Annotated in this window: 57 protein-coding genes and 1 riboswitch (1 of these 58 running past the window's edge); of the genes, 43 read left to right on the top strand and 14 right to left on the bottom strand. The window is 34.0% G+C overall.

Annotation, left to right across the window (positions count from 1 at the left end):
• The 5 genes in view from murA to U5L76_06045 are tightly spaced (at most 3 nt apart) and all read left to right on the top strand, a layout consistent with a single transcriptional unit that may run on beyond the window.
• Positions 1-83 carry the 3' portion of a UDP-N-acetylglucosamine 1-carboxyvinyltransferase gene (gene murA / locus U5L76_06065; protein ID MDZ7799133.1) on the top strand. Its footprint begins 1,177 nt before the window's first position, so only the last 83 of its 1,260 coding nucleotides appear in the window; its start codon lies beyond the left edge, outside the window; its stop codon occupies positions 81-83.
• Entirely contained in the window at positions 76-1,314 is a 1,239-nt protein-coding gene (locus U5L76_06060) for a S41 family peptidase (GenBank protein ID MDZ7799132.1), read from the top strand. The genes murA and U5L76_06060 overlap by 8 nt, the downstream gene beginning before the upstream one ends.
• 3 nt (positions 1,315-1,317) lie before the next feature.
• Positions 1,318-1,593, top strand: coding sequence for an acylphosphatase (locus U5L76_06055; protein ID MDZ7799131.1), 276 nt, complete (start codon positions 1,318-1,320; stop codon positions 1,591-1,593).
• A 3-nt stretch (positions 1,594-1,596) separates the two neighbouring features.
• Entirely contained in the window at positions 1,597-2,034 is a 438-nt protein-coding gene (gene rplI / locus U5L76_06050) for a 50S ribosomal protein L9 (protein MDZ7799130.1), read from the top strand.
• The gene (locus U5L76_06045) at positions 2,034-3,665 is read left to right on the top strand and encodes a CTP synthase (GenBank protein MDZ7799129.1); all 1,632 of its coding nucleotides are present in this window, start codon (positions 2,034-2,036) and stop codon (positions 3,663-3,665) included. The genes rplI and U5L76_06045 overlap by 1 nt, the downstream gene beginning before the upstream one ends.
• Positions 3,666-5,400: 1,735 nt before the next feature.
• On the opposite strand, the gene U5L76_06040 is transcribed toward U5L76_06045, so the two are convergent.
• The gene (locus tag U5L76_06040) at positions 5,401-5,583 is read right to left on the bottom strand and encodes a hypothetical protein (protein ID MDZ7799128.1); all 183 of its coding nucleotides are present in this window, start codon (positions 5,581-5,583) and stop codon (positions 5,401-5,403) included.
• A complete protein-coding gene (locus U5L76_06035; GenBank protein MDZ7799127.1) occupies positions 5,576-5,875 on the bottom strand; it encodes a hypothetical protein in 300 nt (99 codons plus the stop codon). Before U5L76_06035 ends, U5L76_06040 begins: the two co-directional genes overlap by 8 nt.
• Positions 5,876-6,040: 165 nt before the next feature.
• Between U5L76_06035 and U5L76_06030 the strand changes: the two genes are divergently transcribed.
• A complete protein-coding gene (locus tag U5L76_06030; protein MDZ7799126.1) occupies positions 6,041-6,838 on the top strand; it encodes a helix-turn-helix domain-containing protein in 798 nt (265 codons plus the stop codon).
• Between the two features lie 67 nt (positions 6,839-6,905).
• Here the strand turns inward: U5L76_06030 and rpmA are convergent, their stop codons facing one another.
• Positions 6,906-7,187: a 50S ribosomal protein L27 gene (rpmA, locus tag U5L76_06025; protein ID MDZ7799125.1), complete on the bottom strand. Its 282-nt coding sequence runs from the start codon at positions 7,185-7,187 to the stop codon at positions 6,906-6,908.
• Positions 7,188-7,398: 211 nt separating this feature from the next.
• Here rpmA and U5L76_06020 point away from each other — a divergent pair, with 211 nt between their 5' ends.
• The gene (locus tag U5L76_06020; GenBank protein MDZ7799124.1) at positions 7,399-8,574 is read left to right on the top strand and encodes a cysteine desulfurase family protein; all 1,176 of its coding nucleotides are present in this window, start codon (positions 7,399-7,401) and stop codon (positions 8,572-8,574) included.
• Positions 8,575-8,599: 25 nt separating this feature from the next.
• On the opposite strand, the gene U5L76_06015 is transcribed toward U5L76_06020, so the two are convergent.
• The 10 genes from U5L76_06015 to U5L76_05970 all read right to left on the bottom strand — a co-directional run bounded on the left by U5L76_06015 (position 8,600) and on the right by U5L76_05970 (position 19,050).
• Entirely contained in the window at positions 8,600-8,866 is a 267-nt protein-coding gene (locus U5L76_06015) for a hypothetical protein (protein MDZ7799123.1), read from the bottom strand.
• The gene (pilO, locus tag U5L76_06010; protein MDZ7799122.1) at positions 8,856-9,386 is read right to left on the bottom strand and encodes a type 4a pilus biogenesis protein PilO; all 531 of its coding nucleotides are present in this window, start codon (positions 9,384-9,386) and stop codon (positions 8,856-8,858) included. Before pilO ends, U5L76_06015 begins: the two co-directional genes overlap by 11 nt.
• Positions 9,376-9,945, bottom strand: a complete 570-nt coding sequence (locus tag U5L76_06005) for a hypothetical protein (GenBank protein ID MDZ7799121.1) — start codon at positions 9,943-9,945, stop codon at positions 9,376-9,378. The genes pilO and U5L76_06005 overlap by 11 nt, the downstream gene beginning before the upstream one ends.
• Positions 9,946-9,953: 8 nt before the next feature.
• The gene (gene pilM, locus U5L76_06000) at positions 9,954-10,997 is read right to left on the bottom strand and encodes a type IV pilus assembly protein PilM (protein ID MDZ7799120.1); all 1,044 of its coding nucleotides are present in this window, start codon (positions 10,995-10,997) and stop codon (positions 9,954-9,956) included.
• A gap of 4 nt (positions 10,998-11,001) precedes the next feature.
• On the bottom strand, positions 11,002-12,807 hold the full coding sequence (locus U5L76_05995; protein ID MDZ7799119.1) for a choice-of-anchor R domain-containing protein: 1,806 nt from the start codon (positions 12,805-12,807) through the stop codon (positions 11,002-11,004).
• Positions 12,808-12,810: 3 nt separating this feature from the next.
• On the bottom strand, positions 12,811-13,362 hold the full coding sequence (locus U5L76_05990) for a prepilin-type N-terminal cleavage/methylation domain-containing protein (GenBank protein ID MDZ7799118.1): 552 nt from the start codon (positions 13,360-13,362) through the stop codon (positions 12,811-12,813).
• Positions 13,355-14,308, bottom strand: coding sequence for a type II secretion system protein (locus tag U5L76_05985; GenBank protein MDZ7799117.1), 954 nt, complete (start codon positions 14,306-14,308; stop codon positions 13,355-13,357). Before U5L76_05985 ends, U5L76_05990 begins: the two co-directional genes overlap by 8 nt.
• Complete coding sequence (locus U5L76_05980) at positions 14,309-15,523, bottom strand: type II secretion system F family protein (GenBank protein ID MDZ7799116.1); 1,215 nt, start codon at positions 15,521-15,523, stop codon at positions 14,309-14,311.
• 7 nt (positions 15,524-15,530) lie between these two features.
• Positions 15,531-17,264 (bottom strand): ATPase, T2SS/T4P/T4SS family, encoded by a 1,734-nt coding sequence (locus U5L76_05975; protein ID MDZ7799115.1) that lies wholly within the window; start codon positions 17,262-17,264, stop codon positions 15,531-15,533.
• Positions 17,265-17,340: 76 nt separating this feature from the next.
• On the bottom strand, positions 17,341-19,050 hold the full coding sequence (locus U5L76_05970; protein MDZ7799114.1) for a glycosyltransferase family 39 protein: 1,710 nt from the start codon (positions 19,048-19,050) through the stop codon (positions 17,341-17,343).
• 10 nt (positions 19,051-19,060) lie between these two features.
• Between U5L76_05970 and U5L76_05965 the strand changes: the two genes are divergently transcribed.
• The 32 genes from U5L76_05965 to U5L76_05810 all read left to right on the top strand — a co-directional run bounded on the left by U5L76_05965 (position 19,061) and on the right by U5L76_05810 (position 51,901).
• The gene (locus U5L76_05965; protein ID MDZ7799113.1) at positions 19,061-19,483 is read left to right on the top strand and encodes a hypothetical protein; all 423 of its coding nucleotides are present in this window, start codon (positions 19,061-19,063) and stop codon (positions 19,481-19,483) included.
• Positions 19,484-19,497: 14 nt separating this feature from the next.
• Complete coding sequence (mraY, locus tag U5L76_05960; GenBank protein ID MDZ7799112.1) at positions 19,498-20,547, top strand: phospho-N-acetylmuramoyl-pentapeptide-transferase; 1,050 nt, start codon at positions 19,498-19,500, stop codon at positions 20,545-20,547.
• 892 nt (positions 20,548-21,439) lie between these two features.
• Positions 21,440-22,195, top strand: coding sequence for a PD-(D/E)XK nuclease family protein (locus tag U5L76_05955; protein ID MDZ7799111.1), 756 nt, complete (start codon positions 21,440-21,442; stop codon positions 22,193-22,195).
• 119 nt (positions 22,196-22,314) lie between these two features.
• Positions 22,315-23,703, top strand: coding sequence for a UDP-N-acetylmuramoyl-L-alanine--D-glutamate ligase (gene murD / locus U5L76_05950; GenBank protein ID MDZ7799110.1), 1,389 nt, complete (start codon positions 22,315-22,317; stop codon positions 23,701-23,703).
• 3 nt (positions 23,704-23,706) lie between these two features.
• Positions 23,707-24,828, top strand: coding sequence for a putative lipid II flippase FtsW (ftsW, locus tag U5L76_05945; protein ID MDZ7799109.1), 1,122 nt, complete (start codon positions 23,707-23,709; stop codon positions 24,826-24,828).
• A 33-nt stretch (positions 24,829-24,861) separates the two neighbouring features.
• A complete protein-coding gene (gene murG, locus U5L76_05940; protein ID MDZ7799108.1) occupies positions 24,862-25,956 on the top strand; it encodes an undecaprenyldiphospho-muramoylpentapeptide beta-N-acetylglucosaminyltransferase in 1,095 nt (364 codons plus the stop codon).
• A 4-nt stretch (positions 25,957-25,960) separates the two neighbouring features.
• Complete coding sequence (murC, locus tag U5L76_05935; protein ID MDZ7799107.1) at positions 25,961-27,319, top strand: UDP-N-acetylmuramate--L-alanine ligase; 1,359 nt, start codon at positions 25,961-25,963, stop codon at positions 27,317-27,319.
• A 153-nt stretch (positions 27,320-27,472) separates the two neighbouring features.
• Positions 27,473-27,742, top strand: a complete 270-nt coding sequence (locus U5L76_05930) for a hypothetical protein (GenBank protein MDZ7799106.1) — start codon at positions 27,473-27,475, stop codon at positions 27,740-27,742.
• A gap of 88 nt (positions 27,743-27,830) precedes the next feature.
• Positions 27,831-28,694, top strand: coding sequence for a UDP-N-acetylmuramate dehydrogenase (murB, locus tag U5L76_05925; protein ID MDZ7799105.1), 864 nt, complete (start codon positions 27,831-27,833; stop codon positions 28,692-28,694).
• Between the two features lie 125 nt (positions 28,695-28,819).
• On the top strand, positions 28,820-29,203 hold the full coding sequence (locus tag U5L76_05920; GenBank protein ID MDZ7799104.1) for an FmdE family protein: 384 nt from the start codon (positions 28,820-28,822) through the stop codon (positions 29,201-29,203).
• A complete protein-coding gene (locus tag U5L76_05915; GenBank protein MDZ7799103.1) occupies positions 29,200-29,724 on the top strand; it encodes an ECF transporter S component in 525 nt (174 codons plus the stop codon). The genes U5L76_05920 and U5L76_05915 overlap by 4 nt, the downstream gene beginning before the upstream one ends.
• A gap of 101 nt (positions 29,725-29,825) precedes the next feature.
• Complete coding sequence (gene secA / locus U5L76_05910; protein MDZ7799102.1) at positions 29,826-32,501, top strand: preprotein translocase subunit SecA; 2,676 nt, start codon at positions 29,826-29,828, stop codon at positions 32,499-32,501.
• Between the two features lie 525 nt (positions 32,502-33,026).
• On the top strand, positions 33,027-34,415 hold the full coding sequence (locus tag U5L76_05905; GenBank protein ID MDZ7799101.1) for a L,D-transpeptidase family protein: 1,389 nt from the start codon (positions 33,027-33,029) through the stop codon (positions 34,413-34,415).
• Positions 34,416-34,484: 69 nt separating this feature from the next.
• On the top strand, positions 34,485-34,973 hold the full coding sequence (locus U5L76_05900; protein MDZ7799100.1) for a Gmad2 immunoglobulin-like domain-containing protein: 489 nt from the start codon (positions 34,485-34,487) through the stop codon (positions 34,971-34,973).
• Between the two features lie 92 nt (positions 34,974-35,065).
• On the top strand, positions 35,066-35,188 hold the full coding sequence (locus U5L76_05895; GenBank protein ID MDZ7799099.1) for a hypothetical protein: 123 nt from the start codon (positions 35,066-35,068) through the stop codon (positions 35,186-35,188).
• 96 nt (positions 35,189-35,284) lie between these two features.
• A complete protein-coding gene (gene secD / locus U5L76_05890; GenBank protein ID MDZ7799098.1) occupies positions 35,285-36,955 on the top strand; it encodes a protein translocase subunit SecD in 1,671 nt (556 codons plus the stop codon).
• A complete protein-coding gene (gene secF / locus U5L76_05885; GenBank protein ID MDZ7799097.1) occupies positions 36,945-37,838 on the top strand; it encodes a protein translocase subunit SecF in 894 nt (297 codons plus the stop codon). Before secD ends, secF begins: the two co-directional genes overlap by 11 nt.
• Before the next feature lie 177 nt (positions 37,839-38,015).
• Positions 38,016-39,155 (top strand): sigma factor-like helix-turn-helix DNA-binding protein, encoded by a 1,140-nt coding sequence (locus tag U5L76_05880; protein MDZ7799096.1) that lies wholly within the window; start codon positions 38,016-38,018, stop codon positions 39,153-39,155.
• A gap of 6 nt (positions 39,156-39,161) precedes the next feature.
• On the top strand, positions 39,162-40,613 hold the full coding sequence (locus U5L76_05875) for a hypothetical protein (protein ID MDZ7799095.1): 1,452 nt from the start codon (positions 39,162-39,164) through the stop codon (positions 40,611-40,613).
• Between the two features lie 6 nt (positions 40,614-40,619).
• The gene (locus U5L76_05870) at positions 40,620-42,272 is read left to right on the top strand and encodes a type IV secretion system DNA-binding domain-containing protein (GenBank protein MDZ7799094.1); all 1,653 of its coding nucleotides are present in this window, start codon (positions 40,620-40,622) and stop codon (positions 42,270-42,272) included.
• A 5-nt stretch (positions 42,273-42,277) separates the two neighbouring features.
• Positions 42,278-42,580, top strand: a complete 303-nt coding sequence (locus tag U5L76_05865; protein MDZ7799093.1) for a hypothetical protein — start codon at positions 42,278-42,280, stop codon at positions 42,578-42,580.
• 3 nt (positions 42,581-42,583) lie between these two features.
• Complete coding sequence (locus U5L76_05860) at positions 42,584-43,657, top strand: HAMP domain-containing sensor histidine kinase (protein MDZ7799092.1); 1,074 nt, start codon at positions 42,584-42,586, stop codon at positions 43,655-43,657.
• 17 nt (positions 43,658-43,674) lie between these two features.
• Positions 43,675-44,052, top strand: a complete 378-nt coding sequence (locus tag U5L76_05855; protein ID MDZ7799091.1) for a response regulator — start codon at positions 43,675-43,677, stop codon at positions 44,050-44,052.
• Positions 44,045-44,437, top strand: a complete 393-nt coding sequence (locus tag U5L76_05850; protein ID MDZ7799090.1) for a response regulator — start codon at positions 44,045-44,047, stop codon at positions 44,435-44,437. Before U5L76_05855 ends, U5L76_05850 begins: the two co-directional genes overlap by 8 nt.
• Positions 44,421-45,137 carry a hypothetical protein gene (locus U5L76_05845; GenBank protein MDZ7799089.1) on the top strand — a complete coding sequence of 239 codons (717 nt, stop codon included), beginning with the start codon at positions 44,421-44,423 and terminating at the stop codon, positions 45,135-45,137. Before U5L76_05850 ends, U5L76_05845 begins: the two co-directional genes overlap by 17 nt.
• 11 nt (positions 45,138-45,148) lie before the next feature.
• Positions 45,149-46,558, top strand: a complete 1,410-nt coding sequence (gene cysS / locus U5L76_05840) for a cysteine--tRNA ligase (GenBank protein MDZ7799088.1) — start codon at positions 45,149-45,151, stop codon at positions 46,556-46,558.
• A 210-nt stretch (positions 46,559-46,768) separates the two neighbouring features.
• Positions 46,769-47,209: a hypothetical protein gene (locus U5L76_05835; GenBank protein MDZ7799087.1), complete on the top strand. Its 441-nt coding sequence runs from the start codon at positions 46,769-46,771 to the stop codon at positions 47,207-47,209.
• A gap of 388 nt (positions 47,210-47,597) precedes the next feature.
• A complete protein-coding gene (locus U5L76_05830) occupies positions 47,598-48,071 on the top strand; it encodes a hypothetical protein (GenBank protein MDZ7799086.1) in 474 nt (157 codons plus the stop codon).
• 138 nt (positions 48,072-48,209) lie between these two features.
• Positions 48,210-48,653, top strand: a complete 444-nt coding sequence (locus U5L76_05825; GenBank protein MDZ7799085.1) for a hypothetical protein — start codon at positions 48,210-48,212, stop codon at positions 48,651-48,653.
• A gap of 662 nt (positions 48,654-49,315) precedes the next feature.
• The gene (locus tag U5L76_05820; GenBank protein MDZ7799084.1) at positions 49,316-49,945 is read left to right on the top strand and encodes a DUF3800 domain-containing protein; all 630 of its coding nucleotides are present in this window, start codon (positions 49,316-49,318) and stop codon (positions 49,943-49,945) included.
• 982 nt (positions 49,946-50,927) lie between these two features.
• The gene (locus U5L76_05815; protein ID MDZ7799083.1) at positions 50,928-51,470 is read left to right on the top strand and encodes a nucleotidyltransferase domain-containing protein; all 543 of its coding nucleotides are present in this window, start codon (positions 50,928-50,930) and stop codon (positions 51,468-51,470) included.
• On the top strand, positions 51,470-51,901 hold the full coding sequence (locus U5L76_05810; GenBank protein ID MDZ7799082.1) for a hypothetical protein: 432 nt from the start codon (positions 51,470-51,472) through the stop codon (positions 51,899-51,901). The genes U5L76_05815 and U5L76_05810 overlap by 1 nt, the downstream gene beginning before the upstream one ends.
• Before the next feature lie 211 nt (positions 51,902-52,112).
• On the opposite strand, the gene U5L76_05805 is transcribed toward U5L76_05810, so the two are convergent.
• On the bottom strand, positions 52,113-53,624 hold the full coding sequence (locus U5L76_05805) for a hypothetical protein (GenBank protein ID MDZ7799081.1): 1,512 nt from the start codon (positions 53,622-53,624) through the stop codon (positions 52,113-52,115).
• Between the two features lie 202 nt (positions 53,625-53,826).
• A riboswitch (SAM riboswitch) is annotated at positions 53,827-53,936 on the top strand.
• 100 nt (positions 53,937-54,036) lie between these two features.
• Between U5L76_05805 and U5L76_05800 the strand changes: the two genes are divergently transcribed.
• From U5L76_05800 to U5L76_05785, 4 genes are all read left to right on the top strand, one after another.
• Positions 54,037-54,204 (top strand): hypothetical protein, encoded by a 168-nt coding sequence (locus tag U5L76_05800; GenBank protein MDZ7799080.1) that lies wholly within the window; start codon positions 54,037-54,039, stop codon positions 54,202-54,204.
• A 566-nt stretch (positions 54,205-54,770) separates the two neighbouring features.
• Positions 54,771-55,253, top strand: coding sequence for an NYN domain-containing protein (locus tag U5L76_05795; protein ID MDZ7799079.1), 483 nt, complete (start codon positions 54,771-54,773; stop codon positions 55,251-55,253).
• Between the two features lie 532 nt (positions 55,254-55,785).
• Complete coding sequence (locus U5L76_05790) at positions 55,786-56,742, top strand: hypothetical protein (GenBank protein ID MDZ7799078.1); 957 nt, start codon at positions 55,786-55,788, stop codon at positions 56,740-56,742.
• Between the two features lie 317 nt (positions 56,743-57,059).
• Complete coding sequence (locus U5L76_05785; protein ID MDZ7799077.1) at positions 57,060-57,482, top strand: hypothetical protein; 423 nt, start codon at positions 57,060-57,062, stop codon at positions 57,480-57,482.
• Positions 57,483-57,671: the final 189 nt, after the last annotated feature.

The following is a 57,671-nucleotide window of genomic DNA, read 5'->3' as shown; positions in this document are numbered from 1 at the left end:
AAATAATTGACCGAGGCTATGAAGATATTGACCGGCGATTAAAAGATTTAGGGGCGGATATAAAGAGAATAAACAATGAATAATAAAACTGGTAAAAGAAAATATTTAATTACTCTAGTTGTTTTTTTTATCCTGGCTGCTTTTATTGGCGGTTTTTTATTGGGTTTTTCCTCTAATTCTTCCTGGCAAAAAAATGTTTCCTTAAAAGAGGCTTTAAGTCTGTTGTCAGATAATAATTCCTCAGTTAATTATATACTTTTTAATAAGGTTTGGCATGCCATTGAAGAAAATTATGTTAATGGTTCTCTTGATAAACAAAAAATGCTTTATGGGGCTATTTCTGGCCTAGTAAACAGCCTGGAAGACCCTTATTCCACTTTTCTTAATCCTGAGCTATCAAAAGTCTTTTTGAATGAAATTGAGGGCAGTTTTGAGGGTATTGGCGCTGAAATTGGTATCAAAAATAATCAGCTGCAGGTTATCGCTCCTCTAGAGGGTTCACCGGCTAAGAAAGCTGGTTTACAGGCCAAAGATAAAATTATTAAAATAGACGGGCAAGAAACGACTAATATGAGTTTGGATTACGCGGTTTCTTTAATCAGAGGGGAAAAGGATACGGCCGTTACTTTGACTGTGGCCAGGGAGGGATTGGAAGAGCTTAAAGATATAAAAATAACCAGAGATAAAATTAACATAAAAAGTGTTGATTGGAGTATTATTACCAGCCAAGATAAAAAAATTGGTTATTTAGAAATATCAAGTTTTACTGATGACACTATGAATTTACTTGACCAAGCCACTAATGATTTTTTACTTAAAGATGTTCAAGGTATCATTTTAGATTTGCGGAACAATTCAGGAGGCTATTTAGAAACCTCTATAAAAGTAGCTTCGCTTTTTATAGAAGAGGGAGTTATTGTTAAAGAAAAATTTTCTGAGGAGAATATTACCGAGTACCAAGCTAAGGGGGAAGCTAAATTACAAGGCTATCCGATGACGGTAATTATTAATGAAGGAAGTGCTTCTGCCTCTGAAATTGTAGCCGGTGCTTTAAAAGATTATAATCAGGCCACCCTTGTCGGTGAAACCTCTTTTGGTAAGGGTTCAGTCCAGGAGTATGAACAATTTTCTGACGGCTCTTCTCTTAAATTAACCACCGCTAAATGGCTTACCCCTAAAGGACATAATATTAATGAAAAAGGGATTACTCCGGATGTTGAAGTAGAGCTAACCCAGGAAGATTTTGATAATGACAAAGACCCCCAGTTTGATAAAGCTTTAGAATTGATAAAAGAAGAAATAAACCAGAGGTAATAAATGATTAAAAGAGTTAAAATTATGCTTGAAGGCCTTGTTCAAGGGGTGAATATGCGTTATAATATAAAACAAGTAGCCAGAGATTTAGATTTAAAAGGCTATGTCAGAAATACTAATGACGGCCGGGTGGAAATAATAGTGGTTGGCTCTGAAAATAAACTAGAAGATTTTTTTTCTTGGCTAAAAAGTGGCCGGACACCAGGACAAATACAAAATATTGATAAAAAATATCTAGAAAATAAAAAAAATTACCAAAATTTCAAAATAAAATATTAATTTATGAAAATTATTTTAAAAGAAGACATAAAAAAACTGGGCCAAAAAGGTGAAGTTAAGGCAGTCTCTCCAGGTTACGCCCGAAATTTTTTAATCGCCAAAAATTTAGCCGAAAAAGCCACTCCTAATAAAATTAAAACGGCTAAGAAAAAAGCAAAAAAAAGAGAAAAAAGAAAATTAAGACAAGAAAAAGAGAATGAAAAAATATTAGAAACTTTCAAAAGCAAAGAAATAACTTTAAAAATGAAGTCTAATGAGGAAGGTCATCTTTTTGCAGCGGTACATAAAAGTGATATATTAAAAAAAATTAAGAAAAATTTCAATCTTGATTTAAAAGAAAAAAATATTATTTTAGATAAACCGATTAAACAAACCGGTCAGTCTAATATCAAAATTAAATTAGCTGATCAAGAAGCTAAGTTAAAACTGACTATAAAATAATGAAAAAAACTAAAACAAAATTTATATTTGTCATGGGCGGGGTTTTGTCCGGTTTAGGTAAAGGCATTGCGGTTTCTTCTTTGTCTCGTCTCTTAAAAAGCAAAAGTTATCGGGTCTCAGCTATGAAAATTGATCCTTATGTAAATGTTGACGCCGGTACCATGAACCCGACCGAGCACGGAGAAGTTTTTGTTACTCAGGATGGTTTGGAAACTGATCAGGATATCGGTAATTATGAGAGATTTTTAAGCCAGGAATTAAACAAAGACAATTACATGACCACCGGGTCTGTTTATAGGTCGGTTATCCAAAAAGAAAGAAACCTGGAATTTAACGGCAAATGTGTCGAAGTAGTGCCTCATATTCCCAACGAAGTAATAAGACGCATTAAAAAACTAGCCCGTAAATCAAAAGCTGATTTTATTATTATTGAAATCGGTGGTACAGTTGGCGAATATCAAAATCTATTATTTTTAGAAGCAGCCAGAATGATGAATTTAAAAAACCCGGGACAAGTCCAATATATTTTAGTCAGTTATCTGCCTATTCCCAGTAAAATTGGTGAAATGAAAACCAAACCGACTCAATACGCTGTACGCACTTTGAATTCAGCCGGTATTCAGCCAGACTTTCTCTTTTGTCGGGCCGAAAAACCGCTTGATAAACCTCGCCGGGAGAAATTATCCACTAATTGTAATGTTGATCCGGAAAATATTATTTCAGCGGTTGACGTAGATAATATTTATGAAATTCCTTTAAATTTCTCCAAGCAAAAAGTAGCCCGTAAAATACTGAAAAATTTTGGTCTAAGGCCAAGAAAAGGAGATTTAAAAGAATGGCAAAAAATAATAAATAAATCAAAACGAGCCAGAAAAAAGGTAAAAATCGGTATTGTTGGTAAATATTTTGGCGTAGGAGATTTTATTTTAGCGGATTCTTATATTTCTGTAATTGAGTCTTTAAAGCACGCGGCTTGGGCTAATACAGCTAAATTAGAACTGACATGGATAAACGCCGAAGAATTTGAAAGAAAACCGCAAAACGTGAAAAAATTAAAAAATTATGACGGCATAGTGGTGCCGCAGGGCTGGGGTTCAAGGGGTTCAGAGGGCAAAATTAAAACTATCAAGTATGTGCGCGAGAATTTTATCCCATATTTAGGTCTTTGTTATGGTATGCAAATGGCGGTTATTGAATTTGCTAGAAATGTATTAAAGCTAAAAAAGGCCAATTCCAGTGAAATTGACCCCAAAACCCCTCATCCAATTATTCATGTTATGCCTGATCAAGAAAAATATCTAGCCAAAAAGCAATACGGTGGTACCATTCGTCTCGGCAACTGGCCCTGTAAAATAATCAAAGGTACTCGGTTAGCTAAAGCTTATAAAAATAAAAGAAAAATTCAGGAGCGTCATCGCCACCGTTATGAGTTTAATACGGCTTACCGGGCTAAAATGGAAAAAAAAGGTTTGACCATAGCCGGTACTTCGCCGGATGGTAAATTAGTGGAAGCCGTGGAAATTTCAGACCATCCGTTTTTTATTGGCGTGCAGTTTCATCCGGAGTATAAATCCCAATTTTTAAATCCCCATCCTTTGTTTGTCGAGTTTTTACAAGTTTGTAAGAAATAAAAAAAGGCTGTGTTTACCACAGCCTTGGGAAAAAAATTTGAGCTTAAAAACCAAGCTCTTTTTTAATTTCCTCCCTGATCTTTTCTATATCTTATTTAGTAAGTCGCGCTTAGCGCGACTGTGGTTCAGATCCCCATCTCCACTTTAACAATAGTAAGTGGTGTCCACGCGAAAGCGTGAGAATGTATCATTTTTTTTAAGAACATAGCGCCGAATAAATTCGTTCACAGAAGGTTTAATAATTTAAAATACAACCCGGCGCAACATTCATATGGCGATATTTTAAAAAAGGTTTTTTCGCGAAAAGAACTGGTCCCCAGACCGGTTCTGGCAATATATTTACTAAGCTCAAGGCCTGGGGGCCAGAGCTTCTCGGTGAATTAGAGATTTAATAATCTATTTTTGCTCGAGAAGGTTGGATCTCCTGATCCAACCGAATAAGGTGACGCGGATCAGGAGATCCGCGCTTCTCGGGTAATTTTAAGGGTTTCCTTGGCAGTTTGTTTTATAAGGCGGTGCGGGCCATGACCCGCCTCTACGCCTGATTTATCGATATTAAAATAAATTTAAACAAAAGCATACTATTTGAATATTTAATATATAGCGGGAATAGAGATTTCTGCCTAGGCGATTTTATTTAAACGCGGAGATAAATCTTTTGCCTAGGCGATAGAAAGTAATTAGATTCTATTTTTTAATATACAAACTTATAGCACTGGCTTAGAAGCCGGCGCCAGAGAGATTAGAATAATATTATTTCCTGGCGCAACATTTATATGGCGACATTTTAAAAAGATTACTCCACAAGTATAAACCAATTAGCCTTAAAACAAAGTGCTTTGGGCCGAGCCGCTAGTTTGGTTATTAGGCTGAGTCAATGGTTTTTTTATTCCAAACCCACCACCAAAACCTTACTAGCTGCTATAACCATAACCAATTAGCAAAAAAGAGGGTTTTGGGCCGAGCCGCTAGTTTGGTTATTAGGCTGAGTCAATGGTTTTTTATTCCAAACCCACAACCAAAACCTTACTAGCTGCTATAACCATAACCAATTAGCAAAACATAAATCGCCGGATAAATCCGGCGCCAGGCTATTAAATAATATAAAATATAATTTGGCGCAACATTCATATGGCGATATTTTAAAAAAGATTTTTTCGCGAGAAGAACTGGTCCCCAGACCGGTTCTGGCAATATATTTACTAAGTTCAGACTTCTTGGTAAATTAGCGGAGATAAATCTTTTACCTACTCGTAAACAAACCTCTCCAATCGCGTAGCTGGAGATTTATCTCCAGATATATCTTATTTAGTAAGTCGCGCTTAGCGCGACTCTGGTTCAGATCCCCATCTCCACCTCTCCAACCGCGTAGCTGGAGATTTATCTCCAGATGTCAAAATTAAATGAGCCTGTTTTATCATAATTACATAAGCATTAAGAAGATAATTAAACTTCTTTTTGGTATAATTTAGGGTATTAATAATAATTTGGCATAAATTATTCTTTGTATATAAATTTTATTTTTCAATTTACCAAACACTCATTTCTTATTAAAAATAGCGGGAATAAATCTCCGCTTACGCAAAAAATGGCGTGTTTAGCAGATATTATCCGGGAGACTCAATACCTGTCTAAGCATCAGATTTCTATTCAGGATTCATTAAATAAAAAAAAAGCTGCGCTTAAAAAGCGCAGCCTGGTAAAATTAGTTTGAGCTTAAAAACCGAGCTCTTTTTTAATTTCCTCCTCTTTTTTCTCTAAGCAAATCTTCCAGTTCTTTTTTTTCGTCAATGAGTTCAATTTTATCTTTACAGACCTCTATGAAACGGTCATTGAGTGCAATAATTTGCTGTTGCAAATCTAGATTAGTCTTAGCCAAAAACTCACATCTCTTGGCTATTTTTTTATGTTCAGACATCTTTCTTCCTCCTTTTTATACTGACTAGAAAAGCCTCTTTAGTACCAGCGACTTTAAAGTATTTTGGATTTTTCTTTAATTCTCTTATTACAGAGCTGATAAAGATATCTCCTGGATAATGAAACCAGATAATCTCAAAACATTGAGGGCACTCTAAAAGTAGTATACCTTGTTCACGATGGTTTTTTTTGTAGTCTGGTTTATTACTATAACCAACTGTATAAGGAAAACAGTTAGTGAGTTGATGTCCGAAATTATAATCGCAACTCGGACATCTGAATAATTCACACATATGTTGAAAGCGTGAAAAATTATGTTTTCCCCAAGAGCGTGTCTTTGGCCTACTTTCCATCTCTTTCCTTTCATTTTTAAAGAACATAACAGACTTTGCCTTGACATTACAGTAATAGGGGAGTAGTGTAAACAGTGTCGTGACATATCCACAACAGTAAACAATATGAAAGAATTTTTAAGACAATTTAATTTAAGAAGAATAGAAATAGAACTTTTTGAAAAGCTTTTCTTCGAAGGAGAAATGACCGCTTCCACTTTAGCCAAGAAAGTTAATATCAGCCGGACTTCTGTTTATGATCTTTTAGAAAAAATGATAGATAAAGGTTTAATTTTCGAGTCTCCCAAGGCTGGAGTTAACCAATATGCGGTTAAGAATCCTGAAAAGTTAAATATACTTTTATCAGAAAAGGAAAAAGAATTTGAAAAAGCCAGAAAATCCTTTAAGTCTTTGGAAAAGTTATATAAAAATGATTCGATTAAAGAACCGAGTTTGCAAATTTATCATGGACAATCGGCTTTGCAGCAAATGATGAAAGATATGCTTTTATACCGTGATATTAAAGTCAGAGCTTACTGGCCCATTATGAAAATGATAAAAATATTGGGAAAGAGCTTTTTAATTAAATTTCATCAGGAAAGGATAGCCAGAAATATCAGCCTTAAAACTATTTGGCCAGCTTCGCAAATTCCTTCTATTAAAAAATATCCTTTTTTAGGAATAGACAAGGAGAACAAAAGAAAAGTAAAAATTGCTCCCAAAAGTGTAAATTTTTCCCTCGGGTATGTGATTTACGGAAGTACAGTGCGCTTTCTCTCTTCAAGTAAAGAAAATTACGGTTTTTTGATAGAAAGCGAGGAACTATCTAAAATGATGAAAGGACAGTTTGATATAGTTTGGCAGCAGGCAAAAAATTATCCATCTAAAGTTAAGGATCAAGTTTTTAAAATAACCAAAGAGTAAATTTTTGTGATAATATTTATTAATTAAAAAACCACCTGTTAATATAAAATAAATTGGCAGGTGATTTTTATTTTTTGGGGATGATGTTAACTATACGGGCCGGTTTTATTTTACCGTCAAATCTTTTTAGTTTGCGTTTAATAAATTCAACATAACCAGTGGTGGTGGTATAAAGGGTGTCATCAGCTCCTTTTTTGACATTTTTACCAGGTCTGAATTTAGTTCCTCTCTGACGGATAATAATAGAGCCCGCCTGGGCCAAGGCGCCATGATGGATCTTAACCCCCAATCTTTTACTGGTTGAATCGCGGCCTAATGAAGTGGAACCGCCGGCTTTTTTATGGGCCATAGAAATAGTTAATTAGTTGATTAGTTAATTTAGTTAATTAGTTGTTTAGTTGAATGGTTAATTAGTTGTTTAGTTGATTAGTTAATTTAGTTAATTGGTTGAGTTGATTAGTTAGGTTTTAATTATTAATATTCTATAATAGATCTTCTTATTTGTCAACCCGGCTTTTATTAGTTATAATTGAAATACTTATTAATTAATATATTTTTTTATGAATAAATATATATACTTTGATCACGCGGCTACCACGCCTTTAGAACCCTTGGTTTTTAAAGCTATGCGACCTTATTTTAAGACTATTTTTGCTAATCCTAACTCTTTACATTCACCGGGACAAAAAGCCAATCAAGGCCTTGAAAAGGCCAGAAGACAAGCCGCTAATTTTTTAAATTGCTCGGAAGCAGAAATATATTTTACTTCCGGAGCCACTGAAAGCATAAATTTAGCTTTGCAAGGAGTGGCTTTAAAAAGGAAGAATAATTTTGGACATATAATTACTACGGCTATTGAACATCCGGCGGTATTAGAAACAGTCAAAGCCCTGGAATCAAAAGGCTTTAAAGTTACTTATTTGCCAGTCAATAATAAGGGCTTAATTAATGAAAAGGTCTTTAAAAAAGCTATTAGAAAAGAAACTTTTTTAGTCTCTTTAATGTATATTAATAATGAAACCGGAGCCAGACAGCCAATTGAAAAAATCGGAGCTATAATTAAGTCTAATAATAAATCCAGAAAAAATAAAATTATATTTCACACTGACGCTGTTCAAGCGGCCGCTCTTTTTCCTTTGGCAGTAGATAAATTAGGGGTGGACACGCTCTCTTTATCGGCTCATAAAATTTATGGACCAAAAGGCGTGGGGCTTTTATATCTTAAAAAAAATCTTAATCTAAAGCCAATAATTTTCGGTGGCCATCATGAAAATGGTGTTCGACCCGGTACTCTTAACACGCCTTTAATTGTTGGTCTGGGGGAGGCCTTGGAAATGGTGAGGAAAAAAAGGAAAAAGGATTATAAAAAGTTATTTAATTTTTCTCAGAAAATAATAAAAGAAGTTAAGATAAATATTAAAGGGGCTATATTTAACGGAGACTTATTAAAAAGATCTCCCGGACATATTAATTTTACTTTTGATAATATTGAAGGGGAGTCTTTACTTTTAATGCTGGATAAAGAGGGATTGGCTGTTTCCACTGGCTCGGCTTGTGCCTCAGCTTCTTTAAAATCCTCTCATGTTTTGAAAGCCATGGGTTTGTCAGAAAGTAGATGTCATGGGGCTATTAGGATTAGTTTAGGCCGTCATAATACCAAAGAAGAAGTGGAAAAGTTTTTAAGGGTTTTGCCTAACTTGATAAAAAAAATCAGGGCGCGTTCACCCCAAAAGTAATAAACACTTTTTTAATTAAAACTTATTAAAAAGGGTTATTCAAATTATCCATCCGATCAATTCTTGGATTGGTTTTTTTATTATCTTTTTCAATTATTTGATTATATAATTTATTATTAATTTTTTCTTCTTGACTTGAAAGCTGAGCTTCATTAATGCTTGGTTCTCTTATATTTTTATAAATGAAATAGAGGTTTTCTAAAAAAACTATAGAAAATATAATTATTATTAAAATTACTATATTTTTCTTGAATAATTTATAAATTTTTTCTTTATCAAAATTAATTTTCATTGTTTTGCCAATAAGTTATTGCTTGAATATTGACGGTGATATTAGAATTATTACTATTGGTAAAGCTAATATTACTAGTTTTAATATAATAAGGTAAAGCCTCTAATGAAGCTAGGTATTTAAGATTATCAGTATAGGCTCCGTCAAGTTTAATCTTTAGATTAACGGTTTTTATATTATCTTTATTATTAGAAGTTTGCTCAAGGGTATAATTTAAGTTTAAGTTTAAATCTTTGGCAACATTCTCTAATTGCCGGAAAAAATCAATTTGTTTTTCGGAGCTTATAAACATATCTTCTAAACGGTTTTTTTTAGTCTTAATTTCCTCAATATCTTTTTTATAAGTGCTAATATTCTCTGAACGGTTTTTAAGTATTTCTTGGGTTATTTTTTGATTTTGCAGATTTTGTCTGGTTTGACTTATTGATGATCTTAAAGGCATTACTAAAAAAATATAGACAGCTATAATAGCTCCTAATAAAACAGCCGTATAAATTAATTTTATTTCTTTAAATTTCATAATTGTTGATATTATAACTGTCTAATATCATTTTTCCACTAATAGTAAAATCCACATTAACTTTTTTTATTAAATTTGAAATGGGAGAATCTATTTCTTTAATGAGATTAGAGTTTTCCAAATTTGTTTTAAATTGCAAAAAAACCTCGCGGGTAGGAGCCAGACCTTTTATTTGTATAAGATTAGTTTCGTTATTTACACTCAGATTTGTAAGCTTCAGATCAGAGGGGATTATCTTGGTATAATCTTTAAGATAATCGGAAAAAATTATATAATCAGATTGTATTTTTTTTATATCTTGAATATCACTATTTATTTCAGATATTGTTTTTGAATAACTAATATTACCTTCTTGTGACTGTCTATTTTGACTAGCTTCATTTTTATCACTAATTTCTTTTACCTGGTTACTAAGATAATAACTAACGCCATACAAAGACATAATGATCAAAACTAAAAAAACTATAACCAAATAAGAAGCTATTCTAAAGGTGTTAAGAATTTTGTACTCTTTAAGTTCTTTCTTCTTTTGATTTGAAAGTAGATTTAATTTAATCATAAATATATTTATTTTAGAGCCAGACCAATAGCGGTGGTAAATGAAGGTGAGTTTTTCTTAATAATATTTTTAATTTTTTTATCAGAATTGAGATAGTTTAGTGGATTAGCTAGGATGGTGGATTTTTTAGTTTTATGACTGATAAGTTGAGGAAGATATTTTAGCTGAGAGCCACCGCCGCAAAGAATAATATCTTTAATTTTATTACTATGAGGAAAATGATTTATATAGAAGCTTTCAATTTCGTTTATTTTATCTGTTAATTTATTAAATTCAGGTTCTATGACCTTTCTTATTTTACCCTTGCCCTTTTTTTTCTCAAGCCCGTAAAGTATTTTAAGTTTTTCAGCATCTTCTCTGTTTATTTTAAGCTTCTCCATAATTTTTTTTGTTATTTTTTCACCGGAAAATGTAAGTGAGGATGAAAATTGGATTGAATTTCTGTCAAAAATTATTAAGTTTGTGTGATTACCGCCTAAATCTATAACTAAAGTTGTTTGGGAAATTTTATTATTTTGAGCAATTATCGCACGGATAGTGGCTACGGATTCCATTTCAAAAGATAATGGGGTTAAATTTACTGAATTTATGATTTTAGAATATGAATCAATAATTATTTTGGGAGCGGCTCCGACAAGTACGCTGGCGTTATTGTTAGCATTTTTTGTTTTAATAATATTCCAATCAAGATAAATTTTATCCGGACTAAAAGGAATATGTTGTGAAGCTTCCCATTTAATAGCTTCGGAAAGACTAGACTTGTGGCGATTATTTACTTCTATTAATTTGATAAAAGTTTTTCTTTCCGGTATACCGCAGTGAACAAATTTGGTTCTTAATTTATGACCATGTGGTTTTTCTATTAATTTACTTATATATTTTTTTAATTTTTTTTCTTCTTTAATTTCACCATCTTCAATAATTCCAGGCTCTATATTTTCTTCATTAAGACTAATTAATTTTTTTTTCTTTTTATCAATTTTAACCAACCGGATAGCATCTTCCGATAAATCAAGGCCAAACGAGTTTTTAAATGGATTTAATTTAAACATATTATTAGTATACCTGCCAGGTGCCTTTTTTCAAAGCCCAGCTAGCACCGGGCCCGGAAGAGAAGCTGGCATTGGCCAAGCCGTGATCGTATTCAACCGTGGCGTTTTGCTCAAGTATCAGTTTATAAGCCGTTGCTTCATAAACACCGGCGTTATTATGCATTTTGATAGCGCCTTGACCGGCGTAAAAAATTACCGCTTTGGCGTTGTTCATGACATCAATAGCTGGATCGCTGTCAGTAGCCTTATCACTGGTGGAGAGAAGCATAATAAAACTATTGTTGCTGGTGTCGCAAGTTGGACCGGTCGAATAGCCAGAACCGCAGAAAAAGACATTGTTTTGGACATCAATTTTGCCATCAGCGATAATTAAGCCGCTTAAAGAGCCATATTCAGAGGCTAGGTATATTTGCGCGTTATTGATAATGCTGATATCGCCCTTGACATAAACCGTGCCGGTCAGCTCTAATACAGCGTTTATTTCAATGGTTAGATTTCCATTTATAACGGCTGGTCCCAGAGCGGTGGTGCCGGAAAGACTATAATCACCTTCAATAGTTTCACCGGCTTCGGCCTCTTTTTTCCAATCAAGAATATTGACCTCGGAAATAGGGAGATTAGACAAAGGTGGGGCCGGTGTGTCCGGATGGCAGTATTCATTCGGACAGGGAGAACCCTGCACTCGACTGGCTGAATCAATGAAAGTATAATAAGCCTCGCCGCTTATATTTGAATTTTTTATTTCGTAGGCAAAAACATCATCATTTACGGCCGGACCGTCCAGATAAGTAGAGTTAGTGCCCAAATAAATTTGAAAATTTAAATCTCCGATTATTTCCGTCCATAAAGGATTGGTGTCATCCCAGTTTGGTGAATACTTAGCCAGGCCATTGCCATAGCCCTGATTTTTGTCTTTAGCCCACCACCAGTAACGATTGGCATTAGCCGAAGTATCCAGCATCAGCCAGTAAGTAGTGTCAGCACTCAAAATTGGGTTAGAGGTTAAGGTAATATTAATCCAGCCGAAATCGTTTCTTGAAACTTGGCTGGCATATAAAATTCCTGAAGCAAGAACATTGTTTTTATCTGGCGAGCCGTTGTCATCGCCTAAAATTCTTAAGGTTAAATTTGGCGGACACTGGGCTGGATTATTACATCTTTTTTTTAATTTTAGGGCCACCTGGGCGATCGGCGCTTCCTGATCCACCTTAAAACTTTGGGCTAAATCAAGGACCGGCGAGGCCTGGCCAAAAACCTGCTGGCCATCAACACCTAAGCTTTGGACTTCATGCGAATAGCTGAACTGAGAGCCAGTGGCCACTTGAGCAGTACCGTTTATTATCCCTGAACCAGTGATGTTTCCATTGGAATAAACATTACCGAAAATTTCAGAATTATTAGCCATGGCAATTCCGCCGGCACCAACCTGAACGCCATAGTGAAAGGCCACGTCATCAGTGTTTAATTCTATTTGTGCTCGCACGGTTTTAGAAGTCTTTGCCTGGGCCGCCGAAGGATAATAACCAGTGGATTCAATTTGCATAGTATTACCGGATAAGCTGGTAACATTGTTGGAAAAAGAACCCAAGTCAAGATCAACATTTTCACCGCTGAAACTGCTATCTTGATTGATTTCTTCAATAGCTTTGTCAATACCGGCCTCAGCTAAATTAAAGGCTATTTTTTGCTGGTATCTTTTCTGGACAATATAGTTGTTACCAATAATAAAACTTATTAGGACGGCTGTTAATAAAACAGAAACTCCTAAAAAAGTAACGACTATGGCTAAAATTTGTCCTTTATTATTCATAGCTTAATTTCTTAAATAAGAACTTGTTTGAAAAATGGTTTCTTTTTTCTGATTACCAATCGTGTCAGAGGCTATTAAGGTAATTGAAACATAATTGGCGTTAACCGGATCAACTTCATTATATCGAAAAATTACATTATCGACAAAAGTACTGATAACTTTTACCTTATCTTCTCGTCCAGTACTAAGAGGATCAGCGTCAATTTTTAATTTTAACTGGTTATCTTCCAGATAATATATAAAATAATCATAAGTGCTTTCTAGGGGAGTATTGGCCTCGTCTATGGCATTTATTTTTAAGGCCAGAGTATTTTTATTAGAATAATAGGTAGGAGTTGATTGAGGATAATTAACTATTTCACTGGAAAGATTTAAAGAATTTGAAATATTTTTTAAAGCACTAGTGCTCTCCTGTTGTAAATTAAGGTAAGAGCGCTGGATGCGAACAATTGAATAAGAAGAAATTATTAATAATGATAAAACAAGGGCTACAATTGAGATAATAGAAATAGAAATTAGCATTTCAGCAAGAGTCATGCCCTTTTTTTTATTCATGTATACCATATTTACTTATTAATGTTTCTAGGCTTATATTTTTTGTTTTCTGTGGGGACTGCCATTCAATTTCAGCAATAACTTGTTTGATATTAGGATTTGAAGAGTAATCAGAAATTGTTAACTGAGCTTTGGCCTGGGGTAAAGAATAAAGACTTAACCATTGCCAATTTTGTGCTACCTCGCCAAGAGGACCGGAAGAAAAATCTCCGTTATCAACAAGGCTTGAATTTATTTTAACATTATCAAATCGGGCTTTTATACCATTTATGCCAATTAAAGAAATTTTACCACTATCAAAAATAGTATCCGGGTCATTGGCTGTACCGATAGAAGTTGAGTTGCGGAAAAATTCAAAGTTATTACTGTTAGCTGAGATTTTATAAGTATTCCAGCTGTCAGTGGTGGTAGGCAGAGAAGTAGAAAAAATTTCTGTTTCTACTCCGGATACGGTTTTATAAAAATAAAAATTATCAGAGTTAAAAATAATTTTATAATTGTTATTTTTGTCCTGGGCTCGAATGAAAAAACCAGTCGACCAATTGGCTGGTGAATCAGAATCTATGTATATATCGGTTTCCAGATCAAAATCACTTAAGCCTGAAAGAGGTAATAATGCTTGGCTGGTTAGATCAGAAATATCCTGTGAAAAGGTTTCATAATAATTGTTAGAACCATTTTGATTGACTTGCCATTGACCTTGATTATAGAGCACATTTAAAAAATTTCCTTCTGTTTGATTGGTCAGAGAAGAGAAAGGTAAAAATCTTAAGGCTTCGATTTCTTCCTGAGCAATGTTATAAGCTTGGATAGTTTGTTTAAGTTCAGTGGCCAGGCGGATATAATAGGTTGTATTAGCATAGATAAAAATAAGTAAAGACATAACAAAAATAGCCACTAAGGATTCTATCAGGGTAAAACCCTTTTTTTTACTTTGATCTTTCATTTAAATAGCTTCCGAGAGTGAATAAATTGGTAAAATTATGGCCGCGGCCATGCCGGCTACGCCGGCGCCTAAAAGCAGCATTAGAACCGGTTCTATAATAGTAGATAAATTATCCATAGTTTGGTCTATTTCTTCTTCATAAAAATTAGAAATTTCCTCAGTGATAGTGTCTAAATTACCGCTTTCTTCACCGACCGATATCATTTGTAGAATCACTGGCGTGAAAAGGTCCGGATATTTTTCCAGAGATTTTTTTACGGAGACACCCTTTTTTAATTTTTCAGCCGCTTCATTAACAGCATTTCGATAATATATATTTCCTAAAACTCTGGCTATAATTTCAAATGATTTAACAATCGGAATGTCGGTTTTTAAAAGAGAATGCAGTGACCGGGAAAAACGGGCTAAGTTAACTTTTTTTACAATCGGGGAAAATATGGGTATTTTCAAATTTATTTTATGAAATATTTTTTGGCCTTTTTTTGTTTTTTTAAAACGAAAAAGCAAGATTACAATTAGAACTAAACCAATGACTAACCACAAACCATTGGCAACAATAAAATAACTTAGACCTATAAGCAGGCGGGTGATTAAAGGTAATTCAGCCCCTGATTCTTCAAAAACGGTAGTTAGTTGGGGTATGACAAAAACCATCATAGCAATACCGACGCCAATCATAGCTAAGACTACAATAATCGGATAAGTTAAGGCCCCCTTAACCTTTGAAACTAAAGTATGGTCTTTTTTCATCTGTATTTTAAGTTTTTTGAGAACTTCATCTAATTGCCCGGAAGCCTCACCAGCGGCGATCATATTGATAAATAATTCGCCAAAAACTTTTTTATGTTCTTTTAGAGCTTCAGCAAAAGACTGACCACTTTCTACGTTTTCTTTTAATTGATGAAGAATATTAGTTAATTTTTTTGATTTTGTTTGCTCGGCAATAACATCTAAAGCTTTACCAATAGAAAAGCCTGAGCGCATCATGACTTCCAGGTTATTAACAAAAAATATTTTTTCAGTTAGTTTAATTCGTTCAAATTTACTTAAAAAGGAATTCAAGTCTTGTGATTTTTTTTCTTTTTTTTCTGAAGAAGTCAAAGTTAAATTCTGGGACTTAAGATAATCAACTAGTTCTGTTTTATTTTCGACCTTTTTTTGGCCTTTTACTTTTTTACCAGTTTTGGTACTGGCAGAGTATTTAAAAAGTGTCATATTATTTTTATTCCTGGGTTACTCTTAATACCTCTTCAATGGTGGTAATACCAGTTTTGGCTTTATAAAACCCGTCATTAGTAACAGTGATCATACCTTCTTCCACAGCTTTTCTATGTATATCCTCGGCTGATCCGCCTTCTAAAATAATTTTTTGAATAGCTTCAGTATTAGGCAAAACCTCATAGATACCAATACGGCCTTTATAGCCCTCACCATTGCATTTCTTACAACCTTTACCTCTGTAAAAAAGTAAAGAATCTAAGTCCTGATCAGCTGAGACTATGGCTCCTTCTTTTTCCAGAGCCTCTAAAACCTTTTTAAAGTTAACCTGTTTTTCCAGTTCTTTTATATTTTTTTTAGTCAAAGTATAACTTTCAATACAACCCAGACATATTTTTCTAACTAATCTTTGGGCAATTATGACATTAGTAGTTGAAGCAATTAAAAAAGAAGGCACTCCCATCTTAGTTAATCGGGGCAGAGTAGTGGCCGCGTCATTGGTGTGAAGAGTAGAGAGAACCAGATGACCGGTCATAGCTGAGTGGACGGCGATTTCAGCGGTTTCTTTATCCCGAATTTCACCCACCATTATAATATTAGGGTCTTGGCGAAGGAGCGAACGAAGACCAGCAGCAAAAGTAAATCCTATTTTTGGATTAACCTGGCTCTGATTAAGTCGGGGCATGCGGTACTCAACCGGATCTTCGATGGTTGAGATATTGACCTTGGGTTTATTTAAGATATTCAAAATAGAGTAAAGAGTAGTGGTTTTACCGCTGCCAGTAGGTCCGGTAACTAGAATAACACCATGGGGCTTTTTGATATTATTTTTAACAATTTCGAGCGGTTTTTTTAAAAAGCCAAGTTGTTCCAAGGTTAATACTTGAGCAGATTCACGCAAAAGTCTTAAAACAATTTTTTCTCCGTCAAAAACTGGAATAATGGAAACTCGAAAAGAAACTTTCTGATTTTCAGTATTAATTTTAAAACGTCCGTCTTGAGGTAAGCGGTGCTCGTCTATTTTTAAATTTGATAATATTTTAATTCTGGCCACTACTCCTGACTGAACATTCTTGGGCAAAGTCATAACATCTCGCAATATTCCATCTATGCGATAGCGGATTATAGTTTCTTTTTCAGTTGGTTCAATATGTATATCAGAAGCATTTTCATAAATAGCATATTCTAAAATAGTATCAATTATTCTAACTACTGGCAGGTCTTCTGCTAATTTTTTTAAATCCTTTTCCTGAACCGGGCCGCTTGCTTTGTCTTTTTTTCCTTTAATATCTTTGAATTCAGCTTTTAAACCCTTATGGTATTGTTTTAAAACTGACTTTATACTTTCCGGGGTGGTAATATGGATAATCGGCTTAAGATCAGTTTTTTTCTCGATAAATTCAAAAGTCTGGATATCTTCCGGATCCAGACAAGCAATTTTTAAGCCTTTATCTGTTTTTTCAAAAGCGACAATTTTATGAACCTGTACGATCGGCTCTGGTATTAGATTGAGAATATCTTTTCGAATAACCCGATCTTTAAGATCAACAAAAGGAATATTAAATTCCTTAGCCATTGATTCATAGATGACTTCCTCAGAAACTAAATTATTATCCAGTAAATAATTGGCTAAGGGCTTGTTTTTATTTTTGGCTTTTTTTAGGGCTTTTTCCAGATCTTCTTTGTTGATTGCTTTTCTTTTCAGTAAAATTTCTTTGAGTTTTTTGTTATTTAACATTATATATAAATAATTTTTATTTTTGTCTCTAGATTAACTATATTATATCATAATATTTCTTTTTAGTCAATCGCCTTTAAAATTGGTAAATATAGATAGAATAACCAATTTTATTTATCGGTTTATATTTATGAGGCCAATGCCAGTCACCATTAGGATCAAAAAGAGGACCAGCACTAATTATATAATAACCCGGAGAAATGCCGTTTTGCCTCACTTCTTCATTTTTAGGGAAAGATAGCTGGTTATCCAAATAGTAAGATGAATCAAGACTGCCAAATAACAAAGTGTGATAGTTTTTAATATTATTTTTATCCAGCCATTTTTCGAGCCTTTTAACATCCTGTCCCCAGTCTATATTAGAATCAAGCAGATATTGATGGCCGTTTTCTGGCCCGCCAATAGCTTCGTTAAAATAAGAAAGGTAGAAGGGAAAAATCATTATATTAGTGGCCAGGTAATAAATTATCATTAAAGTTAAACCGGTATTATAAATAATTTTTCTTTTTCTTTTTCTTATTTTTATACTGACTAATGAAGAGAGACCAATGAATATAAAAGGATAAACCGGCAGAATATGTCTTACTCCCAAATTTATATGACTAGTTAAAGACCAAAGAAAATATATTAAAGGCGGCCAGATAATCAGCCAATATTTAAAATCAATATTCTTAATTTTCTGCCAGAAAGGTATTTCTATATTTTTTATAATTTTTTTCCAGACAAAGAGAATAAAAACAAATAGACTGAGTAAAACTGTCGTTAAAGGAGTTTTTATTAAATAAGCTATTATAAAATAATACCACCAGCCTTGAGTACCAGTCATACCCATAAGGTAGGCCCCATGACCCCAATGATTATGACTGAGAACGGAAAAAAAGCCACGCCAATAAGTGTAGGCCGGAACTGAAATGTTTTTAGCAAAATTATAAATAAAAGAACCAGTTTTGGTTTCCGGATTGGCTAAAGAAACTAAAGGCTGGATAAAAAGCGGCTGGGTTTTTACTAAATTCTTGTCAATTAGTTCTTGTCTTTCCTGGTATAATTTTTGTACTCGGGGCTCTTCAAGTGGTTTTTTCATTTCAAATCCATAAAGCATAAAAGTAGTAGCAGCCGTTATAACAAAAAATACTAAAAAAACTAATAAAAATTTTTTTAAACGCAGTTTAGTTTTTTCTTTTTTAACTAGCCAATGCCAGAAGTAGATAAAAATTAAAACCGGAATAAATAAAACAGCTGAATATTTAGTGTTAAAACCTAAGGCGAATACAATAGCGGCTACGAAAAGTATTTTTTTACTGGGATTTTTTAAATATTTACCAAAATAGTATATAATAAGAACAAAGAAAAGAGCCAAGGCCGTGTCGGTGGTTACTAGATGACTGTGGGCTATAAAGTTAGGCGAGAGGCAATATAAAAATAAAGCCAAAAGTCCGGACTGAAAGCCAAAAATTTCTTTAGCCCATCGGTAAATATAAAAGCCGAGGATTAAGCCTAAAATAATAGGGAAGAGTCGAGCTAAAAAAACTATAGTGTCGGGCCAAGCAGAGGAGTGGTATATAAGTTGACGGCCAAAATCCCATTGGTTATAATTATGCCAACTTTCATGATCGGTAGGTATAGAGATATTAAGGCCTAACAAGGGTAAAGTTGAGAGCTCTTTGACCAGTGGAGGATGTTCCGGGTTAATACGAAAATCACCGGTTTTTAAATAACTTAAGCCGCCTGAAATATGAGGACCTTCATCAATGGTTTGAGAATCCTCTAGGGTCAGATATAAATTCAAAATTAAAAATATGCTCAAGAATAAAATTACCAAGAGCTTTTCATATTTTTTTAAGAAAGTATTCAACCGAGATTTTTGGGGTGAGGCCGAATTAGGAGTTTTGTTTGCCAACAAAATATTTCTTATTAATTTTATAATTTCACTAATTTTAAATTTAGTAGTTTGGCTCTTACTTTATATGCAGTTTCAACCCACTCAAGAGCCGGTTATTCTTCATTATAACATTTATTTTGGCATCGACCTAATTGGAGATTGGTATAAAATTTTTGCTTTACCATTATTTGGTTTTATTATTTTCTTTATAAATTTTTTCTTTTCTATTATAATTTATCACAAGGAAAAAATATTAAGTTATATTTTAATATTTTCTTCTAGTGTTATCCAAATTTTTTTAGGGCTAGCTAGTTTATTTATTATATTTCAAAATCTATAATATTAAATTAAATAATGTTTGAAACCAATTTTGAAACCATAAAAATATTTATTCTGACCACTATTTCTTTTATTATAACTATTATCTGGACCCCGCTTTTAACTCATTTTTTATACAAGTATAAGTTAGGCAAAAGAATTAGAAACGAAAAAGAAACCCCGGTTTATTCTTCTTTGCACCAGAAAAAAAGCGGCACTCCGACCATGGGCGGGCTTTTAATCTGGGTAACTTTGCTTTTTCTTATTTATGCTATTTATTTTATTTCTCAAATCACTGATATCGAGTTTTTAGATAAATTAAATTTTTTGTCCAGGGCCGAAACCCTGTTACCTTTGGGAGTCCTGGTAGCGGCCGCCGTGGTCGGCTTTGTTGATGATATTTATGATGTAAAAAGTACTAATGGCGGTGGTGGGTTAAAGGTTTGGCAGCGCTTGATAATTTACACTTTAATCGCTTTAGTCGGGGCTATGTGGTTTTACTTTAAACTGGACTGGACTACAATACATGTTCCTTTTATCGGCAATTTTGATATTGGGCTTTGGTATGTGCCTATTTTTATTTTTATAATTGTAGCTACCGCTTTTTCTACTAATGAAGCCGATGGTTTGGATGGATTAGCCGGGGGTATTTTATTGGTGGGTTTTGTGGCTTATGGCTCTATTGCTTTGGTCCAGGGAAGACCAGACCTGGCGGCTTTTTGCGGGGTTATTGCCGGTTCATTATTTGCCTTTTTATGGTTTAATATTCCACCGGCCAGATTTTTTATGGGTGATACCGGAGCTATGTCTCTGGGCATAACCTTGGGTATTGTGGCCATGCTTACTAACTACTCCTTACTTTTGCCGATTATACTCTTTCCTCTGGTTATTGAGTCTGGCTCGGTCATTATCCAGGTTTGTTCCAAAAAAATAAGAAAGCGAAAAGTTTTTTTATCGGCTCCACTTCATCACCATCTTGAAGCGATTGGCTGGCCAGAAGCTAAAATAGTGATGCGCTTTTGGATTGTCGCCGCGGTTATGGCCGTTATCGGAGTAATTTTATTTTTGATGGATAAGGGGAGTTGATTGAGTTACTGAGTGATTAAGGTGTTTAGTGATCGCTTCTTTTTGAGAGGTGGGTTTATCTTTGAGGAAGCGAATAACATCTAGGCTTTTGTCGTAAAAATTTGATTATAAAATAATATTGATTGGCTAAATATATTCTTTTTAAGGTTATGATTATTGTTAATGTATTGCGGGAATAGGGATTCCCGCCTAGGCGATTTTATTTAAAGGCGGAGATAAATCTTTTGCCTACGCGTTGAGTAGAAGGTTTTTCTTCTTTTTGAACCGCTGTTGATTTATCTTTGGTTTTCAATCCATCCTCATTCCGCGTAGCTGGAGATTTATCTCCAGATTCATCTTCGGTTTTTTTTAAAACTTTTTTAAAAGACTCTATTATTTTATCGCGAAAAGAACTGGTCCCCAGACCGGTTCTGGCAATATATTTACTAAGCTCAAGGCCTGGGGGCCAGAGCTTCTCGGTGAATTAGAGATTTAATAATCTATTTTTGCTCGAGAAGGTTGGATCTCCTGATCCAACCGAATAAGGTGACGCGGATCAGGAGATCCGCGCTTCTCGGATTTGAGAAGTTTAATAATTTGTTTAGCGGTTTATTCTTTATCCCGCCTAATATCAAAAATAGAATCCTTGCCTCCGGGTTTTCGACCATTCATAATTCGGCTAGATGTTTTAAAATAGAGTGCCCTAACTAGCCTTCAGAAAATTTGTCCATTCAATTTTTATTTATACAAAAATAATTTCTCGTTTCAAAGATGTTTTGGGATAAATTCCTTGTTGAATAACATTAATTTCTAATCTAGACAAGATCACATTGACGGGGTCTTTTTTTTAATCAAATTTTATTAAATAAATAAATTACTTTATTATTTAGTATAAATAATATATAATATAACCATGTCAAAATATTACAATCCTAAGAGAAAAAGCAATCTTTATAAACCGGATATGAAAAAACCCTTTAAGTTATCTCGCTCTAAAATTGATTTATTTATGGAATGTCCGAAGTGTTTTTATCTGGACCGAGTTTTGGGGGTAGGCCGACCCCCAGGCTATCCTTTTGCTTTAAACGCGGCTGTGGATAGGCTTTTAAAACAAGAATTTGATATTCATCGGGTTAAAGGCACTCAGCATCCTCTGCAAAAAGAATACGGAATTAAAGCCAGACCAGTAGAAGACGATAAATTAGATAAATACCGTCATAATTTTACGGGTGTGCAGTATCATGACCAGGAAACTAATTTGGTTATATTTGGGGCCATTGATGATCTTTGGATAAATCCACAAAAGGAATATATAGTAGTGGATTATAAAGCCACCGCTAAAAAAGATGAAATCACTGAATTAAATAAAGATTGGCATGACAGTTATAAAAGGCAAATGGAAGTTTACCAATGGCTTTTACGAAAAAACGGTTATAAAGTTTCTAACACCGGTTATTTTGTTTACTGTAATGGTATAGCTGATAAAAAAGCTTTTGATAAAAAGTTAGAGTTTCGGGTTAATTTGATACCTTATCAGGGATCGGACAAATGGGTCGATAAAACTATTAAAAATATTTATCAGTGTTTAAATAGTGATAATATTCCAGCCGCTGATCCAGATTGTGATTATTGCGCTTATTTTAAGGCGAGAGGGAGAGAAGAAAAATAAAAATAATTTTTTATAACAGAAAAGCAAGGTAGAACACTTAGTCTGCTTTACCTTATTGTTGTCTTCAATAAATGATATAAGTTGAAAAAAAACGGTATTTTATTTATAATGTACTTAAGATGATTGATTTTAATAATCTGAAAAATAAAAAAGTTCTGGTTATGGGTTTAGGCTTGCACGGCGGGGGAGTCTCAGTAGTTAACTGGCTTTTAAAGCAAAAAGCTAAAGTTTTAGTGACTGATTTAAAAACCAAAGCAGAGCTTAAAGTATCGCTAGATAAAATTAATAATGGAGAAATTGAATATGTTTTAGGGGGACACCGGGAAAAAGATTTTAAAAAAGCAGATTTAATAATACGAAATCCCAGTGTGCCTAGTAATTCAAAATATATAAAACTGGCTAAAACAAATAATATTCCTCTTGAAAACGAAGCCAGTCTTTTTTTTCGACTCTGCCCGGCTCCCATTATTGGGGTTACCGGCTCTAAAGGCAAAAGCACTCTTTCTTATCTTATCTATAAATTAGTCAAAAGTCATTACCAGGATACGGTCATAGCCGGAAATATCCGGGACTATTTAATGCTAGATGTTTTGGCAGGAATAAAAAAAACGACAAAAGTAGTTTTAGAACTTTCTTCTTGGCATTTAGAGGGTATGTCTCATTTAAAAAAATCCCCTCATATGGCCCTGATTACTAATATTATGCCAGAACATTTAAACCGTTATGACTCCATGGATGATTATGTTAAGGCTAAAAATTTGATCTTAAAATTTCAAAACAAAAATGACTGGGCCATAGTCAATGCAGATAATACCTACACACGACAGATGACAAAAAAAACCCCTAGTCAATTATGTTATTTTTCTTCAAAAAAAATTGTTAAGCACGGAACCACTATTATTGATGAGAATATTTATTTTATAAACCGTTCAAAAAAAGAAAAAATTTTTTCTATTGAAAATATGGAAATTAAGCCTGAACATAATCTGGAATATTTTTTAGCTGCTAGCTGTTTAGGTAAAATTTTAAAAATACCCAATAAAAAAATAGAAAAAGTGATTAAAAAATTTAAAGGTCTGCCAGACCGCTTGGAGTTTTTAGGACAAAAAAAAGAAATAAAATTTTATAATGATACCACAGCTACTGTACCTCAGGCCGCTATTTCAGCTTTAAAAACATTAGGCAATACTGATCATAAAAATATTATATTACTGGCCGGCGGGGCTGATAAAAACCTTGATTATTATTTAATGGGAAAATATATTGATAAATACTGTAAACTCAGTATTTTATTTAAAGGAAAAGCCAGTGATAAAATAGAAAAGACCATAAAAAAAACTAGATGTCTTGATAATATAAAAAACATGAAAAAAGCCATTTTGCTGGCTTTAAAAGAGGCCGAGGAAGGAGATATAATCTTGCTTTCACCAGGTGCGGCTAGCTTTGGTTTATTTAAACATGAATTTGACCGGGGAGACCGATTTAAGACAGTCTACAAAAATATTTAATCTATGAGCCGAAGATTAGAGAAAGAACAGGATTATTTTTTGATAGCTATTATAGCTATTATTGTTATTTTTGGCTTGGTTATGCTTTCTTCAGCCAGTTCAGTTGAGGGTTTTCAAAAATTTGGTGACCCTAATCATTTTGTCAAAAATCAACTAGTGGCTTTTGTTATTGGTATTTTCTTTTTTGTCATAATGTCTCGTACCCATTATTCAGTCTGGCAAAAATTTGCCTTTCCAATAATTATTGTCACATTAGTTTTATTAATTAGTGTTTTTATTCCCGGAATGGGTGCTGGTTTATTGGGAGCTAATCGTTGGATTAAGATTGGCCCTATATTTTTTCAGCCCTCGGAAATTGCTAAACTAACATTCTTAATCTATTTAGCTACTTGGCTGGACAAAAGAGGGGACAAAATAAAGGATTTCTCAGCCGGTTTTTGGCCTTTTATTATAATTCTGGCTATTATGACTACTTTAATTATGTCTCAGCCTGATTTGGGTACCATGACCGTTATCGGTATTATAGCTTTAAGCTGTTATGTAGTGGCCGGGGCTCCTTTTTTGCATTTAACTTTAATTGGCTTGGGAGCCGGCGGCCTATTAGCCTTACTGATTAGAGTGGCTCCGTATCGTTTGCAACGCTTTACTGTTTTTTTAAATCCGGAATTAGATCCTCAGGGTATTGGTTACCATATAAATCAAGCACTTTTAGCTATTGGTTCGGGCGGTCTTTTAGGCTTGGGTCTGGGTCACTCTAGGCAAAAGTTTAATTATTTACCTCAGGCTTCTTCGGACTCTATTTTTGCGGTTATTGCCGAAGAGCTTGGTTTTATTTTTGTGGTTATATTAATTGGTTTATTTTTAATTTTTATGTTTCGTGGTTTTAAAATTGCTAAAGGGGCGCCCAATAATTTTGCTAAAATTTTAGCTGCTGGCATCACGGCCTGGTTTACATTTCAAGCCATGATAAATATTGGAGCCATGACTGGCATTCTGCCTTTAACCGGCATCCCTTTGCCTTTTATCAGCCAGGGTGGCTCTTCGCTGGTAGTTAGCTTGGCGGCTATTGGTATACTTGTTAATATATCTAAGTATAGTCAAGAAAGTAGGAGTTTTTGGACATGATTTTATAAACTTAGAATTATAAACTTTTAGACAATGAAAAAAGAAAAGAAAAAAGAAATTAAAATAATTCTAACTGGTGGTGGTACGGCCGGTTCAGTTATGCCTTTGGTGGCTGTTTACCAGGAGTTAAAACAAAGAAAAGTTGACACAGACTTTCTTTTTATTGGTACCAAAAAAGGACCGGAAAAAAAGATTACCTCTTTTTATAATATTTCTTTTAAAAATATTCCAGCCGGCAAATTACGTCGATATTTATCAATAAAAAATTTAACTGACCCGGTTAATATTTTAAAAGGCTATAAACAGGCTCGGGATATTCTTAAAATAACACAGCCAGATATAGTTTTTTCAGCCGGGGGCTACGTAGCGGTGCCGGTGATCTGGGCCGCTAAAAAGTATAATATACCAGTTATAATTCACCAGCAGGACATTCGAAAAGGCCTGGCTAATAAATTAACCGAAAAAAAAGCGGATAAAATCACGGTAACTTTTAAAAAATCACTGCTGGAATTTCCCCGGCCAAAAACGGTTTTAACGGGCAATCCCATTAGAAAAGATATCTTGAGCGGCACTAAAAAAAAGGCCTGTGAAATTTTCTGTTTGAAAAAAGATTTACCCATCCTTCTGGTCTTAGGTGGCGGTACCGGAGCTTTAAAGATAAATAAAGTAATAAATAAGATTGCTGGCCAGCTGGTGAAAAATTTTCAAATAATTCATCTAACCGGCCAAGGTAAAAAAGATGCTGGTATCAATCATGAAAATTATAAATCATTTGAATTTTTAACCAGTAATATGAATCACGCTTTGGCGGCGGCCGATCTAGTCGTTTCGCGGGCTGGACTTTGTGCCTTGTCCGAATTGTCAGCTTTAGGTAAACCAGCCATTATTATTCCTATATTTAATTCGCACCAGGAAGAAAACGCCCGCTTTTATGAGAAGGAAAATGCTGTTTTTGTGATCCGTGAAAATTTGCTCAATCCAAAACTTCTTTTAAGTAGTATTAAAGGGCTTTTAACCCATAAAAGAAAACTGAACGAGTTAAGCCAAAATATAAAAAGTTTTTATCAAGTCAAGGCTTCTTCTAAAGTAGCTGATCTTATACTGGCAGTGATTAATAATAATTTTTAATATAATGAATATAACTAAGGCAAAAAAAATTCATTTTGTTGGAATCTCTGGTATTGGTATTTCTGGTTTGGCTAGAATATGTTTGGATATGGGTAAAGAGGTTTCCGGATCCGATCTGACGGAATCAATAGTAACTAAAGGACTTAAAAAGGCCGGAGCCAAGATAAAGATTGGTGCTCATAAAGGCCGAAATTTAGCCAAAGATACTGATTTATTAGTCTTTTCCGAAGCTATACCGGTTGATAATATTGAGAGAAATAAAGCTGAAAAAAATAATATAGAAGAGTTATCCTATCCTCAGGCTTTAGGCCAGTTTACGGCTGATAAAAAGCTTATTTGCGTCTCTGGCACTCACGGCAAAACAACCACTACGGCTATGATGGCCCGGGTTTTAAAAAAGGCTGGTTTTGACCCGACTTTTATTGTCGGTTCATATTTACCCGAGCTAGAAGGCAACGCTCGGCTGGGTCAGTCAAATTTTGTAGTCATTGAAGCCGATGAATACGCCCGGGCTATGCTTAATTATTATCCGGATTATATTGTTTTGAATAATCTGGAAAAAGATCACCTGGACACTTACAAAAATATGGAGGATATTATCAGGACTTTTAAAAAATATATTGAAAATCTGACCTTATCTGGAACCTTAGTCATAAATACTGATGATAAGAATGTTAAAAAAGTGGCTCATAATTTTAAAGGTAATATAATTAGTTTTGGTTTGAAAAAAGGAGATTACCAGGCTAAAAATATTAAAACCAGTACAAAAACAACTAGTTTTAAAATTGAAAATACTAAAATAAGTTTAAAGTTGCCCGGTACTTATAATGTTTTTAACGCCTTAGCCGCTTTTAGTCTGGCTAGCGAGTTGGGTATTGACAAAAAAATAATTAAAAAATCATTAGAAAGTTTTAAGGGCACTTGGCGAAGGTTTGAAATCATTGGTCAGTTTGCCGGTGGACCGGTTGTTTCTGACTATGCTCATCATCCAACTGAAGTGGAAAATTTAATTAAGGCGGCCCGCCAAAAGTATCCCCAAAAAAGACTAGTTTTTGTTTTTCAGCCCCATCAGCATAACCGCACCAAAAATTTGTTCAATGATTTTGTCCGTGTTTTAAAAAAAGTTGATGTCTTGATTGTGCCCGAAATATTTGAAGTTAAGGGACGGGAAAAGAAAAAAGACCAAGGTGTTTCTTCGCAGGATATTGTCCGTGAAGTGATGGCTAAAAAAGATCAGGTTTATTACGCTAAGAATTTAAAATATACTGAAAAACTGATTAAGAAAATTATTAAAAAAGGCGACGTTATATTTATTGTTGGAGCCGGGGATATTTATAAAGTCGGGGAAAGGTTGGTTGATTAGTTAATTAAGTTGTTGAGTTATTAGATATTAAGATATCGAGATATTGGACATTAAGATATTAAGTTTTTAGTCTCTAAATGAGGCCGGAGATCTGCGGATAATTTATCCGCATAAAGATGACCTGAAAAGTGACGATGTGAGGAGCCGGGATTTATGGCAGTAAAAGCTGCTCTTGAACCTGGTTATAACAAGGCTAGATATATTGGCTTGGTTAATCTTTTTGGCCGGTTGAACCTGGCTCGAGGCTGGCTAAAAGAGCATGGACGGGTTGAACAGGAAATCTCTAGTTTTCACAGACCCGGTGAAGCTGAGTTTATACTGCGGGCTGGCTATACTAATTATAAGAAAGTTTTTAATAAAATTGTAGCCGGTATCAGGCCTGGTCAGGGGCCCCGACTCCCGGTTCTGACCAAAAAGTTATGATTTATTTTATGAGCTAAATTATTTGAGCTCTGGGATTTAATAGTCCGGGGCTTTTTTTATTAGTCTAATTGATTTATAATAAAACTTGATGAAAGGTTTGAAAGAAAAAGTAAAATTAGCTCCCTTTACTACTTTTAAAATTGGCGGTCCGGCTAAGTATTTTATAATTGTCAAGAATGAAAATCAGCTGATTGAGGCCTTGAAATGGGCCAAAAAAAATAAAATAAAATATTTTATTTTAGGGCACGGAGCTAATATATTAGTTTCTGACCAGGGTTTTGACGGCCTGGTGATTAAAAATGAAATAAAAGAATTAAAAATTTTGTCTAAGACAACCATAACAGTCGGATCTGGTTTGACCCTAGGGGAATTACTGGGGTTTTGTCTTGACCATAAATTAAAAGGCCTTGAGTTTCTGGCCGGCATTCCCAGCACGGTCGGCGGCGCTATTGTTGGTAATACGGGTAACCCTAAAAAAGCCATTGGTGATTTCATTAGTCAGGTCAAAGTAATTGATGAGAATTTAGATATTAAAATATTAAGCCATCAAGAACTTAAGTTTGCCTATAGAAAAAGTATTTTTAAAGAAAAAGATTATATTATTCTGTCAGCACTTTTTAATTTAATAAAAGATACAAAAGAAAATATTCAAAAAAAAATTAAAGAAAATATAGATAATAAAAAACAAAGCCAGCCTTTGAATAGGCCTTCAGCCGGCTGTGCTTTCAAAAATCCACCAGGAATGTCGGCTGGAAAAATTATCGAAGAATGTGGTCTCAAAGGTAAAAGTATGGGAGCGGCCAAAGTCTCGGAAATACACGCTAATTATATTATTAATACTAACAGTGCCAAGGCCGAAGAAGTAGTTATGCTTATCAGTTATATTAAACAGCAGGTCAGGGATAAAAAAAATATACAATTACAGGAGGAAATTCAGCTGGTGGGGTTTTAGAGGTTGAGTTAATTTAAGAGAGTTGATTAAGTTAATTGTCCCCCTACGGGGGATCCGCCTTGTCTGCCACAGGCAGGCTCTGGCGGAAGTGATTAAATGGTTGATTTAAACAAAAAAAATATAATATGAGAAAAAGCGAATTAGAAAAAATTAGAAAATTTCACGGTCATATTGGTCCCTATGCTGTGACTGGTTATATTATTGGCCAGTTGGTCAAAAGTCATTTCGGTAAGATTGAAAAGATAGTTATTTATAATCCATTAAAAACACCTTACTCTTGTTTGATTGACGGACTGCAGCTGTCTAGCGGCTGTACAGTCGGATGCAGCAGTATCATCTTGAAAAAAGCTGGTGATTTAAAAATTATTATTTATTTATCAAATAAAAAAATAGTTATAAACCTAAACCAAGGCTTTAAAAAAATAGCTCAGGCTCATTTTAAAAAAGATATGAAAAAATTTGCCCGTCTTATTAAACCATTAATTAATAATAATTTAAAAAATATATGAAAGAAAATATTTTAGAAAAACCAATTATAAAAATTAGTGCTTTAAAGCAAGCTCTAGTTATTATTATTTTTATATCTTTAACCATAGCCATGCCAATGATAGCCCACCAATACCAATTGGCCGGCAATATTTTTTTGCCGATGCATTTTTTTGTTTTAGCTGGCGGGTTAATTTTTGGTAAAAAAACCGGCTTTATAGTCGGAGGTTTAAGCCCGGTTATTGTTTTTGCATTATCAGGTAGGCCCAGCTTGGCTCTAATTCCTGTAATGACACTGGAGTTAGCGGCTTACGGTTTTTGGGCCGGATACTTTCGAGAAAAAGAATTAAATAGCTTTACCTCAATTGTTTTGGCTATGATTTTAGGGCGGGTTGTTTTATTTTTAACAGCCTGGGTCTTTCTCTCGGGAAATCCCTTTATTTTTTTATTCAGTGCTTTAAATCTTGGTATGGTAGGAATTTTCCTGCAATTGGCTTTAATCCCTTTTCTGATTGGATTAATTAGTAATTTTAGGCAAAATTAAATAGTTCTTAGCCAGACAATTATTAAAGGCTTTTTAATTTAAGCTTGAATTTAGGTGGTTTTTTTGGTAAACTTAGGGAAAGGTTTTAAGGAATTTTAAATATGTCATTATTATCCAAAATCTTTGGTGATCCTAATAAAAAAGTAATAGAAAAATTGCAGCCAACAGTGGACAAAATTAATGAATTAGAAAGCCAGTATAAGAAATATAAAAATGAGGACTTTGCTAAAAAAGCCAAAGATATTAAAAATAAAATAAAAAAAGATAAAAGCCGGTTGGAGGATTATTTGCCGGATGTTTTTGCTATGGTCCGCGAAGTTTCCAGACGAAAAGTTAATATGAGACACTTTGATGTGCAGCTAATTGGCGGTATAGTTATGCACCAGGGTAAAATAGCTGAAATGAAAACCGGCGAGGGTAAAACCTTAGCCGCTAACCTAGCTTTATCATTAAACGCCTTAACCGGCCAGGGTTGTCATTTGGTTACGGTTAATGATTATTTGGCCCGACGAGACTGTGGCTGGATGGGCCCGGTATATCAAAATTTAGGTCTTTCCTGTGGCTGTATTATTCATGACGGGGCTTTTATTTATGATCCCGATTTTGAGGACAAAGAGTTAGGGGACGAGCGTATCTCTCATTTAAAGCCAGTTAGTCGCCGAGAAGCTTATCAAGCTGATATAACTTATGGCACCAATAATGAGTTTGGCTTTGATTATTTGCGTGATAATATGGTACCGGATATTAAATACATGGTGCAACGATCTCTTCATTATGCCATTATTGATGAGGTTGATAGTATTTTGATTGATGAGGCTAGAACTCCTTTAATTATTTCGGCTCCGGCTGAAGAATCAGCTGACAAATACTATAAATTTGCCAAATTAATTCCCCAACTTGAGGAAGGTCCGGATTATAATGTTGACGAAAAAATGAAAGCCGCTACTTTAACCGAAGAGGGGATTAGTAAAATGGAAAACTGGCTGAATATGGATAATATTTACCAGGCTGGCGGTATTGAAATGGTTCATCATATTGAACAGGCTTTAAAAGCCCACGCCTTATTTAAAAAAGATAAGGACTATGTAATTAAAGAAGGAGAAATTGTGATTGTTGATGAATTTACCGGTCGTTTAATGCCGGGGCGACGTTTTTCGGAAGGCTTGCACCAGGCTATAGAAGCTAAAGAAGACGTAGAAATTAAAAATGAATCCCAAACTTTAGCTACTATTTCTTTTCAAAATTATTTTCGCATATACGATAAGTTATCCGGTATGACTGGTACGGCCGCTACTGAAGCCGAAGAATTTCACAAAATTTATGATTTGGACGTGGTGGTTATCCCGACCAACGAACCCATGGTCAGGGAAGACCTTAATGACAGTATTTATAAAACTGAGAAAGGTAAATTTAAAGCTATACTAAGGGAAATTAAACGTGATTATGAAGTCGGCCAGCCAGTCTTGGTGGGCACTATTTCTATTGAAAAAAATGAGTTATTAGGGGAGCTTTTGGAAAGAGAAGGCATTAAATATGAATTATTAAACGCTAAAAATCACGAAAAAGAAGCCCAGATTATCCGCCAAGCTGGCCGAAAAAAAGCCGTGACAGTGGCTACTAACATGGCCGGTCGGGGAGTGGATATAGTTTTAGGCGGCCAGCCTTTTAATAAAGAAAAGGCCCAAGAAATAAAAGAATTGGGTGGGCTTAAGGTAATTGGTACAGAGAGGCATGAATCGCGCCGCATTGATAACCAACTTCGGGGTCGTTCCGGCCGTCAGGGTGATCCTGGTTCTTCGCAATTTTTTATATCTTTGGAAGATGAATTAATGCGTATTTTTGGCTCGGACAGAATGAAAAATGTTATGAATCGATTAGGAGTCCCTGATGATATGCCAATTGAAAACAAAATGATTTCTCGCTCTATAGAAAAAGCGCAGAAAAAAGTTGAGTCGCGTAATTTTGATATTCGAAAACATTTAGTAGAATACGATGACGTGATGAATAAGCATCGTCAAGTTTTGTATAAAAAAAGAAAAGAATTTCTTACTATGAAAAGAGATAAATTAAAGGATAAAATGATGTTGATAGTTGAAGATGAAATTGAAAGAGTGGTTTATTTCCACACAGCTCCTGAGGCTAAAAAAGAATGGGATATAGAAGAAGTTTATGAAGTGGTTGATACTATTTTTCCCATACCTATTGAATCAAGAATTAAATTGGAAGAGATAAAAAGTTCTAACGCTGGTGAAAAGGAAAAGGCCGAAGTAAGAACAAGAATTGTTAAGTACCTCATGAAACTGGCGAACAAATCTTTTGATCAAATGTCTGATCAACTGGATAGCCCCCATGATCTTTTTAGAATTATTAAAGGTATTGTACTTAGAACTATTGACACTTTATGGATTGAACACCTTAGTCAGATGACTCATCTTAGAACCGGTATTGGTCTTAGGGGCTATGGTCAACAGGATCCCTTGGTTGAATATAAAAAAGAGTCATACAAACTTTTTAACCGGTTATTGTCAAACATAAATGCCCATATTATCTACAGCCTTTATAAAATACCTTTAGCTAAAAATATGTCTGCTTCACCGGTGGCTAAGAGCAAACAAGTTTTATCGGCTCCATCTAAACACGCTAAAGAAAAAAGAGAAAAACCGACGGATAATTTATCAAATCGCCGTCGGCAAAATAAAAACGGCAAAAAAATTGGACGGAATGATCCCTGTCCCTGCGGTTCCGGTAAAAAGTATAAAAAGTGTTGCGGACGGTAACAATTTAATCAATAAATTTTTATATAATTTTATTTTAGAGTAAAAAGGAGGAGAGTAATGAATAAGTGGTTCTTTATTATTAAAAATTATGTTAACCGAAATTTCCGGATGATATTTTCAGGCTTATTTTTGGCGGAACTTTAACTCTAATGTTTATAGCCTCATTAATAGTTTAGAAAATTTCTTACTTCAACGGTTCATTATAATTAAAGCCTCTCTGACTTATTTTAAAAGAGTCAGGTTTTTTTATTTTTATTTATCAGTAAAAAGAGGAATTAATGTTATCTCTAGAGAAATAATAGATTTATCTTAAGCTTGACTTTTTGGCAAATGTATGCTATTATGATGGTATAGTCCTTTAAAAGGAAACAAAAACAAAAACACAAATTAGCCGGAGGCCTGTTGTGTGCCTCCTGGTTACAAAAACCATCAAGCATCTTAAGGCCTCTGGCTTTCACCTTTGTGTTAAAAACAAAAACAAAAAATATGCCTTTTAGGTATCAAAAATTTTATATTATTTTAACAATGGTAATCCTTGTTCTAGGGGTTATTTTTTTATGTCCAAAAAAAGTTAAGGCTTATGGCAGTATTGTACCGGAAGTTAAAATATTTGAAAATAATTTACAAACCTCTAGTTTTTTTGGCTTTTTAAAATCCTTCAAAGGTGGAGTTCGTCTGGCCAGTGGTGATGTTGACGCTGATGGGTCTGATGAAATTATTGTTGGGGCTGGACCGGGAGGGGGCCCCAACGTACAGATATTTGCTGGTGAAGGAGATAAGTATAAAAGTTTTATGGCTTATGACGTGCGTTTTAGAAAAGGCATAAAAGTAGCCAGTTGTGATTTAACCGGTGATGGAGTTTCTGAAATTATCACTGGTCCGGGGGCCGGGGGTGGTCCAAACGTTAAAGTTTTTGATAACAGGGGACGGCAACTAGAAAGCTTTATGGCTTACGCTCCCAGTTTTAGGGGCGGCGTTAATGTAGCTTGCGGTGATTTAACCGGTGATGGTGTTTCTGAAATAATAACCGGTCCGGGACCGGGAGGCGGAGCTCATGTCAGAATATTCTCGGCCAGTGGAATTAACTTAGGCAAAGATTTCTGGCCATTTGATTTTAATCACCGAGGCGGTGTCTCCGTGGCCAGCGGAAATTTAACAAATGATCTAAAAGAAGAAATAGTAACCGCTGTCTACAAAAATGGTCGGCCGATTGTGGAAGTTTATGATCAAGAAAAAAATAAACTGGCCGGTTTCTACGCCTATGATGGTAGTTTTCAAGGCGGGGTTAACTTAACTTGTGGTGATATTGATTCAGATGGATACGATGAAATTATTACCGCGGCTAATTCAGGCGGCGGTCCGCATGTTCGGGGATTTAATTATGATGGCTCGCTGGCTAACGTAAACTTTTTTCCTTATCCTAGAAATTTCAGAGGCGGGGTTTATTTAGCGGCTGGTGATCTTAATGGTGATAATGATATTGAATTAATAACCGGACCTGGGTTTCTTTCTGGAACTACACTTTCGAACAGCTTAAAATATGTTGAAATAGATATTTCCAGCCAGCGTTTATTTTTACGTGAGAATGGTATGGTCATAAAAAATTATATTATCTCTTCAGGTAAGCCGAGTATGGATACCCCAGTTGGTACCTATAAAGTGATGAATAAATCACCCAATGCTTACTCATCAAGCTATGCTTTGTATATGCCTTATTGGCAGCAGTTTACCGGGATTGGTCACGGCTTGCACGGCTTACCCTACTGGAAGCTGCGTAGTGGGGGGGTGATAAAAGAAGGAGAAAATCATCTGGGTATTCGTGTCTCTCATGGGTGTGTTAGATTATCCTGGGAAGCGGCTGAATATGTTTATAATTTTACGGAAGTGGGTACTCCGATATTAATCCATAATTAAAAATAATTTTTAAATAAAAGCTTTTTAATTAAGCTTTTTTTATATTTTAAAAAATGTTAAAATAAGCTTATGATTGACAAAAAAACATTTATAACCGCTTTGGTGCTTATTTTAATAGTGATTGGAGTATCCAGTATTTATTGGTTTACAAAAGGTTCGGTTAATAAACAGACCAATCAGGCAGCCAATGAGAATGAAAATCTTGAAAAAACAAGACCTGGTAACAGAGAAGGTTTATCGAATGAAATAGTAGTAGAGAACATAGAAGACAATCAAGTTATAACCAGTCCTTTAACTATAGAAGGCCAGGCTAAGGGAACTTGGTTTTCTGAAGGTGAAATGCCTTTTAGACTAGTCAGTCAAGGGGGACTTGTTTTAAGAGAGGGAAGTATTTTTGCTGATGGTAATTGGATGACTGATAATTTTGTTGATTTTAAGGTAGAAATTGAATTTGAAGCCGAAAATATTGAAAAAGGTTATATTTATATTACTCAATCCAACCCTCGGGGGCTGGAAAAAGAACTTGAAGAACTTTGTCTACCGGTTTTATTTAAGTAAATACTGGCCAAACAAAGACTGGACAAAACATTTTTTTTACCGTTTTTTTCGGGTATAATTAGTTTATTAGAAAAAGAAAGGGGGTGAGCTTAATGCCAAGAAAAAGAAAAATCAAGAAAAAAAGAAGTACCAAAAAGAAAGCAAAAAGAAAACCAGGTCGAAAAAAAACTACTAGGAAAAGGAAAACCACTAGAAAATGCCGAAAGAAGAAATAGATTTAAATACTAAAAAAGAAAAGGGGTCTTTATACTTTAAAAACCTCTTTTCTTATTGGCAATGTTTATAAAATAGTGTATAATAACTAGCAAGTTATGAATATTAGAAAGAAAATTTGGCTGACATTTATCGGTATAATTATACTAGCTGTTTTAGCGGGTATAGTTGATTATCCGGCCGGGCCAGATATAAAAATTGGCTCTTATTTTAAGGAATTAAAAATTCATTTAGGTCTTGATCTACAGGGAGGGACTCATTTAGTCTATCAGGCCGATACCTCTAAAATAGAAGAAGCTGAAAAAGCTAGCGCCTTAGAAGGGGTCCGTGATGTTATTGAGAGAAGAGTTAATACTTTTGGGGTTTCTGAGCCAGTTGTTCAAACTAATAAATCCGGAGATGACTGGCGGGTTATTGTGGAGTTACCTGGAGTAACAGAGGTTAATCAAGCCGTGGAAATGATCGGTAAAACACCTTTGCTTGAATTTAAAAAACAACCGCCGCCGGTTGAATTAACTCCAGAACAAAAGCAAAAAATTGAAGAGTATAATGAGGAAGCCAAAAATAAAGCTCAAGAAATATTAGACCAGGCCACCCCTGAAAATTTTTCTACTCTGGCCAAGGAAAAAAGTGAAGATCCAGGTAGTCAGGAACAGGGAGGGGATTTAGGCTTTTTCAAAAAAGGAGAAATGGTACCGGCTTTTGAACAAGCTATTTTTGAAAAGGCCAAAATAGGCCAGGTTTATCCGGAATTAGTAGAGACTGATTTTGGCTACCATATCATTTTAAAGACGGAAGAAAAAGGAGAAGGTGAAAATAAAGAGGTTAAGGCTTCTCATATACTTATAAAAAAGAAATCAGAAGCTGATTATCAAACCAATCAGGGCCTGATAAATACCGGACTTTCCGGCCAGCAATTAGAAAAAGCTTATTTGCAGTTTAATAACCAAACCGGAGAAGCTCAGGTAGCTTTAGAATTTAATGATGAAGGCAAAGAATTGTTTGCTCAGATAACAGAGGAAAATATCGGGAATATAGTCGGTATTTATCTCGACGGTTCTCCTATATCCATGCCTCGGGTTAATGAAAAAATACCTGATGGTAAAGCTGTTATTACCGGTGAATTTAGTGTGACCGAGGCTAAGGAATTAGCCCAACGTTTAAATTCGGGGGCTTTGCCAGTGCCCATTACTTTAATTAGCCAGCAGAATATAGGGGCTTCTTTGGGTAAAATTTCGGTTCAGAAAAGTTTCTTTGCCGCCTTGCTTGGTTTAGCTTTTTTAGCTCTATTTATGATTATTTATTATCGTCTGCCTGGTTTGATTTCAGTTTTTGCTTTAGCTATTTATACGCTTTTAGTAGTCGCGATTTTTAAACTTTGGTCAATCACATTGACTTTAGCCGGGGTGGCTGGTTTTATATTATCCATTGGGATGGCGGTTGATGCGAATGTTTTGATTTTTGAAAGGATTAAAGAAGAGTTAGAGAGCGATAAACCTTTAAATATGGCTATTGAGGAAGGCTTTAAAAGAGCCTGGCTCTCTATTCGTGATTCTAACTTTTCATCAATTATTACCTGTGTTATTTTAGCCTGGTTTGGCACCAGTCTAATAAAAGGTTTTGCTATAACCTTGGGTGTGGGTATATTAATTTCTATGTTTTCGGCTATTATTGTTACGCGTACCTTTTTAAGATTAATAGCCGGTAATTTTTTAGAAAAACACCCCTCATTTTTAGGAGTAAAAGGAGTAAAAAAAGATGATGTATAAAATTATTGAAAAGAAAAAAATTTGGTTTATATTTTCTGGTTTGCTTATTTTAATTAGTTTGTTTTTTATTTTTACGGGAGGGCTTAAACTGGGTATTGATTTTACTGGCGGCACTTTGATGCAGATTAATTTTAAAAATGAAATTCCAGAAACAAATGAGATACGTGAAAATTTAAATCAATTAGAACTGGGAGAAATAAAAGTTCAAAAATCTGGCCAAGAAAGTATACTTTTACGCCTAAAAACACTAAGTAATCAAGAAAGAAATAATATTATAACTTCGTTAGAAGAAAAATTCGGACCTGTGACTGAGGAAAGCTTTGAATCTATTGGCCCGACAATTGGACAGGAATTAAAACAAAAAGCGTTTGTAGCTATTGCCTTGGTCTTAGTCGGTATAATTATTTATATTTCTTGGGCTTTTAGAAAAATTAAATTTTCGCATATCAATAGCCCGGTATTTGGCTTTAATGCTATTATTGCCTTGATCCATGATATATTAATTACTCTGGGTGTTTTTGCTGCTTTGGGCTTTTTCTTTAATATTGAAGTGGATATATTCTTTGTTACAGCTTTGTTAACTATACTTGGTTTTTCAGTACATGACACGATTGTAGTTTTTGACCGGGTTAGGGAAGGGTTGACTAAGGGTGAGAGTGAAGACTTTGATGAAATTTTAAACAAAAGCATCAATCAGACCATAGTTCGCTCTCTTAATACTTCTATAACTACCTTACTTGTTTTATTGGCTCTACTATTATTTGGTGGTGAAAGTATTCGTTTTTTTATATTAGCCTTAATTATTGGGGTTATTATTGGCACCTATTCTTCTATTTTTATAGCTTCACCTTTACTTTCGGTCTGGTATCACCGGAAAAACTAAAAATTATTTAAATTTAATAAAATACTCGCTTTTAAGGCGATTTTTATTTTATAACATATTCTTGACAACATTAAAAAAGTATGCTATACTAAAGATGAGATATAAATTAATTTTTATGTTTTAAAAGAGAGGTTTATCTCTCTAAAATCTCTAATTATAAATATTAAATTTAAAAATATGAATGAGCAAGATTCAAGTCTTTTAGACAAGATCCTCAGCTCGAAACAAGCTTCAGATATCAGTCATTTTAATCCGCTAGAAATAGTTTCTTCACTTCTGAAGTTAGTTTCCAGTAAAGAAGAGGATATTTTAAGGCGCCGATATGGCTTAAGCGGTGACAAAGAAGAAACTTTGGAAGAAATTGGTAATCATTTTAACGTTACTCGGGAAAGAATTCGACAAATTGAAAACTCTTCAGTGAAAAAAATTAAGAAATCCTCACAATTTAAAGATTTAATTAATGAAGTAGAAGGTATAATTACTCATCTCATCCACGAACATGGCAGTATTATGGAAAAGAATTTTTTTAATGAAAAACTTTTATCTCATGCTGGGGATAATAAAGTCAATGATAACGCTGTAAAATTTCTTATGAAGAGTATTTTTGATTATAAGTATGAAACACTTAGTGATAAAAAGTTAAGAGATTCATGGCAGCTAGAATCAGCCAGCCGAAAGCTTCTTGATAAATCTATAGAAAATTTTTTAGAAATCCTTAAAGTAGAAGGTAAGCCTATTTCCCAGGACAAAGTGATAAAAAAGTTTAAAAAAACTGAATTCTATGAATCAGAAAATGAGGTTTTATCAGATGAAGCTATAATTTCTTATTTAAGGATTAGTAAAAAAATTGATATGAATCCTTATGGTGATTTTGGGTTATCTAGTTGGGGCAGTATAAATCCAAAAAGAATAAATGATAAAATTCATATTATTTTAAAAAAACAGGAAAAGCCCTTACATTTTACTAAAATTGCTGAGCTGATAAACAAGGCCGGATTTGACCGAAAAAAAGCCTATCCGCCAACAGTTCATAATGAATTAATTTTAAATGACGAATATGTTTTGGTTGGCCGCGGTATTTATGCTTTAAAAGAATGGGGTTATCAGTCTGGTGTGGTGTCTGATGTTATTGAAGATGTTTTAAAAAATTCTGACCAACCATTAAAACGGGATGAAATTGTGGCGAGGGTTTTAAAAAGAAGAATGGTTAAAAAGAATACTATTTTACTGGCTTTATCCGACTCTAAAAAATTTAATAAAAATCCTGATAAAACCTATACTTTAATTGAAAAAGATCAAGATTTGAAACAAAAATAACCAAATATGGAAATTAGCATTGATTTAACTACTCCCATAAATAGTAACTCTTATTTTGCTCCTTTAGCTATGCTTTGGTATATTATTATTCATGGTGGTTGGGTAATTATTTTAGGGGCAATTTTGTTTGGACTTTGGTGGACCTGGATTCAGTGGCGTAAAAATATTTACAATTCAAAAATAGAATTTACTCTTTTAGCTATTGATATACCCAAAGAAAATGAACAGACACCCAAGGCCGTGGAAAATATTTTTTCTCATCTTCATGGCATACAAAAAAAAGGCAGCAAAATAGACCGCTGGCTGCATGGCTATAACCAGCAGGCTTTTGCTTTGGAAATAATTAGTATGGGCGGATATATCCAATTTTTGATCAGAACTCCCAATCAATTTCGTGATATGGTAGAGTCAGCCATTTACGCTCAGTATCCGGACGCTGAAATTACGGAAGTTCAGGACTATACAGAAGATATTAAAGTTGAATTTCCCAATGACCAATATGATATTTATGGAGCTGAAATGAAATTAGACAAAAAAGAAGTTTATCCGATTAAAACTTATCGTGATTTTGAAGATCCGGCGGCCAAAGAATATTTTAAAGATCCGATGGGTTCTTTATTGGAAATTTTAAGCCGTTTAATGCAGGGAGAACAGCTTTGGCTGCAGTTTGTTATTGCTCCTCCCGAAGGCAATAAATGGCGTGATAATGGTATTAATTTAATCAAGAAATTGATTGGAGCTAAAAGTTCCTCTAAAAGTAATGATTTATTTTGGTTGCCGCGTGATTTTGTTAAAGGGTTTAGTGAATCACTGACTGCTTCAATAATACCTCCTTCTGAATTTGGTGAAAGGGCTAGTCAAAACGAAGGCTTGAAATGGCCGACTATGATGCAGCACTTAACTCCTTCAGAAAAAGCAGTAGTTGAGGCTATTGGCATTAAAATATCTAAAATTGCTTTCCGCACTAAAATACGGGTAGTTTATTTTGCTGAAAAAGAAGTTTTTAGCCATAAAAGAATAATCCCGGCTGTCCTCGGGGCTATGAAGCAGTATAACACCTTAGATTTAAATGGTCTTAAGCGGGACAAAAAAACCAAAACCAAAGTAACTTATCCGCCTATTGAAGCTATTACTCAGTGGAGAATTAATAACCGTAAAAGGAGGCTGCTTTGGGGCTATAAATACCGGAGTGGTGTTCGAGGCCGCAATATGTTTGTTTTAAATATCGAAGAGTTAGCCAGTTTATTTCACTTTCCAATTTCTACAGTCAAGGCGCCGCTGGTTAAAAAGACAGAGGCTCGAAAAGGTGAACCGCCGGTGTCTTTGCCTCAGCAGGTCTTTTCTCCCGAACCCAAAAAATCTCCTCAAACAGTGGGTCCTAGTAACAAGACAAAAGAAAACCAACCTCAGGACGGCCAACCACCGGTGGCGCCCAATAACTTACCCTTTACTAAATAGATTTTTATGGCAACCAATAATAGTCAAAATAATAATAATCAGGAGAATGAGATTACTCCTTTTGCTATGACCAATTTTCGGAATATAAACCGGAAGTTTGGTATTAAAAGTGATGATCGTCGTCGTCATATGTATATTATTGGTAAAACCGGCATGGGAAAATCTACCACTATTGAAAATATGATTGTAGATGATATTCATAGAGGCAAAGGAGTGGCTCTAATAGATCCGCTGGGTGATTTAGTAGAAAGAGTTATTCAGTTTATTCCTTCTCATCGTATTAATGACGTGGTTTATTTTAATCCGGCTGATTTAGATTATCCCATTGCTTTTAATGTTTTGGAATCTGTTGATCCGACCTATCATCATTTAGTTACTTCTGGCTTAATTGCTGTTTTCAAGAAAATATGGATTGATTCCTGGGGACCGCGTTTGGAATACTTATTGCGTAATACTATTTTATCTTTGCTTGAATATCCAGGCAGCACTCTTCTTGGTGTTACTCGTTTGCTGGTGGATAAAAATTATCGCAAAAAAGTGGTGGATAAAATCACTGATCCAGTGGTCAAGGCCTTTTGGAAGAATGAATATCAAGCCTATTCTAATCAGTTTCGTACCGAAGCTATTTCTCCTATTCAAAATAAGGTCGGGCAGTTTTTATCCAGCTCGGTCATCAGGAATATTGTAGGCCAGCCCAAAAGCACCATTGATATGCGTGAAATTATGGATGAGGGTAAAATCTTACTTTTGAATCTTTCCAAGGGACGAGTGGGCGAGGATAATTCTTCATTACTGGGAGCTATGATGGTGACGAAAATTCAGCTGGCCGCTATGAGTCGGATTGATGTTCCTGAGGAAGAAAGAAAAGATTTTTACCTTTATGTTGATGAATTTCAGAACTTTGCTACCGAGAGTTTTGCTACTATTTTATCTGAGGCCAGAAAATACCGGCTGGATTTAACCATTGCTCATCAGTATATTGAACAGCTGGATGAAAAGGTTCAGGCGGCTGTTTTTGGTAATGTCGGCACTATTGTGGCTTTCCGGGTGGGGGCTGCTGACGCGGAATTTTTAGTCAAGGAATTTGAGCCTATTTTTTCGGAGACTGATTTAGTTAATTTAACTAAGTATGAGGTTTATTTAAAACTAATGATTGACGGTGTGGCTTCTGATCCTTTTTCTGCCTCTACTTTGCCACCAGTAACAGAAGAGGAAGGTAACCGCGAAAAAATAATTCGTACTTCCCGGGAAAGATATTCAGAAAAAAGGGAAATAATTGAAGATAAAATTTCTCGCTGGACCGGAGCCAAATCAGAAGCCCAAAAAAGCCAAAGCAATAATCAGACAAACCGAAATTATAATAAAAATTATAATAAAAACAGAAGATATAACAAAAAAGATAATAAACCTAAAGTAGATTTTCGCAAAGAAAAAATTGTGCCCCAAGCTAGTATTGATAATAAAAAGGCAATATCATTGAAAGAAGCTTTAGGTAAAGAGCCCACTTCCTTTAAACAAAGCAAGCGGAGAAAAGCTAAGCAGAGAAAATCTTCACACCAAGATAATAAAAATTATTCAAGCAAAGAAAATAAAAAATCAACCAGATCCCAAAATAAAAATTATCACAGCCTTAATCCGGGTCAAGTGGTTAAAATGTAAACTTTATGGTTTTAAGATTAAAAAAATTGATCTTAAGTTTACTTCTAATATTTGTTTTAACTTTTCTGCTTTCTTTAGTCCTTTATGGTCTGGCCGGACAATTACCTTATAATCTATGTTTTAAAATAGCCTCTGGTGTTACTTTTGTTTACGGCCTTATTTATATTATAAAAATAATCGGAGGGAAAGAGGAAAAAAAGGAGAGCTATGCTATAATAAAAACAAAAACAAAAGCTCAAAGAATATTTTACTCTCTCTTATTTTATAGTTTAATCTACGCCTTTATTTGGGGCTTGTTAACTGATTAATATATGAAAATTAAATCATTTAAAGAATGCAAAGACCTTAAACTTGGTTTTTTCGAATGTCCTTCTTCTTTGTTTATTTTTGCCGGCTTTATCACCATACTGCTTATTTTGACCACTTTTTTTATTGCCCGTAATTATTATTCAGAAGAAATTGTTTTTTTGATGACAGTTTTTATAGCTATGGTTATGTTTATTATTTCTTATTTTGTCCATCAGGGCACGGTTAAAGTGGCTGATTCTAAAAAAAATCTGCAAAATATAAACACTAAACTAAAAAATACTTTGGAGAAGTTGAAAAAGGCCGAAAAACAAAGGACAGAATTCATAAATATGATGGTTCATGACCTGCGGTCACCTTTAAACGGTTTACGCATGGTTTCTAATTTAATGATTGATGATATTAAAAAAGATAAGGTTCGCCACTTTGAAGAACCAGTCAAGCTGGTAAATCAAAGCAGTCAGAGGATGCTTGATATTGTTAATGACTTACTGGATGTTTCAAAAATTGAGTCTGGCATGTTTAAAGCAGAAAAAGAGGTATCTGATATTTCCTATTTGATCGAAGATGTTATTAAGTATTTTAAACCCGTGGCCGGAAATAAAAATATATCAATCAAGTTTAAAAAGTCAGAAAATTTACCTCAAATACCAATTGATAAGAAAAAAATGCGCCAGGTTTTTGAGAATCTATTGTCCAATGCTATTAAATTTACCAAAAAAGAGGGGCGTATAGAAATCGGCGCTTTTTTACATAAAAAAAAGCATGACCTAAACCAGGAAGCGGAGAAAAATCAGATTGAGTGGTATCTTAAAGGTGGTGACAATAAGCTTGATAATTACGACCAGTCACTAGTTATTTCTGTAACTGATAATGGCCAGGGTATTTCTTTTAAGAATTTATCAAAACTTTTTAATAAGTTTGAGCAGATGAAAAATGTTTCCCAAAAAAAGGAAAAAGGATCTGGTTTAGGTTTGGTTATTGTCAAAGGCATTGTTGAAGCCCATGGGGGCAATATTGGCGTGGCTTCCAAAAAAGGAGTCGGTACTACCTTTTATTTTAATTTACCATTATCATAAATATTAAATCTAAAATTATGAAATCAAAAAAAATATTAATAATCGAGGATGAAGCGGCTTTACTCTACGCTCTTAAGGCTCGTCTAACCGTTGATGGGTATTCAATTACCACAGTTGATTCCGGAGAAAAAGCTTTAGAGGCTCTGGAGAAAGATGAGCCTGATTTAATCGTCTTGGATATTATTCTTCCCCAAATGAGTGGTTATGATTTTTTAAAGGAAATTAAGGAAAATGATAAATATAGAGATATTCCGGTGGTGATTATGTCTAATTTAAGCAAAAAAGGTGATATTGAAAAAGGACTTAAGCTGGGGGCTAAAGATTATCTAATAAAGACTGAATTTAATTTGGATGATTTTATTAATAAAATAAAAAAGGTTATAAAAAATGGCTGATAAAAAAATATTAATTATTGAAGACGAACCCACCGAGGTCTTTGCTTTAAAAAAAATATTACAAGAAGCTAACTTCAAAACTAGCTCAGCTTCTGACGGCGAAGAGGGTTTAAAAAAAATTAAACAAAATTTTCCTGATTTAGTTTTGTTGGATATTCGAATTCCGAAAATTAACGGCTTTGATTTTTTGCAATTTGTCAAAAAAGAAGACAAAACCAAAAACATACCTATTATTATGCTGACTAATATTGAAGATAAAGAATCTATAAAAAGAGCCTTGGCTTTGGGGGCTTCCGGGTATTTTGTCAAAGCTAAAACCAGTCCTCATGAGCTGATTGGCACTATTGATAAACAAATAAATAAAAAAAATGAGACTAGAGAATAAGTCAGATATTAATCCAATTAAACCGGAAAAAAAGCAAAAGTCAAAAAAATGGCTTTGGCTGGTTTTCGGTCTGATCATTATTTTAATACCATTAGTTTTAATCGGTCTGACCGGTTTATACAAAATACCGGGTCTTTCTCATATTTTTTCAACCGCCCAGGCTAAGGATCTTAAAGTAAATTCCAGCCAGGAAATAAGGCAAAACTTTTTACAAAAAACCGGGCTAAAAATAAATCTCGAGGCTAATAGTCATCCTTTTAGCCAGAAAGAATATAAGGATCAGGTTTCTTTGAGTTTGCAGCCGACTCAGGAGGAAATTACTTCACTGCTTCAGTATTCTTTTCCAGAAGATCACCCGGGCCGTTCTTTACAGGTAAAAATGATTGAAGGTGGTCTTGAGTTATCTGCTTTTTTAAATAAACCTCTTAAGGTGCCGGTCTGGACTCGGGTTTTAGTGGAAAGAAAGGATGATCAGACAATTGAGTTAAAAATAAAAAAAGGGAAAATTGGCTTAATTCCAGTGCCCGAAGGTTATTTGGAAAAAGCTGAAGCATGGCTGGAAAAAACTATTAATAACCGCTTAGCTGAAATTCCTAACTTGGCTATTAAAGACTTAAAATATTTTGATGGCTATTCTTACTTTGAAGGCACTCTGCCGGCCAATATCACGGCCAAGTCGGGCCAATGGTTAGATATTTAAAATACTATTTTATGTTTAAACTTTATAATTCATTATCCAGAAAAAAAGAAAACTTTAAACCCTTAAAAAAGAAAAAGGTGACTATGTACAGCTGCGGTCCGACGGTCTATGCTAAGCCCCATATTGGTAATTTGTCGGCTTTTTTAGCCGCTGATTTACTGAAAAGATATTTAATTTATTCTGGTTATCAGGTTAACCAGGCTATGAATTTGACCGATGTTGATGACAAAACCATTAAAGGCTCGATGCAAGCGGGGGTAAATTTAGAAACCTATACCCAACCCTTTATTGAAGCTTTTTTTCAGGATATTAAAGCTTTGAATATGCAGCCGGCTGACTATTACCCCAAAGCCACTGAATTTATCGGATCCATTGTGGATATGGTTAAAACTCTGCTGGATAAGAACTATGCTTATCAGGGCGATGACGGCTCGATCTATTATAAAGTCAAAAAATTTAAAAATTACGGCCAATTAGTAAATTTAAAAAAACAAAAGCTAAAAAGCGGGGCCCGGGTTTTGCATGATAATTATGATAAAAAAGAAGTGGCTGATTTTGCCTTATGGAAGGCTTGGTCACCCCAAGACGGCGATGTTTTCTGGGAAACCGAACTCGGGAAAGGCCGTCCGGGCTGGCATATTGAGTGCTCGGCTATGTCGACCTCGCTCCTGGGGCCTTCGATTGACCTTCACACCGGGGCTATTGACTTGAAATTTCCTCATCACTCTAATGAAATCGCCCAAAGCGAAGCGGCCACTGGTAAGAGGTTTGTTAAATACTGGGTGCACCGTTCTTATTTGCGGATGGGCCAAGAAAAAATGTCCAAAAGCCTGGGCAATGTTTTGAATTTAGAGGAAATCATAAAGCAGGGTTTTTCGGCTCGTGATTTCCGTTATTTAGTTTTAACTAACCACTACCGCACGCCCTTAGTTTTTACCAAAACAGCCATGAAATCAGCTAAAAATTCTTTGAAAAAATTTGATGAGTTCACCGAGCGTTTAAATAATTTATCGGCGGCAAAATCAGATTTTGATTTAAGAAAATATCTGGATAAAATAAAAGAAGATTTTGAAAAGTATATGGACGATGACTTGAACACGCCCAGAGCCATGGCAGTTATTTTCCGTTTTATAAAAAAAATAAATAAAGAAATTGATAATAAAAATATTTCCCAAAATGAGGGTCAGAGAATTATTAAATTTCTTAAAGAAATTGATCAGATCTGGGGCTTTATTTTTTGGGGGCATGACAAGAAAAGAAAATTATCAAGTGAAGAAAAAGAACTTTTAGAAAAAAGGGATCAGGCTAGGAAAAAGAGAAATTTTGAAGAATCTGATAAAATCAGAGATCAGTTGGCGGAAAAAGGTATTGAAGTGAGGGACACCCAGGAAGGGGAACAGGTGTGGCAGTTTAGGGGTTGAGTTAATTTAAGTTAATTATAGTTAATTGAGTTGATTGAGTGATTAAGGGATCTAGAGATTGTCACCCGGCGGGTGATCCGCCTGGCCAAAGATATTAGATGTTAAGTGATCAAGTGATTCGGATATTTTTTTAAAGTAAGCATAAAAATGTTATACTTTAATTATTATATAAAATTAAATTAAAAATTAAAATTAGAAAGGAAATTATTTATGGCAAAAAATAACCCAGAAAGCTCTTCACTAGAAATGACCAATAAATTAGATCTCGTTAATAGAGAAAAAGGTAAAGATTTTTATCATGATTTTGCTGGAAATTATGGCAGTGAAACTGGACAGCCTAATTTTGTAGCAAAAATAGATGAATTTAGAAAAAAAGTTAAAGAGATTGAAGATTCTGATGAAGCAGACGATGTTAAAAAATTTAAAATTGACAAAGCTAAAAACGAAATTGTAGAGTCAGCATTAGCTAGGATTAAAATACATTTAGAACATCCAGAACGCCTATCCGATATGCCTCCAAAAGGTTTTAAAGAAACTTACACCGCTATTACTAGTGTTTTGGCTAACACTGGAGAAATTGGTAAATACTTAGAAGAATTGAAAGAATTAAGAGAACAATTCTTAAAAGCTTTCCCTGAAGCTGGTATTTAGAAGAGGAAAATTTGATTAAAATAAATCAAGTGTTTATGGCTTTAAAAGGTATTGAAGTGAGGGACACCCAGGAAGGGGAGCAGGTGTGGCAGTTTAGGGGTTGAGTTAATTTAAGTTAATTATAGTTAATTGAGTTGATTGAGTGATTAAGGGATCTAGAGATTGTCATTCTTCGGGAGATCCGTCTCTAGCGGAAGATATTAGATGTTAAGTGATCAAGTCATTTCGATATTTTTTTAAAAGACTAGACCTTAGACATTGGATGATAGACCAACAGTCCGTTTTTTTATACGAATTTATAAAAAGTAGAAGCTTATTTAAAATTAAAAATTTTTGGTTGACAATTAATTTAAATTTTGCTAAAGTTATTAACTATTATTAGAAAATAATGTTCTTTTTATTTTTTTTCAAAAGGAGGCTTGAATTGGTTGGTATAGGATTTATATATTTTTTAGCATTTATGGCGTGTTTAGTATTTTTTTTATGGGGTATTTTTTCTATATTGGAAAATGAAAAAGAAACAGTTCTCTCGGCTAGTTTTTTTGCTGGTGAGCATCAAATGCTACCAATAGGTGGAGATAAAGAAAATGGATTTTTAACTTTTGATCCAAAAAGAAAAAACTATAATTTCTATTGGCATAACGCAAATATTAAATATGGCTGTAATTATACGATTAGCCAAGATATGGTTCGTTTCGAATTAGATGAAAGTTATGAATCGCCAAAATTACGTTTTCGCTGGAAAAGCCAGCCAACTAATGAAAAAGGACAGGCGGTTATGTATAAAAGTTATTGGCGCTCATATGTTATCTATATCGTTATTCGCGGTAAAGCTAAGCACCTTTATATCAACAATATTTAAATATTGTTTTATAAAGAAATGGCGGTTCGCCCGAGCGAACCGCTTTTTTAATAAACATAAATTGACTTAATATATATTTTATGATAAGTTACCCTGTTCTGATTTTGATAATTATGGTTTGACAAAAAGGAGGAAAAGATGAAGGCTCGGTTGAAAAGAGTTATGTATGAGGGAGCGATTCCAAGAGCCAATGGTTATGTCGATTATGTCATCTTAGCGGAAAAATGCACCTTTACCGGTCTGTCAGAGACCCCCACTTCCACGATAAACGCGGCCGGAAAGATTATCTTGTCCATTTGTCGTGAAGAAGAATTAGAGCCGGATAATTTGGAATTCTTCGATTTACAGACAGCCAAGGGTTATGGCAGCAAGAAATTGGGAGAATTCGTATATGACCAGGTCAAGTTTATCTATCATGCTGGGCGGCCACCACTAGTAAAAAAGGACGGTGCTGAAATAATCACTGGCGGACAGGTTGTAGATATCTACTGGTGTCCGACACTTTGCCCGGAAGAAGTAATCAGACTTTTTACTGAGCATATCGGGCCGAATCCCAGACAGATCGAATATCAACCCAGATAGCTATTTCCACACGGGAAGGGGAGCCAATCAAACGGCTCCCTTTTATTAAAATAGTTATAGTTATAGCGGCTTCCGCCAGAGCCTGCCTTTTGGTAGACAAGGGCGGACAGGAGTAAAGTTGTGGTTTTTGGGTTTGAAGGCCATCTTTTTTTTAATTTCAAATAACCAATTGCAAAATTCAAAATAATATCAAATGATTAAAATTCAAAATTCAAATTATTATTTAATCCTTAAAAATAAAAAGTTTCTTATGTTTTTTTATTTGATATTTGTATTTGTTTTGAATTTTGAGCTTTAATTTTTGGGATTTAGAAAAAATAGACCATAACTATAACGAAAAACCTTACCCGCCGCTAAGCCTAAAACCTATTAGCATTAAAGAAAAGGTTATGGGCTGAGCCGCTAGTTTGGTTATTAGGCTGAGTCAATGGCTTTTTATTCTAAGCCCAACCACCAAAAACTAAAGCATAACTTTATCGGCTCTGAATCTCCAATCACAAATCTCCAACCCAAAAAAACACATCTATTGACAAAACCGATTAGTTTGATAAGCTTTAAGTAGACAAATTTTGGGCGGCCCAGTCGGGGTCGCTTTTTTACTGGTTGAAAAAAAGGCTTAACAGGCATATCCTCTATGATAGATAATAAAATAAGTAAATACTATGACCCGTATTTTTCTTGATGAAAGCGGTGATTTAGGATTTAGTAAACGGTCTAGTGACTGGTTTATAATAACTATGGTTATTACTAATTATCACCGGTCTGTTGAGAAATGCGTAAAAAAAGTTCACCGGGGCTTAAAAAAGAAATATAAGAGAGTGGGTGAATTACACGCCTATCATTCAGATTCAATGACCAAAAAGCGTGTTTTACGGAATTTATCTGAAATATATGATCTTAATGTTCTCTCTATTATATTAAATAAAAAGAAAGTTCATATTGATCTGCAAAATCAAAAAAATTACCTTTATAATTACACGGCTAATATTCTACTTGATCGGCTGAATAAGAAAAAAGTACTGCCGGAGAATCGCCAGATTAATATTTATATTGACCAGAAAGAAACCAATAAATTCTTAAAAAAGAATTTTCTTGATGATTTGCGTAAAAGTTTGGCCAAATGGGAAAATAAGCAATTTGATATTAAAATAAAACCCTCTCATACAGAAAAATGCCTTCAGGCGGTTGATTTTATCTCTTGGGCCATATTTCGAAAATATGAGAGCAATGATTATGAATTTTATGAGATAATTAAGAATAAAATTATTGGGGAGAATCTCTTGTTCCCATAAACAGAAAACCCCTTGCTTTAACGGGACGCCTTACGGTATCCCAACACAAGAGGATTTACTTCTAAATTTATTCTATCATAGCTTATCCACCATGTCAAGTATTAAATAAGTCATTAATAATAAAAAAAATATAAATAATTACGCTTTTATTGACAGCCAGAATCTGAATTTAGCCATTCGCGAACAGGGTTGGCGCCTTGATTTTAAAAGGTTCAGGGTTTATTAAAAAACAGCGGGATTGAAGTGAGGGACACCCAGGAAGGGGAGCAGGTGTGGCAGTTTAGGGGTTGAGTTAATTTAAGTTAATTGTAATTAATTGAGTTGATTGAGAGATTAAGGGATCTAGAGATTGTCACCCTGCGGGAGATCCGTCTCTAGCGGAAGATATTAGATGTTAAGTGATCAAGTAATTCGGATATTTTTTAAAAGACTAGACCATGGATATTAGATAATAGAAGAAGTTGTTAGTTTTTTGCTAAGAGTTGAAAGAGTAAATTATTCTCATTGGTTGGGTAACTTTTAAATTATTAAAAAAAAGAGAAAAAACTTTGGAAAATTAAGAGAGTCTTGACAAATTGTGTTTGTATGTTAAAATTCAACAAACCATAAAACTGTAAAAGGAGGTGATTAGAATGTTTGATGATGACGGACTCGGTAATGACTACAGAGATCTTGGAGATGATGAAGCGGGTGATTGGGCAGATAATGATAGCTCTAGCGAATAATTCGTACATTCTTTTATTTAACAAAGGAGCCCTGAGCGGCTCCTTTTTTTATATAATAAAATTTGTGATTAGAGAATAGAAATCTGAATATCCAATCTCAAAAAAACACATCTATTAACAAAAACCACCAGTTTGATAAGCTTTAAATAGACAAATTTTGGACGGCCTAAGTCGGGTCGTTTTTTTAGTTGAATTTGACTTTTGTATGCTAATAACATACAATTGTATGTAGATAGCATACAATTAATTTCATTCCCATGAGTTTTAATTTAACTAAAAATCAATCCTTACTTCTTGGCCTCTTTTTTGCCAATCCTAAAAAATCGTTTTATATGCGCCAATTAAGCCGCATGATAGATAAGGAGCCGGGCGTTTTTCAAAAAGATATTAATAATCTTGAGGATGAGGGCATTTTAAAAAGTAACTATGTTGGTAATAACCGGTTTTTTTCTTTAAATAAAAATTACCCCCTTTTTAAGGAAATAAAAAGTATTATTAACAAAACTACCGGTTTGGAAAAAACCTTGGAAAAAAGTTTGCAAGAAATAAAAAATATAGATAAAGCCTATATTTACGGTTCATACGCTAAGGGAGAATCTGATAAATTTAGTGATATTGATTTATTAATTATTGGCTATCCAGTATCAGATAAACTGGAAAATGTGATTAAACAATTAGAAAAAAGATTCAGAAGAGAAATAAATTATACCCTTTATTCCCAAAAAGAATTTAACCAGAAAAAAAATAAAGATCCGTTTTTAAAAGATATTATGAATGATAAAAAAATTGAGATAATTTAATGAAAAAATTTAGGAAAACTAAAATCAATGAGGCAAATATTCTTAAATTTTATCAAAGTGCCGTAAAAAAGTTTTCCAGTGCTAAGAAAATAATAAGATTAGATGAAGAAGCCGCTTATAATTTATTATACGAATCAATGTTAAAAGCCTCGCTTTCTCTCTTGTTAAGTTACGGAGTTAGACCGAGAAGTTTACCGGGCCATCATAAAAATATTATTGAATTTTCCGAAAATAAATTAGGTAAAAAATATTCTTCTTTAATAAATATCTTTGATAGAATGAGACGAAAACGCAATAAAATGCTATACACAGTTGATATTAATGTAAGCAAGACAGATACAAAAAGAGTTTTAAAATCTACAGAAGAATATTTAAAAATAATTCGTCTCCATATTAACCGGAATAATAAACAATTAAACTTAAAAATTTAAATTAGAAATTTTCTTATATAATATTTAATATGGGATAAACCTAGATAATTAGTCGTTAAATATAAAGACAAACCGTAGTCTCACGACTTGTCCGCCGGAGTCTCCCGTAGGGAGACGAAGGCTTGAAATTTTTTCTATTTATAATAAGAGACAAAAGCAGGATTTTATGTATTTTTGCTTTGTCTTTTGGAGAAGAATAAATAGATTTTTTTTATTTTACTCTTATTTTATAAATTGTATAATAAATATCGCTAGAATTTTCTTTGGCAATGTAAACTAATTTTCCGTTTATCTCCTGGGCAAATTTTATATGCAAATATTCTGGACTGTAAATTTTTCCGTTAATAACTAGAAAATCTTTATTATCATTCCGAGCGACATAGCCTAATTGGCCAGCCACTTCAAAAGGTGAATTAGCCTCATCATATTCAGTACCATATTCCTTTCCATTATAATAAACAAGACTTCCTAGAGAAGTATTACTATCCATTGTTAGAAAAGGATGTCTATAATAATTTATTTCAAATGCTAATTTTCCGCCGATGCTTTTAATTTCATAATATTCTTTAGTAAAATCCTCATGTGATTTTCTATGATTTGGTTTCCATTCTTTATTATTATAAAAAATTGATGGATTAAATTCATCACCAGAAACAAAAACTGGTTTTTTATTAACTTCAAATATCCGACTATCAACTTTTTTAGCTTCGGTATGTGTTGAAATATTAGTTTCTATTTTTTCATTGTCATAAACAAAAAAAGAATTCCAATAGTTATCAATTTTATTATGCCCTGCGTAGGCTAATTTATTATTTATAATTTTTACACAACTAATATTATCATATTCTTCAGTAACAATTTTTCCGTTAATAACTAAAAACTGTTTTTTATCATTTGTCGCAATATATCCTAATTTATTTTTAAATTCAAAAGGGGAAGACGCAGAATCATATTTTAAACCATATTCCTGGCCATTAACAACTAAAAATACTTTTCCATTATTTTTTGCCTGATACCCTAATTTATTTTTAAATTCAAAAGGGGAAGACGCAGAATCATATTTTAAACCATATTCCTGGCCATTAACAACTAAAAATACTTTTCCATTATTTTTTGCCTGATACCCTAATTTATTATCAATTACAAAAGGGGAAAACGCAGAATCATATTTTAAACCATATTCCTGGCCATTATAAATAACTATATCCTTATGAACAACCCTTTCAGGACTCCTAGTTGTTTCTCTATTATATACTTGAAAAGCAATTTTTTCATTAAGATCTATCAATGGCGAATGAGGATCAATATAATAGTCTTTATTATCCATGTAGATAACTTTTTCTCCATGGATTACATAGCTAGTTCCATTTAAATAGGTAGCTCCTTGTGATTCTTCATCATAATTATAGGCAATATAAGTGATATCGTCTCCAATCACATTATAAATAAAATTACCAGTGTTGCTGTAATTGGCTCCATACTCTCGACCGTCAAAATATATTATACTGTTATTGTCTTGGTTACGAGCCTGAAAAATGAGCTTGCCATCAATTACTTGGATATTCTTTATATTTTTATACTTTTCAGAAAATTCAATAATATTAACTATTTTTTCGTTATTACCTCTGTAATAAAAATAGCAATACAAAAAAATACCTAAACCAATAATAACTAAAATGCAAATAGTTATGAATAATTTTTTTTGTTCATAAAATTTGTTCATAAAAATAGTAAAATTTTTCTTACAATAATAATTATAAAATAAATTACTTAGAATGTAAAGAGAAATAATAGCTAATTAAAAGGCTCCTTTTTATCTATAAATCTTTAACCCCAAATCCCAAATCTCCAAATCTCCAATGCTAAAATATATTGACAAAACCGCTCAGTTTGCTATAATAGTAAGGTAGTTTAACAACTTAATATATTTATCAAGAGTGCAAGTTAGGGGACTGGCCCAGTAATCTTGCCGGCAACCATTGGAAATTCCGCCAATAAGGTGCCAAATCCAGCCCAAAAAGGGGAAAGATGAAAAGTCGATTTTTTTATCCATCAAACTTAAAGTTATATGGATAATCCACTCTTTTTCTTTTTTTGGGAAAAGAGTTTTTTAATTTAGTAAGGAGAAAAAAATTATGAAAAAAAACAAAAAAAATTATACAGAAAGTGAGTTGAATCAGGCTTGTCAAGAAGGAACTGAAGAAGGTATTCTAAGAGCGCTAAAAGAACTAGAGGAGGAAGATGAGCTAAAAGAGAAACAAAGAAAAAAGGAAAAAATGGAAGAGCAACGAAACAGATCGTAGAAAAAAATATTATTAAAATAATAAAATACGATGACATTATCCAAAAGGGTAAGGAAACAGAGAAAAAAATTAGAGAGAATGCGAGATCCCAATATCAAAATGCCAAGCGCAATGGTTACGATCTTACCAACAGAACAATTAGAAAGACTCCGGAAAAAACAAAAAAACCAGTAGATAAAGATATTGCCATTAAAGAACGCTTTCTAGATTATTTTTAAAAATAAAGGAAAAATTAATTTAGTTAATGTATGCCCAAAATAATTCATTTTTGAATTATTCTATTAAGCGAGTAAAGAAAAGAATTGGTAAATAATATTAAAAAACCCGCCCTTTCCTCCGGCTCTGCTCAGGGCCGGCTAGGGCTCAGGATCGAGGTTTTTAATTTGGAATTTGTATATTTGATATTATTTTGTGCTTTGTATTTTGATATTTGAATTTCCGCGTCCGCGTTCCTTGATTTTTCCCCCGAAAAATGGGGAGATTTGACTTATTGTACAAAAAGTAATATTATAAAAATAGACAAATTTTGGACGGCTCTCATTTTGAGCCGTTTTTGTTATTTTATTATGAAAAAAAATATAAATAATTACGCTTTTATTGACAGCCAGAATCTGAATTTAGCCATTCGTGAACAGGGTTGGCGCCTTGACTTTAAAAGATTCAGAATATATTTAAAAGATAAATACAATATTAAAAAGGCTTTTATTTTTATTGGTTATCTTTCGACTAATGAAAGTCTTTACCAGTCATTACAAGAGTATGGCTATATTTTGATATTCAAACCGACATTACGTTTACCCAGCGGCCACGTAAAAGGCAATGTTGATGCAGAATTAGTGCTCCACACAATGATTGAATACGAGAATTTTGATAAGGCGGTTATTATTACTGGAGATGGTGATTTTTACTGTTTGTTAAATTATTTACAAAAGCATAATAAGTTGTTTAAGCTTTTAATTCCAAATTTTTATAAATACTCATCTTTATTAAGACATTTTCAGGCCGATTATATGAATAAACTAAAAAATAAGCTTTCATCCCGTTATTAGGCCTGGTAAACTTGACAAAAATAATACTTGTGATATAGTTTGTATATAATCACGATGAGAGGCAAACCAAAGGATTTCGTTCCGCGGCCATGCCTCTCTTTTTAGTTAGAGAAAAATAAAATCTGAAAATTGTAGGCAAATTACAGACATTTGTCGGTCCATAGCATAAGATAAATATATTGTGAAAGCAGGAAGAATTTTTCGCTGGTATTGATAAAATTATTGATGAAATAGAAAATAGCAAATATAATAATACTAATAATGTCTTCTTTTGATCAATTTTGACCAACCCATTGAGCTTGGCTCGACTAGCTAGTGAATCCTTTTCTTATCCTCGCGTTTTTAATTTGGAATTTGTATATTTGATATTATTTTGTGCTTTGTATTTTGATATTTGAATTTCCGCGGCCTTCGTCGCGCTGAGCGCGATCGGCCGCGGTCTTGTTTATACGCCGGAGTCTCCCGTAGGGAGACGAAGGAGGAAGGGAGACGGAGGCTTGAAATTTTGATAAGTTATCAGTAGAATAAAAGCATGAAAAAAATTATTTTTTTATTATTACTGATAATTCTTGTTTTAATGCCAAAAAACTCTTTGGCCAAAGAAACTTATTTTTTCTTAAATTCTACAACAAAAGAATGCAGCCTTGATACTTTGCAATCGTATGACCTAAGAATAAGCGCCAGAAAAGATTTCGGGTGGGTTGTTCTTAGGGCTAATAAATACGTGGACTATGATACTCCTTTTGGTCTTTGTAGCGCCTTTTACTTTTCTTATAATTACTCGCCCAGCTCATGCTGTGAAGATTTTGGCTTTGAGTTTACAGAAAGCAGCCCGCCTACTGATAGAGTGGCTGAAGTGAGAACTTTTGAATCGACTGTTTGCGAGAAAGAGGGGGAGGTTATTGAGATTGGCTTTTGTTCCCAGGGGTATTATGATGAAGTAACCCAAGAAATTAAGGAAATTAAATATTGCCGTTATAAACCCCGAGCTTTGGTCATTGACTCTGAGAATAATATTTGTGGAGCCACTTATGAAGCCGTTACGGGTCGCCGGAAATTCAGCTACACCAATCCTGATTCCGGCAAGACAGTTGAAGAATTTACTAATGATGTCAGAGAGGTCACTCCCGGAGTATGCCCGACCTATCAAGAATATGAAGGGGAGGTTTATCAGCCCTCAGATCCGTGGTTTGGTGTTATAGCCGGAAGTAACAAATGTATTCTGGAAGAGGGTAATTACAAAAAATGCTGTTCGGATTTAGGCTATACTTACGTACCGCTAGGAACCATAAAATCTAATTTACATTATAGTAGCGGAGATAGTCGAGTGGATATTTATCAAGATAAGAATAATAATAATGCAATTAAGATTTTAACTTATATTCTGATTGGCTGTGTTTTAACTATACTGGTCGTTTTTTCCTGGTTTAAATTTAGAAAACACCGAAACCAAAATAAATTACCCTGGGACAAAGAGAATTTTAATTAATAACTTTATTTTTTAGTAAGGTAGTTAAATATAGCTACCTTTTCTTATCCTCGCGTTTGAATTTGGAATTTGTATATTTGATATTATTTTGTGCTTTGAATTTCGATATTTGAATTTCCGCGGCCTTCGGCCGCGTTCCTTGATTTTTCCCCCGAAAAATGGGAGTAAAAAAGTAATAAGAAAGAAGAGAAAATTATTGTTTAAAAAAGAAAATGTGAATAAGGCGCCGACTTTATTTGACTTAAAAAGTAAAATGAGGTAAGAAGTAAGTAGAGGTTTGTTTGGTTTATAGGCTCCTTAAAAAAAGGAGGTCAAAAATGTTAGAACTGTTAATAATGATTTTGGTTCCGGCTTTTATAGTCGGAGAAGGTATTGTAAAAGACAAAAAGAAAAAGGAGAAAAGAGAGGCCGAGTTAAAAGCTAAAAAAGAAAGAACAGGAGGTAATGATATGTTACCCGTCTTAAGAAGAAACTTACTACCCGGAGACAGGAGCTCACTTTATTCCAGTAATACTGGTGTCTATCCTTATGGATACAACGATAATTGTTGCGGCTCCATATTTCCCGAAGGAGGGAACGCTTTGGGTACGTTAGAGACCATGAACCGCGACCGGTGCAGCACCAACATAGTAACTGAAGCCTTATCAACTTGGAAAGGTTATCGACCCGTAAGTGAAGTTGAAGTGACTTCCGGTAAGTCCTGGACTGGCAAGACCAAAATTAAGTTGAAGATCAAATAACCTCAGACGTTTTTTTCATACTAGAAGGGCTGGCCAATGCTAGCCCTTTTTTTAATTAATGATCATTTTTTTATTAGAACGGGGCAAATATAACTCCTTTTTTACCCTCGTGTTTTTAATTTTGAATTTGTATATTTGATATTATTTTGTGCTTTGTATTTTGATATTTGAATTTCCGCGTCCGCGGTC

The organism is Patescibacteria group bacterium (genome assembly GCA_034520665.1).
Taxonomy (GTDB): Bacteria; Patescibacteriota; Patescibacteriia; order JAXHNJ01; family JAXHNJ01; genus JAXHNJ01.
This window is presented reverse-complemented; position numbering and strand designations above follow the sequence as displayed.

What these genes read in the sequence shown, in the direction of transcription:
- U5L76_06060 (MDZ7799132.1), top strand. Translation starts at nt 76, where the DNA reads ATGAATAATAAAACTGGTAAAAGAAAATATTTAATTACTCTAGTTGTT.
- secF (MDZ7799097.1), top strand. Translation starts at nt 36,945, where the DNA reads ATGATGTATAAAATTATTGAAAAGAAAAAAATTTGGTTTATATTTTCT.
- U5L76_06005 (MDZ7799121.1), bottom strand. Translation starts at nt 9,945, where the DNA reads ATGATTAAATTAAATCTACTTTCAAATCAAAAGAAGAAAGAACTTAAA.
- rplI (MDZ7799130.1), top strand. Translation starts at nt 1,597, where the DNA reads ATGAAAATTATTTTAAAAGAAGACATAAAAAAACTGGGCCAAAAAGGT.
- ftsW (MDZ7799109.1), top strand. Translation starts at nt 23,707, where the DNA reads ATGAGCCGAAGATTAGAGAAAGAACAGGATTATTTTTTGATAGCTATT.
- U5L76_05920 (MDZ7799104.1), top strand. Translation starts at nt 28,820, where the DNA reads ATGAGAAAAAGCGAATTAGAAAAAATTAGAAAATTTCACGGTCATATT.
- secD (MDZ7799098.1), top strand. Translation starts at nt 35,285, where the DNA reads ATGAATATTAGAAAGAAAATTTGGCTGACATTTATCGGTATAATTATA.
- U5L76_05790 (MDZ7799078.1), top strand. Translation starts at nt 55,786, where the DNA reads ATGAAAAAAATTATTTTTTTATTATTACTGATAATTCTTGTTTTAATG.
- U5L76_05805 (MDZ7799081.1), bottom strand. Translation starts at nt 53,624, where the DNA reads ATGAACAAATTTTATGAACAAAAAAAATTATTCATAACTATTTGCATT.
- U5L76_05785 (MDZ7799077.1), top strand. Translation starts at nt 57,060, where the DNA reads ATGTTAGAACTGTTAATAATGATTTTGGTTCCGGCTTTTATAGTCGGA.
- U5L76_05985 (MDZ7799117.1), bottom strand. Translation starts at nt 14,308, where the DNA reads ATGAAAGATCAAAGTAAAAAAAAGGGTTTTACCCTGATAGAATCCTTA.
- U5L76_05835 (MDZ7799087.1), top strand. Translation starts at nt 46,769, where the DNA reads ATGGCAAAAAATAACCCAGAAAGCTCTTCACTAGAAATGACCAATAAA.
- U5L76_05880 (MDZ7799096.1), top strand. Translation starts at nt 38,016, where the DNA reads ATGAATGAGCAAGATTCAAGTCTTTTAGACAAGATCCTCAGCTCGAAA.
- pilM (MDZ7799120.1), bottom strand. Translation starts at nt 10,997, where the DNA reads ATGTTTAAATTAAATCCATTTAAAAACTCGTTTGGCCTTGATTTATCG.
- murD (MDZ7799110.1), top strand. Translation starts at nt 22,315, where the DNA reads ATGATTGATTTTAATAATCTGAAAAATAAAAAAGTTCTGGTTATGGGT.
- U5L76_06045 (MDZ7799129.1), top strand. Translation starts at nt 2,034, where the DNA reads ATGAAAAAAACTAAAACAAAATTTATATTTGTCATGGGCGGGGTTTTG.
- U5L76_05810 (MDZ7799082.1), top strand. Translation starts at nt 51,470, where the DNA reads ATGAAAAAATTTAGGAAAACTAAAATCAATGAGGCAAATATTCTTAAA.
- rpmA (MDZ7799125.1), bottom strand. Translation starts at nt 7,187, where the DNA reads ATGGCCCATAAAAAAGCCGGCGGTTCCACTTCATTAGGCCGCGATTCA.
- U5L76_05830 (MDZ7799086.1), top strand. Translation starts at nt 47,598, where the DNA reads ATGTTCTTTTTATTTTTTTTCAAAAGGAGGCTTGAATTGGTTGGTATA.
- U5L76_06015 (MDZ7799123.1), bottom strand. Translation starts at nt 8,866, where the DNA reads ATGAAAATTAATTTTGATAAAGAAAAAATTTATAAATTATTCAAGAAA.
- U5L76_05815 (MDZ7799083.1), top strand. Translation starts at nt 50,928, where the DNA reads ATGAGTTTTAATTTAACTAAAAATCAATCCTTACTTCTTGGCCTCTTT.
- U5L76_05860 (MDZ7799092.1), top strand. Translation starts at nt 42,584, where the DNA reads ATGAAAATTAAATCATTTAAAGAATGCAAAGACCTTAAACTTGGTTTT.
- U5L76_05980 (MDZ7799116.1), bottom strand. Translation starts at nt 15,523, where the DNA reads ATGACACTTTTTAAATACTCTGCCAGTACCAAAACTGGTAAAAAAGTA.
- pilO (MDZ7799122.1), bottom strand. Translation starts at nt 9,386, where the DNA reads ATGAAATTTAAAGAAATAAAATTAATTTATACGGCTGTTTTATTAGGA.
- U5L76_05800 (MDZ7799080.1), top strand. Translation starts at nt 54,037, where the DNA reads ATGAAAAAAAACAAAAAAAATTATACAGAAAGTGAGTTGAATCAGGCT.
- U5L76_05930 (MDZ7799106.1), top strand. Translation starts at nt 27,473, where the DNA reads ATGGCAGTAAAAGCTGCTCTTGAACCTGGTTATAACAAGGCTAGATAT.
- U5L76_05870 (MDZ7799094.1), top strand. Translation starts at nt 40,620, where the DNA reads ATGGCAACCAATAATAGTCAAAATAATAATAATCAGGAGAATGAGATT.
- U5L76_06040 (MDZ7799128.1), bottom strand. Translation starts at nt 5,583, where the DNA reads ATGTCTGAACATAAAAAAATAGCCAAGAGATGTGAGTTTTTGGCTAAG.
- U5L76_06035 (MDZ7799127.1), bottom strand. Translation starts at nt 5,875, where the DNA reads ATGTGTGAATTATTCAGATGTCCGAGTTGCGATTATAATTTCGGACAT.
- U5L76_06055 (MDZ7799131.1), top strand. Translation starts at nt 1,318, where the DNA reads ATGATTAAAAGAGTTAAAATTATGCTTGAAGGCCTTGTTCAAGGGGTG.
- mraY (MDZ7799112.1), top strand. Translation starts at nt 19,498, where the DNA reads ATGTTTGAAACCAATTTTGAAACCATAAAAATATTTATTCTGACCACT.
- U5L76_05820 (MDZ7799084.1), top strand. Translation starts at nt 49,316, where the DNA reads ATGACCCGTATTTTTCTTGATGAAAGCGGTGATTTAGGATTTAGTAAA.
- U5L76_05855 (MDZ7799091.1), top strand. Translation starts at nt 43,675, where the DNA reads ATGAAATCAAAAAAAATATTAATAATCGAGGATGAAGCGGCTTTACTC.
- U5L76_05965 (MDZ7799113.1), top strand. Translation starts at nt 19,061, where the DNA reads ATGCTCAAGAATAAAATTACCAAGAGCTTTTCATATTTTTTTAAGAAA.
- secA (MDZ7799102.1), top strand. Translation starts at nt 29,826, where the DNA reads ATGTCATTATTATCCAAAATCTTTGGTGATCCTAATAAAAAAGTAATA.
- U5L76_05995 (MDZ7799119.1), bottom strand. Translation starts at nt 12,807, where the DNA reads ATGAATAATAAAGGACAAATTTTAGCCATAGTCGTTACTTTTTTAGGA.
- U5L76_05825 (MDZ7799085.1), top strand. Translation starts at nt 48,210, where the DNA reads ATGAAGGCTCGGTTGAAAAGAGTTATGTATGAGGGAGCGATTCCAAGA.
- murB (MDZ7799105.1), top strand. Translation starts at nt 27,831, where the DNA reads ATGAAAGGTTTGAAAGAAAAAGTAAAATTAGCTCCCTTTACTACTTTT.
- murG (MDZ7799108.1), top strand. Translation starts at nt 24,862, where the DNA reads ATGAAAAAAGAAAAGAAAAAAGAAATTAAAATAATTCTAACTGGTGGT.
- U5L76_05865 (MDZ7799093.1), top strand. Translation starts at nt 42,278, where the DNA reads ATGGTTTTAAGATTAAAAAAATTGATCTTAAGTTTACTTCTAATATTT.
- U5L76_05795 (MDZ7799079.1), top strand. Translation starts at nt 54,771, where the DNA reads ATGAAAAAAAATATAAATAATTACGCTTTTATTGACAGCCAGAATCTG.
- U5L76_06020 (MDZ7799124.1), top strand. Translation starts at nt 7,399, where the DNA reads ATGAATAAATATATATACTTTGATCACGCGGCTACCACGCCTTTAGAA.
- U5L76_05900 (MDZ7799100.1), top strand. Translation starts at nt 34,485, where the DNA reads ATGATTGACAAAAAAACATTTATAACCGCTTTGGTGCTTATTTTAATA.
- murC (MDZ7799107.1), top strand. Translation starts at nt 25,961, where the DNA reads ATGAATATAACTAAGGCAAAAAAAATTCATTTTGTTGGAATCTCTGGT.
- U5L76_05850 (MDZ7799090.1), top strand. Translation starts at nt 44,045, where the DNA reads ATGGCTGATAAAAAAATATTAATTATTGAAGACGAACCCACCGAGGTC.
- U5L76_05955 (MDZ7799111.1), top strand. Translation starts at nt 21,440, where the DNA reads ATGTCAAAATATTACAATCCTAAGAGAAAAAGCAATCTTTATAAACCG.
- U5L76_05905 (MDZ7799101.1), top strand. Translation starts at nt 33,027, where the DNA reads ATGGTAATCCTTGTTCTAGGGGTTATTTTTTTATGTCCAAAAAAAGTT.
- U5L76_05895 (MDZ7799099.1), top strand. Translation starts at nt 35,066, where the DNA reads ATGCCAAGAAAAAGAAAAATCAAGAAAAAAAGAAGTACCAAAAAGAAA.
- U5L76_05915 (MDZ7799103.1), top strand. Translation starts at nt 29,200, where the DNA reads ATGAAAGAAAATATTTTAGAAAAACCAATTATAAAAATTAGTGCTTTA.
- U5L76_05845 (MDZ7799089.1), top strand. Translation starts at nt 44,421, where the DNA reads ATGAGACTAGAGAATAAGTCAGATATTAATCCAATTAAACCGGAAAAA.
- U5L76_05990 (MDZ7799118.1), bottom strand. Translation starts at nt 13,362, where the DNA reads ATGAATAAAAAAAAGGGCATGACTCTTGCTGAAATGCTAATTTCTATT.
- cysS (MDZ7799088.1), top strand. Translation starts at nt 45,149, where the DNA reads ATGTTTAAACTTTATAATTCATTATCCAGAAAAAAAGAAAACTTTAAA.
- U5L76_05875 (MDZ7799095.1), top strand. Translation starts at nt 39,162, where the DNA reads ATGGAAATTAGCATTGATTTAACTACTCCCATAAATAGTAACTCTTAT.
- U5L76_06030 (MDZ7799126.1), top strand. Translation starts at nt 6,041, where the DNA reads ATGAAAGAATTTTTAAGACAATTTAATTTAAGAAGAATAGAAATAGAA.
- U5L76_05975 (MDZ7799115.1), bottom strand. Translation starts at nt 17,264, where the DNA reads ATGTTAAATAACAAAAAACTCAAAGAAATTTTACTGAAAAGAAAAGCA.